52 protein-coding genes, 2 pseudogenes and 1 riboswitch (1 of these 55 only partly in view) are annotated in these 56,679 nt (G+C 71.7%); of the genes and pseudogenes, 33 read left to right on the forward strand and 21 right to left on the reverse strand.

Going from position 1 to position 56,679, the window contains the following annotated elements:
* The coding region (locus AB0L59_RS33540) for an Ig domain-containing protein (RefSeq protein ID WP_365590425.1) at positions 1–260 on the reverse strand (260 nt) is incomplete at its 3' end.
* Between AB0L59_RS33540 and AB0L59_RS33545 the strand changes: the two genes are divergently transcribed.
* Entirely contained in the window at positions 147–497 is a 351-nt protein-coding gene (locus AB0L59_RS33545) for a cysteine hydrolase (protein WP_365590426.1), read from the forward strand. The genes AB0L59_RS33540 and AB0L59_RS33545 overlap by 114 nt on opposite strands.
* Positions 498–903: 406 nt before the next feature.
* Here AB0L59_RS33545 and AB0L59_RS33550 read toward each other — a convergent pair whose 3' ends face one another.
* The 3 genes from AB0L59_RS33550 to AB0L59_RS33560 are packed head-to-tail and all read right to left on the reverse strand — an operon-like array spanning position 904 to position 2,662.
* Entirely contained in the window at positions 904–1,359 is a 456-nt protein-coding gene (locus AB0L59_RS33550) for a hypothetical protein (protein WP_365590427.1), read from the reverse strand.
* Positions 1,356–2,357, reverse strand: coding sequence for a metallophosphoesterase (locus AB0L59_RS33555; RefSeq protein WP_365590428.1), 1,002 nt, complete (start codon positions 2,355–2,357; stop codon positions 1,356–1,358). The genes AB0L59_RS33550 and AB0L59_RS33555 overlap by 4 nt, the downstream gene beginning before the upstream one ends.
* Positions 2,357–2,662 carry a plastocyanin/azurin family copper-binding protein gene (locus AB0L59_RS33560; protein WP_365590429.1) on the reverse strand — a complete coding sequence of 102 codons (306 nt, stop codon included), beginning with the start codon at positions 2,660–2,662 and terminating at the stop codon, positions 2,357–2,359. The genes AB0L59_RS33555 and AB0L59_RS33560 overlap by 1 nt, the downstream gene beginning before the upstream one ends.
* Before the next feature lie 1,029 nt (positions 2,663–3,691).
* On the opposite strand from AB0L59_RS33560, the gene AB0L59_RS33565 reads away from it, so the two are divergent.
* From AB0L59_RS33565 to AB0L59_RS33585, 5 genes are all read left to right on the forward strand, one after another.
* Positions 3,692–4,261, forward strand: coding sequence for a sigma-70 family RNA polymerase sigma factor (locus AB0L59_RS33565; RefSeq protein WP_365590550.1), 570 nt, complete (start codon positions 3,692–3,694; stop codon positions 4,259–4,261).
* A 25-nt stretch (positions 4,262–4,286) separates the two neighbouring features.
* Positions 4,287–5,075 carry a zf-HC2 domain-containing protein gene (locus tag AB0L59_RS33570; RefSeq protein ID WP_365590430.1) on the forward strand — a complete coding sequence of 263 codons (789 nt, stop codon included), beginning with the start codon at positions 4,287–4,289 and terminating at the stop codon, positions 5,073–5,075.
* A 1,371-nt stretch (positions 5,076–6,446) separates the two neighbouring features.
* Entirely contained in the window at positions 6,447–6,869 is a 423-nt protein-coding gene (locus AB0L59_RS33575; protein ID WP_365590431.1) for an ATP-binding protein, read from the forward strand.
* A gap of 286 nt (positions 6,870–7,155) precedes the next feature.
* Positions 7,156–7,533 carry a hypothetical protein gene (locus tag AB0L59_RS33580; RefSeq protein ID WP_365590432.1) on the forward strand — a complete coding sequence of 126 codons (378 nt, stop codon included), beginning with the start codon at positions 7,156–7,158 and terminating at the stop codon, positions 7,531–7,533.
* Positions 7,534–7,579: 46 nt separating this feature from the next.
* Positions 7,580–8,857: a vanadium-dependent haloperoxidase gene (locus AB0L59_RS33585; RefSeq protein WP_365590433.1), complete on the forward strand. Its 1,278-nt coding sequence runs from the start codon at positions 7,580–7,582 to the stop codon at positions 8,855–8,857.
* A gap of 340 nt (positions 8,858–9,197) precedes the next feature.
* On the opposite strand, the gene AB0L59_RS33590 is transcribed toward AB0L59_RS33585, so the two are convergent.
* Together AB0L59_RS33590 and AB0L59_RS33595 are read right to left on the reverse strand one after the other, a co-directional pair.
* Positions 9,198–10,739 carry an alpha/beta hydrolase gene (locus AB0L59_RS33590; protein WP_365590434.1) on the reverse strand — a complete coding sequence of 514 codons (1,542 nt, stop codon included), beginning with the start codon at positions 10,737–10,739 and terminating at the stop codon, positions 9,198–9,200.
* A 240-nt stretch (positions 10,740–10,979) separates the two neighbouring features.
* Positions 10,980–11,120: pseudogene (locus tag AB0L59_RS33595) on the reverse strand (IS5/IS1182 family transposase); the annotation flags it as partial.
* 872 nt (positions 11,121–11,992) lie between these two features.
* Here AB0L59_RS33595 and AB0L59_RS33600 point away from each other — a divergent pair.
* Positions 11,993–12,718 (forward strand): lysophospholipid acyltransferase family protein, encoded by a 726-nt coding sequence (locus AB0L59_RS33600; protein ID WP_365590435.1) that lies wholly within the window; start codon positions 11,993–11,995, stop codon positions 12,716–12,718.
* 61 nt (positions 12,719–12,779) lie between these two features.
* Complete coding sequence (locus AB0L59_RS33605) at positions 12,780–13,802, forward strand: NAD-dependent epimerase/dehydratase family protein (RefSeq protein WP_365590436.1); 1,023 nt, start codon at positions 12,780–12,782, stop codon at positions 13,800–13,802.
* A 51-nt stretch (positions 13,803–13,853) separates the two neighbouring features.
* Here AB0L59_RS33605 and AB0L59_RS33610 read toward each other — a convergent pair whose 3' ends face one another.
* The 8 genes from AB0L59_RS33610 to AB0L59_RS33645 form a co-directional block, all read right to left on the reverse strand.
* Positions 13,854–15,452, reverse strand: a complete 1,599-nt coding sequence (locus AB0L59_RS33610) for an alpha/beta hydrolase (protein ID WP_365590437.1) — start codon at positions 15,450–15,452, stop codon at positions 13,854–13,856.
* Between the two features lie 145 nt (positions 15,453–15,597).
* Positions 15,598–16,368 carry an urease accessory protein UreD gene (locus AB0L59_RS33615; RefSeq protein WP_365590438.1) on the reverse strand — a complete coding sequence of 257 codons (771 nt, stop codon included), beginning with the start codon at positions 16,366–16,368 and terminating at the stop codon, positions 15,598–15,600.
* On the reverse strand, positions 16,356–17,033 hold the full coding sequence (ureG, locus tag AB0L59_RS33620; protein ID WP_365590439.1) for an urease accessory protein UreG: 678 nt from the start codon (positions 17,031–17,033) through the stop codon (positions 16,356–16,358). Before ureG ends, AB0L59_RS33615 begins: the two co-directional genes overlap by 13 nt.
* 186 nt (positions 17,034–17,219) lie before the next feature.
* Positions 17,220–17,894 (reverse strand): urease accessory UreF family protein, encoded by a 675-nt coding sequence (locus AB0L59_RS33625; RefSeq protein WP_365590440.1) that lies wholly within the window; start codon positions 17,892–17,894, stop codon positions 17,220–17,222.
* Positions 17,894–19,615 (reverse strand): urease subunit alpha, encoded by a 1,722-nt coding sequence (locus tag AB0L59_RS33630; protein ID WP_365590441.1) that lies wholly within the window; start codon positions 19,613–19,615, stop codon positions 17,894–17,896. The genes AB0L59_RS33625 and AB0L59_RS33630 overlap by 1 nt, the downstream gene beginning before the upstream one ends.
* Entirely contained in the window at positions 19,608–19,919 is a 312-nt protein-coding gene (locus AB0L59_RS33635) for an urease subunit beta (RefSeq protein ID WP_365590442.1), read from the reverse strand. Before AB0L59_RS33635 ends, AB0L59_RS33630 begins: the two co-directional genes overlap by 8 nt.
* A 10-nt stretch (positions 19,920–19,929) precedes the next feature.
* The gene (locus tag AB0L59_RS33640) at positions 19,930–20,232 is read right to left on the reverse strand and encodes an urease subunit gamma (protein ID WP_365590443.1); all 303 of its coding nucleotides are present in this window, start codon (positions 20,230–20,232) and stop codon (positions 19,930–19,932) included.
* Between the two features lie 227 nt (positions 20,233–20,459).
* On the reverse strand, positions 20,460–20,738 hold the full coding sequence (locus AB0L59_RS33645; protein WP_365590444.1) for a type II toxin-antitoxin system Phd/YefM family antitoxin: 279 nt from the start codon (positions 20,736–20,738) through the stop codon (positions 20,460–20,462).
* A gap of 88 nt (positions 20,739–20,826) precedes the next feature.
* On the opposite strand from AB0L59_RS33645, the gene AB0L59_RS33650 reads away from it, so the two are divergent.
* From AB0L59_RS33650 to AB0L59_RS33660, 3 genes are all read left to right on the forward strand, one after another.
* Complete coding sequence (locus AB0L59_RS33650) at positions 20,827–21,462, forward strand: ATP-dependent Clp protease proteolytic subunit (protein ID WP_365590445.1); 636 nt, start codon at positions 20,827–20,829, stop codon at positions 21,460–21,462.
* A 7-nt stretch (positions 21,463–21,469) separates the two neighbouring features.
* On the forward strand, positions 21,470–21,775 hold the full coding sequence (locus AB0L59_RS33655) for a hypothetical protein (protein WP_365590446.1): 306 nt from the start codon (positions 21,470–21,472) through the stop codon (positions 21,773–21,775).
* Positions 21,776–22,209: 434 nt separating this feature from the next.
* A riboswitch (cyclic di-AMP (ydaO/yuaA leader) is annotated at positions 22,210–22,349 on the forward strand.
* Positions 22,350–22,351: 2 nt separating this feature from the next.
* Positions 22,352–22,825: a C40 family peptidase gene (locus AB0L59_RS33660; protein ID WP_365590447.1), complete on the forward strand. Its 474-nt coding sequence runs from the start codon at positions 22,352–22,354 to the stop codon at positions 22,823–22,825.
* Positions 22,826–23,357: 532 nt separating this feature from the next.
* Here the strand turns inward: AB0L59_RS33660 and AB0L59_RS33665 are convergent.
* Complete coding sequence (locus AB0L59_RS33665) at positions 23,358–23,918, reverse strand: ATP-binding protein (protein ID WP_365590448.1); 561 nt, start codon at positions 23,916–23,918, stop codon at positions 23,358–23,360.
* Between the two features lie 213 nt (positions 23,919–24,131).
* Here AB0L59_RS33665 and AB0L59_RS33670 point away from each other — a divergent pair, with 213 nt between their 5' ends.
* Positions 24,132–24,992, forward strand: coding sequence for a helix-turn-helix transcriptional regulator (locus AB0L59_RS33670; protein WP_365590449.1), 861 nt, complete (start codon positions 24,132–24,134; stop codon positions 24,990–24,992).
* A gap of 9 nt (positions 24,993–25,001) precedes the next feature.
* A complete protein-coding gene (locus AB0L59_RS33675) occupies positions 25,002–25,223 on the forward strand; it encodes a DUF397 domain-containing protein (RefSeq protein WP_365590450.1) in 222 nt (73 codons plus the stop codon).
* A 76-nt stretch (positions 25,224–25,299) separates the two neighbouring features.
* Here the strand turns inward: AB0L59_RS33675 and AB0L59_RS33680 are convergent, their stop codons facing one another.
* A complete protein-coding gene (locus tag AB0L59_RS33680) occupies positions 25,300–26,427 on the reverse strand; it encodes an 8-amino-7-oxononanoate synthase (protein ID WP_365590451.1) in 1,128 nt (375 codons plus the stop codon).
* 147 nt (positions 26,428–26,574) lie between these two features.
* On the opposite strand from AB0L59_RS33680, the gene bioB reads away from it, so the two are divergent.
* From bioB to AB0L59_RS33700, 4 genes are all read left to right on the forward strand, one after another.
* Positions 26,575–27,759: a biotin synthase BioB gene (bioB, locus tag AB0L59_RS33685; protein ID WP_365590452.1), complete on the forward strand. Its 1,185-nt coding sequence runs from the start codon at positions 26,575–26,577 to the stop codon at positions 27,757–27,759.
* On the forward strand, positions 27,752–29,041 hold the full coding sequence (locus AB0L59_RS33690; protein ID WP_365590453.1) for an adenosylmethionine--8-amino-7-oxononanoate transaminase: 1,290 nt from the start codon (positions 27,752–27,754) through the stop codon (positions 29,039–29,041). The genes bioB and AB0L59_RS33690 overlap by 8 nt, the downstream gene beginning before the upstream one ends.
* 1 nt (position 29,042) lies before the next feature.
* The gene (bioD, locus tag AB0L59_RS33695) at positions 29,043–29,759 is read left to right on the forward strand and encodes a dethiobiotin synthase (RefSeq protein ID WP_365590454.1); all 717 of its coding nucleotides are present in this window, start codon (positions 29,043–29,045) and stop codon (positions 29,757–29,759) included.
* 986 nt (positions 29,760–30,745) lie between these two features.
* Positions 30,746–31,438, forward strand: a complete 693-nt coding sequence (locus AB0L59_RS33700) for a class I SAM-dependent methyltransferase (RefSeq protein ID WP_365590455.1) — start codon at positions 30,746–30,748, stop codon at positions 31,436–31,438.
* Here the strand turns inward: AB0L59_RS33700 and AB0L59_RS33705 are convergent, their stop codons facing one another.
* A complete protein-coding gene (locus tag AB0L59_RS33705; RefSeq protein ID WP_365590456.1) occupies positions 31,439–31,813 on the reverse strand; it encodes a fic family toxin-antitoxin system, toxin component in 375 nt (124 codons plus the stop codon).
* A 4-nt stretch (positions 31,814–31,817) separates the two neighbouring features.
* Positions 31,818–32,057, reverse strand: coding sequence for a toxin-antitoxin system HicB family antitoxin (locus AB0L59_RS33710; protein WP_365590457.1), 240 nt, complete (start codon positions 32,055–32,057; stop codon positions 31,818–31,820).
* A gap of 117 nt (positions 32,058–32,174) precedes the next feature.
* On the opposite strand from AB0L59_RS33710, the gene AB0L59_RS33715 reads away from it, so the two are divergent.
* The 9 genes from AB0L59_RS33715 (at position 32,175) to mug (ending at position 43,320) form a co-directional block, all read left to right on the forward strand.
* Positions 32,175–32,981 (forward strand): ABC transporter ATP-binding protein, encoded by an 807-nt coding sequence (locus AB0L59_RS33715; RefSeq protein WP_365590458.1) that lies wholly within the window; start codon positions 32,175–32,177, stop codon positions 32,979–32,981.
* 4 nt (positions 32,982–32,985) lie between these two features.
* Complete coding sequence (locus AB0L59_RS33720) at positions 32,986–35,556, forward strand: ABC transporter permease (protein ID WP_365590459.1); 2,571 nt, start codon at positions 32,986–32,988, stop codon at positions 35,554–35,556.
* Positions 35,557–35,621: 65 nt separating this feature from the next.
* Complete coding sequence (locus tag AB0L59_RS33725; RefSeq protein WP_365590460.1) at positions 35,622–36,506, forward strand: LLM class F420-dependent oxidoreductase; 885 nt, start codon at positions 35,622–35,624, stop codon at positions 36,504–36,506.
* A 45-nt stretch (positions 36,507–36,551) separates the two neighbouring features.
* On the forward strand, positions 36,552–36,980 hold the full coding sequence (locus AB0L59_RS33730; protein WP_365590461.1) for a GNAT family N-acetyltransferase: 429 nt from the start codon (positions 36,552–36,554) through the stop codon (positions 36,978–36,980).
* A gap of 153 nt (positions 36,981–37,133) precedes the next feature.
* Positions 37,134–38,477: a hemolysin family protein gene (locus tag AB0L59_RS33735; RefSeq protein ID WP_365590462.1), complete on the forward strand. Its 1,344-nt coding sequence runs from the start codon at positions 37,134–37,136 to the stop codon at positions 38,475–38,477.
* Positions 38,474–39,493, forward strand: a complete 1,020-nt coding sequence (locus AB0L59_RS33740; protein WP_365590463.1) for a hemolysin family protein — start codon at positions 38,474–38,476, stop codon at positions 39,491–39,493. Before AB0L59_RS33735 ends, AB0L59_RS33740 begins: the two co-directional genes overlap by 4 nt.
* A 96-nt stretch (positions 39,494–39,589) precedes the next feature.
* Positions 39,590–40,372, forward strand: coding sequence for an SGNH/GDSL hydrolase family protein (locus AB0L59_RS33745; protein WP_365590464.1), 783 nt, complete (start codon positions 39,590–39,592; stop codon positions 40,370–40,372).
* A 945-nt stretch (positions 40,373–41,317) separates the two neighbouring features.
* Entirely contained in the window at positions 41,318–42,760 is a 1,443-nt protein-coding gene (gene purB / locus AB0L59_RS33750) for an adenylosuccinate lyase (protein WP_365590465.1), read from the forward strand.
* Between the two features lie 38 nt (positions 42,761–42,798).
* On the forward strand, positions 42,799–43,320 hold the full coding sequence (mug, locus tag AB0L59_RS33755; protein ID WP_365590551.1) for a G/U mismatch-specific DNA glycosylase: 522 nt from the start codon (positions 42,799–42,801) through the stop codon (positions 43,318–43,320).
* A 4-nt stretch (positions 43,321–43,324) separates the two neighbouring features.
* On the opposite strand, the gene AB0L59_RS33760 is transcribed toward mug, so the two are convergent.
* On the reverse strand, positions 43,325–43,765 hold the full coding sequence (locus AB0L59_RS33760) for a hypothetical protein (RefSeq protein ID WP_365590466.1): 441 nt from the start codon (positions 43,763–43,765) through the stop codon (positions 43,325–43,327).
* A gap of 268 nt (positions 43,766–44,033) precedes the next feature.
* On the opposite strand from AB0L59_RS33760, the gene AB0L59_RS33765 reads away from it, so the two are divergent.
* The 4 genes and pseudogenes from AB0L59_RS33765 (at position 44,034) to AB0L59_RS33780 (ending at position 50,948) form a co-directional block, all read left to right on the forward strand.
* On the forward strand, positions 44,034–44,369 hold the full coding sequence (locus AB0L59_RS33765) for a hypothetical protein (RefSeq protein ID WP_365590467.1): 336 nt from the start codon (positions 44,034–44,036) through the stop codon (positions 44,367–44,369).
* 4 nt (positions 44,370–44,373) lie between these two features.
* Positions 44,374–49,182 carry a caspase family protein gene (locus tag AB0L59_RS33770; RefSeq protein WP_365590468.1) on the forward strand — a complete coding sequence of 1,603 codons (4,809 nt, stop codon included), beginning with the start codon at positions 44,374–44,376 and terminating at the stop codon, positions 49,180–49,182.
* A 93-nt stretch (positions 49,183–49,275) separates the two neighbouring features.
* Positions 49,276–49,701 (forward strand): annotated as a pseudogene (locus tag AB0L59_RS33775) (response regulator transcription factor); the annotation flags it as partial.
* A 92-nt stretch (positions 49,702–49,793) separates the two neighbouring features.
* The gene (locus AB0L59_RS33780) at positions 49,794–50,948 is read left to right on the forward strand and encodes an ROK family transcriptional regulator (protein WP_365590469.1); all 1,155 of its coding nucleotides are present in this window, start codon (positions 49,794–49,796) and stop codon (positions 50,946–50,948) included.
* Between the two features lie 400 nt (positions 50,949–51,348).
* Here AB0L59_RS33780 and AB0L59_RS33785 read toward each other — a convergent pair whose 3' ends face one another.
* Together AB0L59_RS33785 and AB0L59_RS33790 are read right to left on the reverse strand one after the other, a co-directional pair.
* Positions 51,349–52,110, reverse strand: a complete 762-nt coding sequence (locus AB0L59_RS33785) for a GntR family transcriptional regulator (RefSeq protein ID WP_365590470.1) — start codon at positions 52,108–52,110, stop codon at positions 51,349–51,351.
* A 240-nt stretch (positions 52,111–52,350) separates the two neighbouring features.
* Positions 52,351–53,235, reverse strand: coding sequence for an RNA polymerase sigma-70 factor (locus AB0L59_RS33790; protein ID WP_365590471.1), 885 nt, complete (start codon positions 53,233–53,235; stop codon positions 52,351–52,353).
* 122 nt (positions 53,236–53,357) lie between these two features.
* Here AB0L59_RS33790 and AB0L59_RS33795 point away from each other — a divergent pair, with 122 nt between their 5' ends.
* From AB0L59_RS33795 to AB0L59_RS33805, 3 genes are all read left to right on the forward strand, one after another.
* Complete coding sequence (locus AB0L59_RS33795; protein WP_365590472.1) at positions 53,358–54,011, forward strand: NAD(P)-binding domain-containing protein; 654 nt, start codon at positions 53,358–53,360, stop codon at positions 54,009–54,011.
* A 107-nt stretch (positions 54,012–54,118) separates the two neighbouring features.
* Positions 54,119–54,949 (forward strand): alpha/beta hydrolase, encoded by an 831-nt coding sequence (locus AB0L59_RS33800; protein ID WP_365590473.1) that lies wholly within the window; start codon positions 54,119–54,121, stop codon positions 54,947–54,949.
* Positions 54,950–55,551: 602 nt separating this feature from the next.
* Positions 55,552–56,679, forward strand: partial view of an alkaline phosphatase D family protein gene (locus AB0L59_RS33805; protein ID WP_365590474.1) — the 5' portion only. Its footprint extends 456 nt past the window's final position; the window shows 1,128 of its 1,584 coding nt (coding positions 1–1,128); its start codon is at positions 55,552–55,554; its stop codon lies beyond the right edge, outside the window.

The following is a 56,679-nucleotide window of genomic DNA, read 5'->3' on the forward strand; positions in this document are numbered from 1 at the left end:
GCGCCGGTGGAGTCGGTCGCAGTGACCGTCACCTGGTAGGTGCCGGCGGTGGACGCCGTACCGGAGATCAGGCCGCTGGAGCTGTTGATGGACAGCCCGGTCGGCAGGCGACCAACAAGGCCTTCACCGCCGTAGCCGCGGCGAAGATGCTGCACCACGAGGACCCCGCCACCGGGATCGACGCACGGATCGCGCCGGAGGACGGCGACCTCGTCGTGCGCAAGGTCCGCTTCGGCTCGGGCTCCACCACCGATCTCCACCAGAAGCTCAGCGACCGCGGCATCGACACCCTGGTGCTCGCCGGGATCAGCACCAGCGGCGTCGTGCTGTCCACGCTCATCGACGCCGCCGACCGCGACTACCGCGTCTTCGTGCTGACCGACGGTGTCGCCGACCCCGATCCGGAGACTCACCGGGTGCTGCTCGACAAGGTGTTCCCCTCCCGGGCCCACCTCCTCGACACCAACGGGCTGCGCCAGCTTCTGCGATCCGCCTGACGCCGGGCTCCCCAGCGGTCCCGGCCGCCGGGGGACCGCCACACGGTTCCCCTGCCGCCGCGCGAAGCCCCCTCACCGCGCCGACCGGGTGAAGACCGATCGGAGTGTGCGAACTCTCCGGGAGGGGGTGATGTCGCTGAAGTGCCGCACCATCAGCAGCCGTATCCGCTACGGCAAGTACTTCGCAACATCCCCCGAGATGAGGGCCTTGCCCCGGCTGCTGAGCAGTTGCCGCGAGCAGCCGGTTGACCTGGGCCGGATCGGGAACGTATGCCGGATCCACCTCCTTGACGCGGCCCTCTTGCGCCGTGCCGTCCTGGCCGCACCTCTTGCCCTCCAGCTTGCGACATGGTGCGTACAGGGCCCCTCGCAGCACAGGCATCCCGGGCGGCTTCGTGGTGGTCGTTCAGTTGGGTGGTGTACGGGTGATGGCCCGGTTCCAGACGGGTGTACTGACGGGCGGTCGGACAGCGCGGCGTTGTCTGGCCGCACTCACCTGCCAGATGGCGAGGAGCAGCAGCGTGCCGGTTTCGGCGAGCAGGCTGAGGACGGCTTGTGGTGCTGGCTGCAGACCGCGCTCGGTGAATCCGAACACGCCTACGGTGCGCGAAGCGGTGAAGCCGCCGAGGGCACCGAGCGCGACGCCTGCCTCGGAGATCCTCAGCAGCAGGGGCGGAGTCCCGATCAGCAGCAGGGCAGCGAGGGCGAAAGAGGCGCTGGCCTGGAGCAGGAACAGGGGGCCGATGATGTGGATGAAGCGGTACCCGTCGGTGTAGAGCTGGGCGTGGATGTATCCGCCCGCGGCGAGGGTTGCGGCGGTCGCCGCCCGCAGGGTGGGGACGAGGAATCTTTGTGTACTCATGCCAGCCTCTGGTCCTTGATGGCCAGTTCGCGGTCGCCTTGGCGGTAGTCGACGCTGCGGATGCCTAGTGCGTCTCTGAGCTGCCGGGCAGGGACGACCTGGGGCGTGGGGGCGGGGGCGCGGCCCGGTTTGGGCAGGGGGTAGGCGGTGGTGGTGGCCGAGTGGAAGGTGATGTTGCCCTCTGTCTTGGTGAACAGTTGGTGGACGTGCCCGTTGAGACAGGTGACGGAGGAGAAGCGGCGCAGCAGGGCGATGACCTTGAGAGCGTCGTCGGTGCTCCAGCCCCACTTCGGGTACATGGCGAACAGCGGGATGTGGCTGAAGACCACGACGGGGGTGTCCGATGGCAGTCCCGCCAGGTCCTTGCGTACGAAGTCGATCTGCGCGTCGCCGAGGTGCCCGAGTTTCTCCAGGCTCAGGGTGTTGACCAGGGCGATGAAGTGCACGCCGTGGGTGTCGAAGCTGTACCAGCCATCGCCGAGCGTGCCCATGCCGAAGGTCCGCCGGTAGGCGCGGCCTGCATCACCGATGGAGTCGTGCTCGCCCGGCACGGTGAAGACACGGTCTGTCTTCATTCCAGCCATCATCTGCTTGACCTGGTCGAACTGCCCGGCCGTGGACAGATGGGTCAGGTCGCCGCTGTGCATGACGAAGTCCGGTCTGAATCCGAGTGAGTTGACCTGGTTGATCGCTTTGGTGAATGAGCCGGCCACGTCCATGTTCGCCGGACCCTGGAACCCGATATGGCTGTCGGAGACCTGCACGAACCGCAGCGCGCTGCTTCCCGCCGCGACGGCCCCGGCGGCGGCCCCGGCGTTGGTGTCGCGGGAGTCCGCGATGTGGCTGATCACCTCTCCGCTGGCCACGGTCAGCACCACCGCGCCGCCGAACCACCCTGCGTGCCGGATGAGTTGACGCCGGGTCATACCGTGTTCGGTTTGAGGCTGACCGGCGTCGTCGGCCGTTGCTCCGTCGTGACCGTCGTAGTAGCCGGTCATCAGGTCACCTCCACGGTGGCGGTCATGAACGGATGGATGGTGCAGAGGTAGGCGTAGGTGCCTGGCTTGGCGAACGTGTGGCTGTAGGTGGCATGGGTGGCCAGGGCGGCCGAATGCAAGGGGCCGCCCGATCCGGCGCTGGTGACGGTGTGGGCGTCGGTGTCCTGATTCGTCCACGTCACCGTCGTGCCCGCTCTGACCTTCAGCGTGGCCGGGGAGAATGCGAAGTTCTTGATCGCCACGGCATTCCCGGTCACCGGCGCGGCCGCCGCGCCCGTACGCGAGGGACTCATGGGCATGCTCATGCCGGGCATCGGGGAGGCGCCGGGAGTGGAGCCCACCGTTTTCCCCGACCCCGTGGCACCGGGCATTCCAGCCGTCTGATGCTGACCCGGCCCGGGTGTGATGGCGCCGGCCCCGATGGACGGGGAATGCGACGACTGGCCGCATGAGCTGAGGAGCCCCAGCGCACCGGCAGTGGCAATGGTGGCGACGGCGAGCCCGGCCGCAGCACGTGATCGCCGACCTGGTGGGCGAAGGTTCAAGTACATGGTGTCCGTTCCTCACTGATCAGGCGGAGACAGAAACTGCGCCGGCTCGGGCGCACGCAACCGCAGGGATGTGTGTGGTGGATGCCGTGTTGATGGGCACGCGTGCCTCCCGGACCCAGCGAGCGAGTCCGGATGCTGCCCCGCCGCGGCTGCCCGCCTCTACGTGCCCCGCGCTGCGCATCCGCCCTGCCACCCCACGAACATGCAGTCGGCAGCTCCCCCGAGCAGGCAGCCGCGAGTGACTCGGGGCAGGTCGGAGTCGCCCATACGGGTGATGCGCACACTGGCCTGGATGGAGCTCCGCCCCGGTGGTCGCGCGGCCCCCGATCACTGTGCGTGGGACCATCGCCGTGGTGTGTGCGGGCACAGGCCGGGGCTGCACGGTGGCAGCGGCTTCGATGCACGGGAACGGGGTGAGCGCGGCCGGTGGCGAGAGCGCGTGCGTCGCGTGGTGCATTTCGGTCACCTCTGTTCCGTCGTCTGCCGCATGGGGAAGCGATGAGGAGTTGCGCGTAAGTCGGTTCTTGTTCGTCTCCACGGACGGTGAGGGTCCTGCGGTTCGGTGGATACGCACCTTTTGTGAGATCTCTTGGGATCGCCGCAGATCAGCCGACCTCGGGCGCCATCCATGCCTGATCCTGGTGAGGCCGTAACGCCGCAAGGACGTGCCACCCGCGGCACTCACAGTGTGTGACCGACTCCGAACTGTCCATGCAGGACAAAGCAGGGCATATGCATGATGATCGTCGTATGCCCTGGAGTTCCCGAAAGCGTGGTCCAAGGATCGATCCGGATCGCTCCGCGCACCGTGTCTCTGTTAGAGGGACCCTTTCGGCCGTAGACGAGGAACTGCTGCGCACTCTGTACGCGGAGCACGCAGGAGCCCTCTTCCACTACGTGCTGCGACTGACCTCAGGAGACTGGCAATGGGCAGAGGACGTGGTGCAGGAGACACTGCTGCGAGCGTGGCAGCATCCCGCCGCGTTCGACCCCGCACGCGGCCCGGCCCGGGCATGGCTGTGTACGGTCGCCCGGCGCCTGGTCATCGACGCCCACCGGGCCCGGCAGTCCAGGCCGGCCGAGATCGGCGGCGATGTGCTGGAGCGAGCCGCCGAGCAGGAACCGGGGAAGGACGAGATCGAGCAGGCACTGCAGAGCTGGGCGGTCGCCGACGCCATCCGGTCACTGTCCCCGGACCACCGGGTCGTCCTGCTGGAGACCTACTACCGGGGCCGGACCATGGTGGAGGCCGCACAGGTGCTGGGCATCCCGCTGGGCACCGTGAAGTCGCGTACGTACTACGCCCTGCACGCCCTGCGGCTGGCGCTGCAAGAGCGAGGGCTCGAGCCATGACCGTGGCGGGCAGGAGGCGGTGACCATGAGTGCGGAGCACAACGCCCTCCGGCTGACGCTGGGAGGATACATCCTGGGCACGCTGCCCTCGGCGGAGATGGAACAGGTGCGCGTCCACCTCGCGGCATGCGCCGAATGCCGGGCCGAACACGTCCAGCTGGCGGGATTGCCCGCGCTGCTGGCGACGGTGACCGAAGCCGAAGCCGCGGGCCAGACGGTGCCGGCAGTCGACAGGGACCTGGCCGACCGGCTGGTGACACGGGCAGCCGAAAGCGCGCAGGGCTCCCTGCCCGAACGGCCCGCCGCGCCCGCGGTGTCGCAGACGCCGGAGGAGGGTGTGCTGGAGAGGCTGCTTCAGCAGGCCGCGACCAGGCGCCGCAAGTCCTGGCGTCTGCAACTGGCCGGCGTTGCAGCCTCGCTGACGCTCATCGCGGCGGCGGCCGGCGGCACATGGCTGGCGACCATCGGATCCGTGGGCAGCCAGGCGAGGCCGCCTGGGCCGACCGCGCCGACTGCCTGGCGCACTTTCTCCGGAAGCGACGCCACCACCGGCGTCTCCGCCTCGGTGAAGGTCTGGCCCTCTGCCTGGGGCAGTGTCCTGCAGGTCTCCGCCGGGGGAGCACCCGCCGGAATCACCTGCCGGCTGCAGGCGGTCGGGCCCGGCGGGGCCAGGTCGGACGGCGCCACCTGGCGAGCAGGCCAGTACCCTCCCGGCACCACGATCCCAGGGGCGGTTGCCATGTCCCCGGGAGCCATCGAGCACTTCGAGATCGTCGCAGGCAACGGCCAGAAACTGGTCACCATGCGGGCGTGAGCCCAGGCCATGGCCGTCGTGCCACGGGACGGCCCGGCCGCCCATTGACATGACTACGGCAGCCGGGCGTGAGCACAGGAGGCCAAGAAGACATCGCCTTCGAAAGGCCGACCTCTCGGCGGAGAGGGGCCCCGGGCAGTCGACAACAACCGGGCCGCCTCAAGACCGGCGGACCGGGCTGGAGGAGCGCGCACAGGATGTCCAGCCGATGGCCGTCGAAGAGGTTTCTGTTCGTGACATCGGCTGGACAGGCACGCTCCTGATCAACGTCGTCCGCCGATGTCGCCACACCGCACAGCTCCGGGATCGGCGAGACCGTCCGGCAAGAGCCCCCGGCCGATGAGCGCGGCGGCCTCGGAGGCCGACACCGGCACCTCCATGGCCGAGGGGCTGATCGGCACCAAGCGCGCGGAGGCGGCTCGTGGTCGAAGCGGCGGCCACCGGCCGGGAAAGGTCACCCCCGCGGCCAGGCTGATCAAGGTGAGGGCCATCCGGGTGCGCGACCAGCGGGTCGAGGGGCGGGTTCGAGCAGCCATCCGATCGATCCGGCCGCTGGGGTGCCACACATCGCGGGGCCGGTCAGCTGCTGCGGCTGCTTCGCCTGCACGACCTGTCATCGGGGGACTGCGCCGGTATCGGGACAGTTCTGCAGCTCGGTCGTGGGGCTCTGGCCCGCCGCTTCCGTCACGCGACCTTCGCAGTGGCAAGCTGGCCACCCGCGCCGGGCCCCTCGAGTGCCGGGCCCCGTACACGGGCGGGCACGGCTGTGCGGGGGCCAGCGGCACACATCTCAACTTCCGCCGGAGGAGGTGAAAGCCGGCGCCCTGGTCCTTCCCGCGACGCGCCGACGGTTTCCGGGCCCTGGTCACTCTCGCCCCGATCCGGCGAACCCGCCCCGTCCGCAGCGGATTTCATGCATGAGTGGGCCGACGGGGCGTGCACAACTCTTCTTTTTCCCCGAAGTCCGTACAGCCCGGAGAAGAGGATCCAGCACGTCTGCACGCCGAGGACTGCGACCCAGCCGAGATGCGGGCAAGGATGTCGGTCCCGCTCTACGGTGCGACGTTCCCGCAGGGTCGTCCTGGAGACCACGGGCGAGGGGACCGAGCTGTCGGTGCCCGGTCCGGCCGTGCGGCAGCGAGCTCCGGGCGGAGGCGGCTGAGCCCGGACAGGCGCCGACATCGACATGACTCGCCAGAATCCGAACAAAAGACATGAATAGCTCGAACCGTCCGGCATGCGTCGTCCGTGGAACTGAATGAGCGCGCCCATGCAGGATCAGGATCCGGCCTACCGACCGCCCCCGAAATTGTTCGCGGTCGCCCCGTCCCGGTCTCCGCACCTCCACAGAAGAGTCAGAAGACCATGTTTGTGACCAATTCCCCCAGCCCGACTTCACCGCTCGGCCGGCCCTGCCGCCGCCAGGCACTGCTCACCCTGCCGGCGCAACAGGCGCACGTCTCCGCCGCTCGTCACTTCGCTGCCGATCTGCTGGAGACCTGGAGCGTACCCGCGAGCGAGCGGGACTCCGCCGTTCTCATCGTCGACGAACTTGCCGCCAACGCTGCCCAGTACGGCCATGAGCGCATGGCCCTGCTGCTCGCCCTCGACCACGAAACTCTGCACATTGTGGTCACTGACTCCGGCGCGGCCGTCGAACGCCATCGCCCCGACATCGCCCCGGACGAACACGGCCGTGGCACCGGCATCGTCCAGTACCTCGCCCAGTCGACCGAGATCCGCCAGACACGCAGTGGCCGTGAAGTCCGCGCCTGCCTGAGGTGCTCGCCATGACCGGGCCGGACGCTCCGCACGAGCTGCGACCCCCTGCCGGGGCCGGCACCGCAGCACAGCGACAGGCCACCGGGTGCGGCCGCGGCGCCGGGTCACCCGACGCCCCCGCCGAGTGGTCCTTCGCGACCCACAAGCCGTGTCCCATCAAAGGCTGCCCGGGCCCGGCCCACATGCCCATGCGGTCCACGGCACACCCATCGGCCCTCGATCACGGCGGCCCCCACCACGACACGGTGCTGTGTCAACGCTGCGGAGCCGGCACCCGCGGACCGGCGGAGGTGTGAGCGTGGACGTCACCCCGAACAGCGGCAAGGGCATCGATGCCCCGCCTCCGCACGAGGCATATACGAATGCGCCAGATCTGCGCCGCGAGATGCGCCAAATGCTCGCCCTCGGAGCCGAACGCGACGGCCGTCAGGCCCGGCCCCTCACACGGCCCCCGATCGATGCGACGGCCGCCGAACGCGCCTGGCTGCTGCGCCGGACCGCCCTCACGGACCGGATGGGCCTGGACGGCCCCGGCCCCGGCCCGGTCGCAGCTGCCGCAGAAACCGCCGAACAACTCGTCCTCCACGACTGCCGCCATCCCGACCTGGCGGCCGGCCCGCCCTCCCCCCGACACAATCACGCTCGCGTGGCCGGCCCAGATGAGCCACGCGCTTGACCGCCAGTTGCCACAGCCCGCCACCAGAAACAAGGAGCCACAGAACATGGGTGGAAAGCAGAAGACACTCGCCATACTTGCCGGAGCCGCGCTGGCCGCCGGACTCACCAGCCCGGCCTTCGGGTCCACCGCCGCTCACTCGCTGCCCCTGCGCACCGCCGCGACGGGGTCGGGGGCGTCGGTCGTGGAGTGGAACCGCGAGCTCATCACCATCCTCAGCAATCCGAAGGCGCAGCAGGCCACCGTCCAGCCCACGCGCAGCTTCGCGCTTCTCCAGGCCGCCGAGTACGACGCCGTAGTGTCGATCACCCGGGCCGGCCCCGCCTACCTGTTCTCCGTGTCGGCGCCAGGAGGCGCTCGAGCGGACGCCGCAGCGGACCAGGCAGCCCACGATGTGCTGGTCGCCCTGTACCCGGCCAAGCGCGCGGGCGTGGACCAGCGGCTGAGCACCCAGCTGGCCGCGATTCCGGGCGGCCCGGGCAAGCAGGCGGGCATTGGTGTGGGAGCCGAGGTCGCCCGCCGACTGATCAGCCTGCGGTCCGACGACGGGTCCTCAGCCAAGCCGCCGCGGTTCGACCCCGGCGACAAGGCCGGTGACTACCGGTCCACCCCTCCCGCCTTCCCGGCACCGGTGTTCACCAACTGGGGCTCGGTCAAGCCGTTCGTGCTGACCGACGGACGCCAGTTCCGCCCGCCGGCGCCGCCGGCCGTGAGCACCGCCGAGTACGCCACCGCCTTGAACGAGGTCAAGAGCCTGGGGAGCAAGACCAGTACCACCCGCACCCCCGATCAGACCGCGGCCGCGAAGTTCTGGGCGGCGGCACCCGTCTGGAACGTCTGGAACCAGGTCGCCCAGGGCCTTGTCACCTCCCAGAACGCGAGCCTGCAGAAGGCGGTGAAGGTCTTCGCCCGGCTGGACCTGTCCCTCGCCGACACCGCGATCGCGATGTACGACGCCAAGTACGCCTACCACGTATGGCGGCCCGTGACCGCCATCCGGCTCGGCGGTACGCACTACAACCCGGGCATCGTCGGGGATCCCCACTGGACCCCCCTGCTGCCGACCGCACCGGATCCGTCCTATCCCGGCGCTCACGGCGCTCTCAGCCAGGCTGCGGCAACGACGCTCGCCGGATTCTACGGTGCCCGGCATCATCTCGCGGTGACATCGAAGGGCGTCACCCGAACCTTCGCCGGCTTCCAGGACGCCGCCACCCAAGCGTGGCTCAGCCGGATCTGGTCCGGCCAGCACACCTCCCTCGACAACCGCGCCGGCCGGCAACTCGGCACCCAGGTGGCCGATTTCGTGGCGCGTCACCTCTGACCGCCCCCACAGCGCGACAGCCATGCGCAGCATGGCAGTGGCCGGAAGCCAGTGGTCCCGGCGCATCGGGTACCACTGGCTCGGACCACGCTCAGAGAGCGGCCATCCTCCGCGCCGAGGGCCCGCAGCTGCTGGACGGCAGGCCGGACGTCCGCCCGCAAGAAGTCCTCGCTTCCCACCTGGTGCTACTTCCTCTGGAACCTCATGTCCCAGTCTCCAGGTGTCCTCGATCAAGGGGAAGCTTCACGGGGGTGCGATTGCCCGGGCTATCCGCCCCTCCCGCCCATGGCCCCGAACGGCTTCGCCATTTGCGACCTTGAGGTTACGGGAGCGCGTTGCCTCACCTGATGCCGTGGATGACTTGGGGGTCTGCGACCGGGAGGACAGGTTCGGCTTTCATAGCGGCGGGAGGCGGCGTCACGTAGACCGGGGCGGGGTCGGGTTCAGGCGCGCAGGTCTTGGCGATGACGCCTTTGCCGGTGGGGAGGCGGCCGTCTCGCAGGTAGTCGGCGAAGGTGTCGTCCAGGCAGGCGTTGCCGTGGAAGAGGATCTCGTGGAAGCTGCCGCCGTTCTGGACGACGAGTTTCGATCCGCGTAGTGCCTTGTGCATGGCGAGGGCACCCGGGTAGGGAGTGGCGGCGTCCTCGGTGGCCTGGAAGAGCAGGACGGGTGGCAGGCCCTTGCCGGTGATCTTCAGTCGGCCGTCCGGGTTGCCCTGGTAGGGCCAGAACATGCAGGCGGCGTTGTACCACATGTTGTTGTAGGTGTAGAAGGGCGCAACGGCGTTGACCTTGGCCTGGTCCCTCTTCCAGAACTCCCAGTCGCGCGGCCAGTCGTTCTCGGTGCACTGGACCGCGTTGTACGCCGGGAACGTGCCGTCGTCGGCACCCGGGGCCGCATAGCGGTTGTATGCGGATTGCAGCGGGCGGGTGTCGTTCTTGGTGAGGTAGGCCGACAGCGCGGTTGCCATCTGCGGCCAGCGCAGGAAGTTGTAGCCGCCACCGTAGAAGGTGTCCTCGAACTCCGCGGGTCCGATCTTGCCGGGGGCCGGGGCGGCAGCCACCGGGCTGGTCCTCAACGCGGCTTCGACCTGGTAGTACTTCTGCTCCACGGTGGCAGCGTCAGTGCCCAGGTGGTAGACCGAATCGGCCTTGGCGGTCCATGCCGCGAAGGCGTCGAATCGGCGCTGGTGCTCCTTGTCCTGCAGGATGTTGTGGTCGTACCAGCTGATGGTGGGGCCGACGATGCTGTCGAGCACCATCCGGCGCACGTGCGAGGGGAAGAGCTGGCCGTACGTCGAGCCCAGCGAGGTGCCCCACGAGCCACCGTAGAAGTTGATCTTCTGGACGCCGAGCGCCCGCCGGATGCTGTCCATGTCGCGCGCGTTGTCGACGGTGGTCACGTGGGGCAGGAACCAGCTCCAGTTGGCGGCGCAGTCGGCGGCGTAGGTGGCCGACTTCTCCAGCCATGCCTGCGAAGTGCCCTGGCTGACCTGGTAGTCCGGCCGCTCGGCGTCGAAGAAGTGCGCGTCGCAGGTGACGTGGGGTTCGCTGGCGTTGGTGCCGCGCGGGTCGAAACCGATCCAGTCGTAGGTCGAGGCGACGTCCTGGGGAATCTTTCCGGAGACGTAGGCGGGCATCCACAGGCCGGAGTCGCCGGGACCACCGGGATTCAGCAGGATGGGACCCTGCCGTCTGCTCCTGGGCGCCGTGGCCGGGAGCCGGTTCACCTTGATCTTGATCTTGGTGCCGTTCGGATGCGTGTAGTCCAGCGGCACTTCGAGCATGGCGCACTGCAGCGCGGGAGTGGTCGCGTCGTGGCAGGAGCTCCAGGTGAGCTTCCCCTGGCCTGTGTCCCCTGCCGCGGTCGGGGCAGCGGACACAGGCGTGATACCCGCACAGACTCCGCCGAGGGCGGCGACGACCGATAACAGGACTCGTGCTTTTGTCATGGAGGCATCATGTGGCATGTGCAATATCACATACCACCTCCGCGACGCGCTTTGCCCAACTGTGACTCACCGGGTGCACCTTGCAGACCATCCCCGGGTGGCCTCGACCGGTCCTTCGACCCCTCTCGCGCCGTCCGGGCCGTGACAGCTCCGTTCGACGAGCAGGGCATGCGACTTCACCGAGTCGTAGCCGGCGTCGAGGCGCACGGTGACCTCGCCAGGCGGCGCAAGGCCGTTCGGCGGACCCAGGGCTGGAGCCAGGAGTAGCGAGTCGTGGCGTTTGGCGCCGGCCAGGACGCGGCCGAGCGGGATGCGATGCTCGCCGACGGCGGCGAGACAACCGCTGATCCGGCACTGCTTCGCAACCGCCCCTTCCCACTGGGAGCCCTGACAACGAATCAGCCTCCAGGTGGGACCGGTGCACCAAGGTTCTGTGACAATCAGCCGGTCACCAGGACAACGCAGTTGCGGTACGTTCACATTCGGATGCATGGGCCCATGTGGATTTCCGTCGGTCGTTCCGGATTCCCCGAGGTGGCCGGCAGCTGCACAGAAGCCCCCGGCCACCTCGGGGAATCCAGAGGCAGGCTTGTGATCCAAGCTGGGTCAGCTTCCGACGGAGTCATTGACGTGGCCGACGTTCCCCGACCGGCGAGAGCAGGCGATGAGTCCGCCTGCGCCGCCGCTGACGAAGAGTCCGGAACCGCCGCGTATCCACGGCAGTTGCGTCGACTTCGGCGTGGCCAGGGAATCGGCGGAAGCCTTCGGTGTTTCTGCATCGGCTCCGTCGGCTCGCGGGGCGGGTGAGAAGCCGGCACCCGGCGTCGCTGAATCCGACAAGATGGTTTTCGGTCCGCCGAGGTGTCGTCGTTGAGCTTGTCAGAGGGCATGCACGGAGTGCCGGCGGGCTCGTCCGCCGGCCGCTTGGTCGGACTGCGGTTCTGCGAGGTGGAGGTCTCGGAGTCTGACGGTCACGGTGACCGGAGTGCTGACCCTGCCCGCGTCGACCTCGGGAGCAACCGCTCTACCTGATGGCTCATCAGAAAACTCGGTGAAGGGTCAGCATGAGACCGGCCGAACATGGCTACAGATGACGACAGGCGCACATCAGCCTACCCATTGACCATGAGCTGGCCTGGGGAAACGCCGGTTCCAAGGGGAGCCGGCCACGTGAGGAGCGAGCCGTGTTCTACTACCTGCTCAAGTACGTCCTGCTGGGCCCCCTGCTCAGACTGGTCTTCCGGCCCCGCATCGAGGGACTGGAGAACGTGCCGGCCGACGGCCCCGCGATCGTCGCCGGCAACCATCTGTCCTTCTCCGACCACTTCCTGATGCCGGCGATGCTGCGGCGCCGGATCACGTTCCTCGCCAAGGCGGAGTACTTCACCGGCCCGGGGCTCAGGGGCCGGCTCACCGCGTTCTTCTTCCGCAGCGCCGGGCAGATCCCGGTGGACCGCTCGGGCAAGGAGGCAGGACAGGCGGCGATCCGCGAGGGCCTGAGGGTGCTGGGCCGGGGCGAGCTGCTCGGGATCTACCCGGAGGGCACCCGTTCGCACGACGGCCGGCTCTACAAGGGCAAGGTCGGCGTCGCCGTGATGGCGCTGAAGGCCGGGGTGCCGGTGGTGCCGTGCGCGATGATCGGCACGTTCGAGGCCCAGCCGCCGGGGAAGGTCATCCCGAACGTCCACCCCGTGACCATCCGCTTCGGCAAGCCCCTCGACTTCTCCCGCTATGCCGGCATGGAGCAGGAGAAGGCGATTCTGCGGGCCGTCACCGACGAGATCATGTACGCGATCCTGGTCCTGTCCGAGCAGGAGTACGTCGACGAGTACGCCGCCGTCGTCAAGGAGCGGCAGGCCGCCCAGAAGGGTGCCAAGGAGCGCAGGTTCCCCCGGGCGCCGCTCAGTTGACGGCCTCTGCCGTCGGCAGAAGGGCGGGGACCGGACCGGCCGGCGTGCCTAGGCTCGTCGTATGAAGAGGGCTGTGGTGATCGGGGCGAGCGGGCAGATCGGGCGTCCGACGGTGGACGCGCTGGTGCGGGACGGCTGGGAGGTGACGGCCGCCTCTCGGGGCGGCGGCCGGGACGCGGCATGGGACGAGGGTGTGCGGACGGTCCGGCTGGACCGCTCCGACGACGCGGCCCTGGCCGCGGTGGTCGGCGACGGCTGCGATCTGGTGGTCGACATGGTCGCCTACGACGCCGCGCACGCCCGCCAGGTGACCTCCCTCGCGGACCGGATCGGCTCGGCGGTCGTGATCTCCAGCGGGGCGGTGTACGACGACGGCAAGGGCCGCAACTTCGACACGCAGGACGAGCCGGACGGCTTTCCCGTGTACCCGGTGCCGATCCCCGAGACGCAGCCGACGGTGGCCGCGGGCGAGGCGTCGTACGGCACTCGCAAGGTGGCGCTGGAGCATGAACTGCTCGCGGCGGCCGGCGAGTTGCCGGTCACCGTGCTCCGGCCCGGTGCGGTGCACGGGCCGTACAGCCCGCTCCCCCGCGAACTGTACTTCGTGAAGCGGAATCTGGACGGCCGGCGCCGGCGGGTGCTCGCCTTCCGGGGTGAGAGCCGGTTCCATCCGTCGAGCGCCCGGAACATCGCCGAGCTGGTGCGGCTGGCGGCGGCCCGGCCGGGTGCCCGGGTGATCAACGCCTGTGACGGCGAGACACCGTCGGTCGCCGAGATCGGCGCGGCGGTCGACGCGGTGATGGGCGTGGAGACCGAGACGACGTTCCTGGACGGTCCTCCCGACGGCTCCGTGGGGAGGACGCCGTGGTCGATCCCGCTTCCGGTGGTCTTCGACATGTCGGCCGCCGAGCGGGAGTTGGGCTACCGGCCGGTGGTGTCCTACGCCGGGAACCTGCCGGAGACGGTCGAGTGGCTCACCGGTGTGCTCGCCGCACGTGACTGGCGGGAGTGCTTCCCGCTCCTCGCCCGGGGGTACCCGGACCTGTTCGACTACGCGGCCGAGGACGCCCGGTTCACGGCATGAGCGAGGGGCGGCCGGGAAGTCCGGCCGCCCCTCGTCACCGCACGAGCCCGGTTACGGCTTGGGCGTGGCGTGCGGACCGCAGGTCACGTCCGCGCCGTCCAGCTTGCCGTCGATCAGGTAGGCGTCGACGCGCTGGTTGATGCAGGGGTTGACCAGGCCGGTCACACCGTGGGAGCCCGCGTCCTTCTCCGTGATCAGACGGGAGCCCCGGAACCTCTTGTGCAGTTCGACGGCGCCTTCGTACGGGGTGGCGGCGTCCCGGGTGGACTGCACGATCAGCACCTGCGGCAGGCCCTTGCCGGTCCGCACGTCGACCGGGTTCTGCTGCTTGACCGGCCAGGTGGCGCAGGGCAGGTTCATCCAGGCGTTGGCCCAGGTCATGAACGGGTAGGCCTTGTTGAGCCGGGTGTTGTCCCGGTCCCACTTCTGCCAGCTGGTGGGCCACTTGGCGTCGGTGCACTCGACCGCCGTGTAGACGGCGTTGCCGTTCTCCGCCGTGATGTTGCCGGCCGTGTCCGACAGGTCGGGGGCAGCCGCGTCGACCAGCGCCTTGGTGTCACCGGCGACGTACTTGCTGAACACCGTGGCGACCGGCACCCACGAGGAGTCGTAGTACGGCGCGCTCTGGAAGAAGGAGATCAGCTCGGCCGGGCCGACGACCCCGCCGATCGGGTTCTTCTTGGCGGTGGCGCGCAGCTGGAGCCACTTGGCCTGGACGGCGTCGCGGGTGGCGCCGAGGTGGAACGTGGCGTCGTTGGCGGCGACCCAGTCCTCCCAGTCCTTCCAGCGGCCCTCGAAGGCGATGTCCTGGTTCAGGTTGGCCTGGTACCAGATGTTCTCGCGGGCGGGGTTGACCACGCTGTCCACGATCATGCGGCGCAGATGGCCCGGGAAGAGGGTGCCGTAGACGGCGCCGAGGTAGGTGCCGTAGGAGACGCCGAGGTAGTTGAGCTTCTTCTCGCCCAGAGCGGCGCGGATGACGTCCAGGTCGCGGGCGGTGTTCGGCGTGGTCATCTGCTGGAGCATGGCGCGGCCGGTGCGGTCCAGGCAGCCGTCGGCGTACTCGCGGGCCAGCTTGCGCTGGGCGGTCTTGTCGGCGACGGTGTCCGGCACCGGGTCCATCTTCGGCGCCTTGACGAACTCCTGCGGGTCCTCGCAGGAGATCGGCGCGGAGTGGCCGACGCCGCGCGGGTCGAAGCCGACGAAGTCGTAGGCCTTGGCCACGTTCGCCCAGACGGGGTTCTTGTTGGTGACCCGGGTCGGGAAACGCAGCCCGGAACCGCCCGGTCCGCCCGGGTTGTAGACGAGCGAGCCCTGACGCTCCTGCTTGGTGCCGGTGTTGCCGATACGGTCGACGGCGAGCTTGATCTGCTTGCCGTACGGGTGGGCGTAGTCGACGGGCACACTCACCCAGCCGCACTGGATGGGCTTCGCCAGCCCCCAGTCGGCCGGGCAGTCCTGCCAGTCGATGCCGGCCTTGGCGGCGCGGGCGGCGGCCGTCTCGGCGCCCTTGGCCTCCCGGTCCTGGCCGGGCCGGCCGGCGGCGCTGGCCGCGGGCGCGGACACGGCACCGGCGATCAGGGTGGCGGTGACGAGTGCTCCGGCCGAACCGAGCGCCAGCAGGCGGCTCTTCGGTCTGTTCTCCCTCAAGTGGGCCCCTCCCCCTACATCAGGATCACTGCGAGTGGTCAGCTCGGGGATCCTCTCGGCTGTGAGCCGCCTGAGAACAGGGGTCGCCACTCATCTTTACCAATCCGATAACCGGATGATCATGTCCCGTTGAACGGAACACCTCTCACGCGGCAAGCAGACTCCGCGCCTCGTCCAGGAGCCGTCGCAGCCGGAGCGCGTCCGGAGCCACGGCACTGACCAGGACCGCCGGGCCGGCCAGGGGCGCCAGAGCGGCCCACTCCCCCAGAACCCGCGGTTCGGGCGGGCTCTCGGCGAACTCGGGCCGCACGACGACGAGTTGACCCACGGCCCGGTGTCCGGCCAGGACGGCGGGCCCGTCCCAGCCGCCGGGGGCGCCGGGCCCGCAGGACAGCTGCTGGTCGAGCACCGCGCGGCCAGCGACCCGTACGGTCAGCCGGCTGGTGAGTCGGCCGGGTTCCTCCGCCGCCCGTCCGAGCACCTGCTCCTCGCGCAGCACGAGCCGGGCGCCGGTGGAGAGTTCGGCCCTGGTGGAGACGTACAGGTCACTGCCCCGGGCGGAGATCAACTGCTCGGGCAGCCAGTGCAGTTCGGCGCCGTCTGCCACGTCGAGCCGTACGTCGTAGCGGGCCTCGCCCTTGGCCTGGCCGGGCAGGGCGAGGGTCGCGGCGGCCGAGCCGACGTGCAGCCGGGCGCCCTCCGCCACACTCGCGGTGAGCGAGAAGCGGTCGCCGCCGAGCGGGCCGCTCATCGCGCCGACCACCATGACCCTCGCCTCGGCGCCGGCGGCCCTGGTGCGGCGCAGGGCCAGCGGCCCGTCGCCGTCCAGCACGGGCAGCGCGGTGCCGCCCCGGCCGTCGGAGCGGGCGACGATCCGCGCGTCCGCCCGGACCCCGGCGGTGGTCACGCCGTCCACGCGGCGAGCCTCTCGCGCACCCAGCCGGCCACGTCGGCGACGCCGGTCCCTCCGCGCAACGACTGGAAGACCACGGGAAGTTCGGCCCGCTGGGCCTTGGCGTCGGCGGCCATCCGGGTGAGGTCGGAGCCGACGTACGGGGCGAGGTCGGTCTTGTTGACGACGAGCAGGTCGGCGGTGGTGACGCCGGGCCCTCCCTTGCGCGGGATGTCGTCGCCGCCGGCCACATCGATGACGAAGATCTGCGCGTCCACGAGCCCCTTGGAGAAGGTCGCGGTGAGATTGTCGCCGCCGGACTCGACGAGGATCAGATCCAGTGGCCCGACCGCGTCCTCCAGGTCCTCGACGGCTTCGAGGTTGGCGGAGATGTCGTCGCGGATCGCGGTGTGCGGGCAGGCGCCCGTCTCCACGGCCGTGATCCGCTCGGGCGGCAGCACGGCCTCGCGGAGCAGGAACTCGGCGTCCTCGCGGGTGTAGATGTCGTTGGTGACGACGGCGAGCGACAATTCCTGCCGCAGGGCCCGGCAGAGCGCGGCGACGGTGGCCGTCTTGCCGGAGCCGACCGGGCCGCCGAGCCCGATCCGCAGGGCGCGGCGGGTTCCGTCGGGCCGGCGCGCGTCCGCGCTGACGGCGGCGGGGCCGGGGTGGTCGTGGTCGAGGTGCATGTACGGCTCCTAGGTGCTGGCCTCGGTCTCTCAGCCCGTCCGGGGCCCCCTCCGGGGGAGCTTGAGGACGAGGCCGTTCAGGCCGGTCGGGGGTCCAGGGGGCCACGCTCCCTGGCGGGGGGTCGAAGGGTCGGGGCCCCTGAGGGGGGATCGGTAGGGGCGGCGGGGACGATGGGGGCGCTTTCCTCAGGAGGCGAACAGGCGTACCGGCCAGGCCGCATGCCACTCCGCGGCGACCTCCAGCAAGGGCCCGGACGCCGCCGGCAGTGCGTCGGCACCCTCGTCGGGCACTCGCCGCGCCGCCTCCACCGCCGCGTCCGCGACGCGATCCAGCTCCGGTGCCAGCCGGGCCAGCACACCGGTCGCGTCGAACGGGTCCAGGCTCAGCAACCGCACGGTCGCCGTCGCCGGCCCGCTCACGCTCTCGTACGCCGCGCAGTACGCCACGTCGTCCGGGCCCAGCCCGGCCGCCCGGGCGGCGAGTCCGAGGACCACCGGCTGGTGTGCTCCCTTGGGGAACCGCCGTGCCAGCGCATCGAGTTCGGCTGACGGCCAGCTCGCCCGCGCCGCCCGCAGCAACTGCCGGCCGAGGCGCCGCGCAGCGGCGCGCAGGGCGGGAGACGGCGTACGGGCGTCCGCCGCCGCATCCAGCTCCCCCGGATCCACGCCGAGTACGGCGGCGGCCGCCAACGCCCCCGCGACCAGTCCCACGGTGTGCAGCCGACCCCGGCAGAAGTCCTCCAGGCTCGCGGCGGAGGTGATCCGGCCCGCCTTGACGGCAGCCTCGGCCCCGCCGGAGTGCGCGTGCCCTCCGGCGGGGAAGCGGCCGTCGGCCAGGACGAGAAGTGCTGCCCGGCTCATCAGAAGAGGAAGTAGCGCTGGGCCATGGGCAGCTCGGCGGCGGGTGCCGCCTCCACCAGCTCGCCGTCGATGTGCACGGCGAAGCTGTCGGGGTCGATCCGGACGTCCGGCCGGGCGTCGTTCTCACGCATGTCGGCCTTGGTCACCGCTCGTGTGGACGCGATCGCCACGAACCGCTTGCCGAGCCCCAGCCGCTCCGGCAGGCCGTCCGAGATCGCCGGCGGGGCCACGAAGTTCACGGAGTTGGCGGCCGGGGCCCGGCCGATCGCGCCGTACATCGGGCGGGGCAGGATCGGCTGCGGGGTGGGGATGGAGGCGTTGGCGTCGCCCATCTGCGCGTAGGCGATCTGGCCGCCCTTGAGCACGAGCAGCGGCTTGACCCCGAAGAACGCCGGCTCCCACAGCACGAGGTCGGCGAGCTTGCCGGTCTCGACCGAGCCGATCTCGGCGGCGAGGCCCTGGGCGAGCGCCGGGTTGATCGTGTACTTGGCGACATAGCGCCGAACCCGGTGGTTGTCCGCGCGGCCGTCGCCCGGCAGCGCGCCCCGGCGCCGCTTCATGACATGGGCCGTCTGCCAGGTGCGCAGGATCACCTCGCCGACACGGCCCATGGCCTGGGAGTCGGAGGAGATGATCGAGATCGCGCCGAGGTCGTGGAGGATGTCCTCCGCGCCGATCGTGGACGGCCGGATCCGGGACTCGGCGAACGCCAGGTCCTCGGGGACCGCCGGGTTGAGGTGGTGACAGACCATCAGCATGTCGAGGTGTTCCTCGGCGGTGTTGACGGTGAACGGCCGGGTCGGGTTGGTGGAGCTGGGCAGCACGTTGGGCTGCGAGACCACGGTCATGATGTCGGGCGCGTGCCCACCGCCGGCACCCTCGGTGTGGTACGAGTGGATGCCCCGGCCCGCGATGGCGGCGAGGGTGTCGCCGACGAAGCCGGCCTCGTTCAACGTGTCCGTGTGGATGGCGACCTGAATGCCCGTCCGGTCCGCCACGGTGAGCGCGGCGTCGATGACGGCCGGGGTAGAGCCCCAGTCCTCGTGCAGCTTCAGGCCGGCCGCGCCGCCGCGGACCTGGGAGAGCATCGCCTCGTGGGAGACGGTGTTGCCCTTGCCGAGGAAGCCGACGTTGACCGGGTAGGCCTCCATCGCCTCGAACATCCGGGCGAGGTGCCAGGGGCCCGGCGTGACGGTGGTCGCCTTGGAGCCCTCGGCGGGGCCGGTGCCGCCGCCGACCAGTGTGGTGATGCCGGAGGCCAGCGCCTCGTCGGCGACCTGCGGGCAGATGAAGTGGACGTGGGCGTCGATGGCGCCGGCGGTGAGGATCCGCCCGTTGCCGGCGATGATCTCGGTCTCGGGGCCGATGACCAGGTCGGGGTGGACGCCGTCCATGGTGTCGGGGTTGCCGGCCTTGCCGAGGGCGGTGATCCGGCCGTCGCGGATGCCGACGTCGGCCTTGACGACGCCCCAGTGGTCGACGACGACGGCGCCGGTGATCACGGTGTCGGGGGTGCCGTCGGCGCGGGTGGCGCGGGACTGGCCCATGGACTCGCGGATGACCTTGCCGCCGCCGAAGACCGCCTCGTCGCCCGAGGTGCCGGGGCCGCCGGAGCGGTCCTCCTCGATCTCGATCAGCAGATCGGTGTCGGCGAGCCGGATGCGGTCACCGGTGGTCGGCCCGAACAGGTCGGCGTAGACGCCGCGGGAGATCTCAGGCATCGAGGGCACCTCCGGTCTCCCCGCGCAGCCCCGGCACGATCCGGGCGCCGGCGAGGGGGACGAGTTCGACGGCGACGGGAATGCCGGGCTCGAAGCGCACGGCGGTGCCGGCGGCGACGTTCAGGCGCTTGCCGCGGGCCGCGGCACGGTCGAACTCCAGGCCGGGGTTGGCCTCGGCGAAGTGGTAGTGGGAGCCGACCTGGACGGGGCGGTCGGCGGCGTTGAGGACGGTCAGACGAGTGACCTCGCGACCGGCGTTGAAGTTGACGGGGTCGTCCGCGAACAGGATCTCTCCGGGAATCATCGCGGCCCCCTCAGATGATCGGCTCGTGGACGGTGACGAGCTTGGTGCCGTCCGGGAAGGTGGCCTCCACCTGCACGTCGTGGATCATCTCCGGGACCCCGTCCATGACGTCGGCCCGGGCGAGGAGCTTGCGGCCGGAGGACATCAGCTCGGCGACCGTACGACCGTCCCGCGCTCCCTCGAGGATGTGCGAGGTGATGAGGGCGACCGCCTCCGGATGGTTGAGCTTGAGCCCGCGGGCCCGGCGCTTCTCGGCCACGTCGGCCGCCACATGGATCAGCAGCCTCTCTTGCTCGTGCGGGGTCAGTTGCACGTCCCACCTCACAGTCCTTGCTCCGGACCGTGCGGGGCCCGGCTGCCGCAGCCATCGCGACGGGGATAGATGTAACACGCAGACAAAATCCCCGGATCATCCTCGATCCGGACAGGAAAACCCCTGATGGCGTGGATGGGCAGGCTAGTTCGCCGGAGTTTCGACGACGTTAACCAGACCTTGATCCACCGATGACCGCGCGATGGGATCCCCGATACCCGCCCAGGTCAGGAGACGCCGGGTCCGCGATGCTCGGCGGCGATCCCGAACCGCTGCTGTTCGCGCGCGGCGGAACCCACTTCACGGACCCCCGAGACCGAGCTGACGACCTGCTCCTCCGCCGGCTCGTCGAGCGCGTCCAGCCGCTCCAGGTCGGCAGCCGAGACCAGCGCGACCAGCGGCTTTCCATGGCGTGTCACGACGACGCGCTCACCGCCGTACACCACCCGGTTGATCAGGTCGGCGAGCTCAGCCCTGGCTTGCGTCACCGGAATCTCGTAGGCCATACACCCATCATAACGTCACGTACGTCCTGTACATTTTTTACAGATGCCGAGCCCACCGGAGGCCGGTGCGATGAGGAGGGGTATGTCCATGTCCCGAGCGTCCGCCCGTCATGTCCTGCCAGAGTTCACCGAGCGCACCAGCAGCGGCGCGCGCACGCTCGACCCCTACGGCAAGCTCTTCGAGGACCGGATCGTCTTCCTCGGCACCCCGCTGGACGACGCGGCCGCGAACGACGTGATGGCACAGTTCATGTACCTCGAGCACACCGCCCCGGAGCGGGACATCACGCTGTACGTCAACTCCCCCGGGGGTTCCTTCAGCGCGCTGACGGCCGTGTACGACACGATGCGCTACGTCACGTGCGACGTGGCCACCTACTGCCTGGGCCGGGCCGCGTCCCAGGCCGCGCTGCTGATCGCGGCCGGCACGCCGGGCAAGCGGTTCGCCCTCCCCGGTGCGCGCATGGTGATCGCGCAGCCGAAGCTCCCCGAACCCGTGCGGGGACAGCCCAGCGACCTGGTCATCCAGGCCGAGGAGTTGACCCGGGTCCGCGCGGCGACGGAGAAGATGCTCGTCCGCCACACCGGGCGTACGTCCGAGCAGGTCCACCGTGACCTGGAACGGGACTTGACGCTGGACGCCCCCGCGGCGGTGGCCTACGGCCTGGTGGACGGCATCGTGCCGAGCCGGCGGAGCATGCCCGGCGCACGGGGCGCGGAGTGAGCCGCCGATGCTGCCGGAACTGCCGCCGCTGCCCGCACTGACGCGTGCCGAGGGCGAACTGATCGACCGTTACCTGGAGGCGGTCGACCTGCTGGGGCGCGTCAATCCCGCACACGACGGGGACACCTACCGCGGACTGCGCGCGGCGCAGGCCCTGGTACGCAAGGCCGCAGAGCTGCGTGACGCCCTCGCGTCGATGCACCGGCGAGGCGAGACGGAGCTGCACGGGGACACACTGGCACGGGCCTTGCGGGTGCTGGACGGTGAGCGTCGGGCCGCGCGCGTCGCGCTCCCGCCGGACGGCGTCGGCTGATCCGGACGCCGGACCAGCCGGGCGGGCCCGAATGTCGACGGGCGCCGTTCGGATCGGACTTGAAACGGCCCGAACGACGTACCGCCGACCGGTGTATATCCAGGACGTTTTCCGGGCCTCCCGACTTGCGCGCCGCGTCGGTTCGCGAGCCGCGAGAAGACGCTCCGCCCCAGGTCCGCGGCTACGAGCGGAAACTGACGCCGCCTCGAACACAGCACTGTCCACCCGAACGGGCGAGTGGTGAGTAACGCCACAAATCCCCGGTTCCATTGGGATTTTCTGACAGTCGTGAGTGAAGATCCCTGTCTGACGACAAGCCCCCGCCACCGCGGCGGGGCGGTTCGGGCGGACGCCGAGTCCTGCCGCCGCCCGGACGACCGGTCGACAGGAGTGGATCGGCAGGAGTGGAGGACCCGAGCAAGGCGGGTCGCCGGAGCGGCCGTTCGTCTGTACGTCACAGGCGGCCGGAGGTTCCGAGCAGCCCTTGGGGTGAAGCCGCGGCAAACGCGGCCGGGCAACTTCGCCAGCCCGAATCCGACAGGTCATCCTTCACAGGCGGCTGACGAAGGGTTGCGCATGACTGCGCTCAATCGTGTCCCGTCGCTCATGGCCCGGGCCGGTACGGCCTCGGCCCTCACCCTTGCCGCCGTCGGCGGCTCGATCGCGGTTCCCGGTCTCGCCACCGAGGCCTCGGCCGCCGGCATCGCGGCCAAAGCACTGGAGGTCGCGGCCTCCAAGAGGGGCGCCCCGTACCAGTACGGGGCCACGGGCCCGCGCAGGTTCGACTGCTCGGGACTGACGCTCTACTCGTTCAAGAAGGCGGGCAAGACCCTGCCGCGTACCGCCGCCGCGCAGTACAACAGGACGCACCACATCTCCGCCAGCCGCCGCAAGGCCGGTGACCTGGTCTTCTTCCACTCGGGTTCGTACGTCTACCACGTCGGCATCTACGCCGGGCACGGGAAGATCTGGCACGCGCCGAGGACCGGAGACGTGGTGAGGCTCCAGAAGATCTGGACCAAGAGCGTCTGGTACGGCCGGGTCAGCTGACCGGCCGTCAGGTCAGGGCCGGGAGCGGCTCCAGCAACAGGGCCGCTCCCGGCACCGTCAGCGCCCCGGTGCCCGCCTGGAGCCCACGGGCGGCCCGGGGTCGGCGCAGTCATGCCGCCGCCCGGTCCACCAGCAACGCCGCCGCCCGGAACCACGCCGGTGCCGGTGCGGACACGATCGGCGCGGGCAGGAGCGTCCGGGGCAGCCTCCGCCGCCGTCGTCGGTGCGTCTGTAGCCGGTCCTGGTGGAGGAACTGGTTCTGGTGACCGCGCCGGGACACGCGCTGATCAGCACGGCGCCGCTGGTGCCGAAGCCCGGGTACGGCGTGGTGTGCGCACTGGTCAACGCCGGGCCGGGCGTGGCCGTCGCACCGGAGACGGTGGCCCGCACTGCGGTCACACCGGTCGGCGTTCGCCGCCCGGAGGCGGGCCGGCCGAGCCGGACGATCTCGCTGACCCACCCCCCTGAGGAGACGACACACGCCGCGGACGTTCCGTGCCCTGCTGCGCGCAGCCTTCGGCGGAGCCGGGCGCTAGGCCCTGTCCGGGGTGCCCTCGTGGCCGGTCACGGCCCCGCTCTCGACCTCGGTCGGTGCGGGGGCTCCCCACTGCGGTGCGACCGCGTTCGGACACAGGCCCATCCCCCTGTGGGGCACCGCCGGCACCGGCTCCGCCGGGAGCGCCCAGGGAAGTTCGATGGAGACCGTCTTGCCGCCCTCACGGGTGGGGCGGACGCGGAGTCTGCCGCCGCACTCCGCGGTGAGCCAGCGGATGATGACCAGGCCGCGGCCGTTGTCCTGCTGGACGGCGGCGGGCAGTCTCTTCGGAAAGCGCGGATGACTGTCCGTGACGCCGATGCGCAGATGTTCGTCACGGTCCAGCGCGATGTCGACCGTGAAGGTGGGTGACTGACCGAAGGTGTGCTGTACGGCGTTCGTGGCGAGTTCGGAGACGATGAGCCGCACCGTGTCGGCTGTCTCGGTGTCCGACGGCAGGCCCCACTCCGCGAGCGTGCCCACGACATAGGTGCGGGCGGCGGAGACCGAGGCGGGATCGCTCGGCAGAGTGACGGATGCTTCCAGATGGTCTGCCATGGCGACGTCGTCCCTTTCCCACGGGATCGCAGTCCGACACGGAGCGGATGGTTCGAGTACGGTCCCGGACTGGTGCTTGCGCGTCAGACTGCCATCACCGGGTCGGTCACGGGGCGCGATCCACCAAGATATGCATATATCTGTCGCCCGATGCGGTGAACTCTGCGACGCGAAACCGTATTCGGGCGGCTCGGAAGGAGTAAGGAGGAGCCCATGCAGAACGGGCCGGCAGTGCGCCGCCGCAAACTGGGCGCCGAACTGCGCATGCTGCGTACCGGTGCTGGGCTCACCAGCGGTGAGGCGGCTCGGCTGGTCGGCTGGCACCAGTCGAAGGTGAGCCGTATCGAGACCGGTGCCAGCGGCGTGAAACCAGCCGATGTGCGGTTACTGCTCGACGCCTACGGGGTGCGGGACGGGCAGCTGTGCGAGCTGCTGCTGATGCTGGCGAGCTCCGAGGACGCGGGCGACCGGCACCGCTGGTGGCACGCCTACCGAGGGGTACTGCCGCCGGCGTACCGGGACTTCATCAGCCTGGAGTCGCAGGCGAGCGCGATGCGCACGCTGGAGACCACGGTAGTGCCCGGACTGCTGCAGACCCGCGAGTACGCCCGCGCGGTGACCCGGGCGGCCGTGAAGGACCTGGACGACGAGAGCCTGGACGCGCTGGTGGAGGTGCGGCTGGCGCGGCAGGACGTGCTCCGCGCCGCACGGCCGCTGGAGCTGAGCGCGGTGCTGGACGAGGCGGTGCTGCGGCGCGAGGTCGGCGGCCCCGGGGTGATGGCCCGGCAGCTGGAGCGGCTGACGGAGGCTGCGCGGCTGCCCCAAGTGCGGCTGCAGGTACTGCCGTTCGGCGCCGGGGCGCATATCGGTCTCACCGGGCCTTTCGTTATCTTCTCATTTCCGAGCACTTCTGATCTGGACGTGGTTGTTCTCGACCAGTTGACGAGTAGCCTCTACCTGGAACGGAAAGAAGACCTCATGGCCTACAGCGAGGCCTTCGACACCCTTCGGTTTCACGCCCTTTCCCCCGAGGACTCGTTGGACTACATCGCCGGGATAGGTGACGGCGCGTAAGGAGGCACCATGACCGCACTGCCTCGGAACGTCCCTGCCAGTACCGACCTGCACGACGTGCGCTGGCTGCGCAGCAGCTACAGCACGGGAGCCAACAACTGCGTGGAGACGGCCCGGCCGCGCTCCGGCCCGGGGGCCGGACTGCTCGCCGTGCGCGACTCGAAGAACCCGGCCGGCCCCGCCCTGGTCTTCTCGGCCGAGAGCTGGGCCGGTTTCCTGACCGCCATCTGATCAGAACCAATCACACGCAATCATTCGGGATCACCCGGGATCGTTCCGGCGCACAGCACGGCCGTGTCACGCCGACTCATGGTCGCGTTTCGCCGATCACACGTACAGCACGTTCGATCTCGGCCCCGGACAGGTCCGCTCGGGCGGTCAGCCGCAGCCGTGAGATGCCGTCGGGCACGGAAGGAGGACGGAAACAGCCCACGGCCAGCCCCGCGGTACGGCAGTCGGCCGCCCAGCGCACCGCCTGATCGGGGGACGGAGCCCGCACGGAGACCACCGCGGCGTCCGGACGCACCGCTTCCAGACCCGCGGCGGTCAGCCGTGCGTGCAGCTGCGCGGCCACCTCCCGGGCGCGCGCCGCACGCTCGGGCTCCCGCACGAGCAGCCGCAGCGCCGCCAGGGCCCCACCGGCCGCCGCCGGGGCGAGGCCCGTGTCGAAGATGAAGGTCCGGGCCGCGTTGACCAGATGGTCGATGACCCGCGCCGGGGCGAGCACCACCCCGCCCTGACTGCCCAGCGACTTGGAAAGCGTGGCCGTGACCACCACGTCCGCGGCCCCGGCCAGCCCGGCCGCGTAGGGCGCGCCCCGGCCGCCGTCGCCCAGGACGCCGAGCCCGTGGGCGTCGTCCACGACCAGGCCCGCGCCGCGCTCCCGGCACGCCTCGGCCAGCTCGGCCAGCGGTGCCCGGTCGCCGTCGACCGAGAACACGGTGTCGGAGACGACGATGGCCGCTCCCTGATGGGTGGCCAGGGCCTTGCGCACCGCCTCCGGGTCGGCGTGCCCGACGACCTGCTTGTCGCCCCGGGCGAGCCGGCAGCCGTCGATGAGGGAGGCGTGGTTGCCCGCGTCGGACACGATCAGCGAGCCGTGCGGGCCGAGCGCGGTGACCGCGGCCAGGTTGGCGGCGTATCCGGAGGAGAAGACCAGCGCCGCCTCGAAGCCGCAGAACGCGGCCAGCTCGCGCTCCAGCTCGGTGTGCAGCTCGGTGGTGCCGGTGACCAGCCGGGAGCCGGTGGCCCCGCCGCCCCAGGTCCGGGCGGCCCGGGCGGCCCCCTCGGTGACCTCGGGGTGGTGGGCGAGGCCCAGGTAGTCGTTGCTCGCCAGATCCAGCAGCGGCGAGTCGGCCGGGCGCGGGCGCAGGGTGCGTACGAGTCCGGCGCGGCGGCGCGCCTCGGCCTGGTCGTCGATCCAGCCGAACGCCATGGGTCCTCCGGGGCTTTTGTAGGTAGCGGACAGACCCTAGCGGTACGACCAGCCGCCCAGGGTGTGGCAATACCCACACGGTGAACCGTCTCCGTTGTGCAAACTCTCCTTGGCCCGGGGCGGTTCCGTAGGACAGGATCAGGGCTCATGGACCTGCTGAACACGCTGGTGGACAAGGGGCTTCGGCGCGAGCTGCCGACCCGCGAGGAAGCGCTCGCCGTTCTGGCCACCTCCGACGACGACCTGCTCGATGTGGTGGCCGCGGCCGGGAAGGTGCGCCGGCACTGGTTCGGGCGACGCGTGAAACTCAACTATCTGGTGAACCTCAAGTCGGGCCTGTGCCCGGAGGACTGCTCCTACTGTTCCCAGCGGCTCGGCTCGAAGGCCGACATCCTGAAGTACACCTGGCTCAAGCCCGACGAGGCCTCCGAGGCGGCCGCCGCCGGTCTCGCGGGCGGCGCCAAGCGCGTCTGCCTGGTGGCCAGCGGGCGCGGCCCGACGGACCGGGACGTGGACCGGGTCTCGGAGACCATCAGGACGATCAAGGAGCAGAACGAACAGGTCGAGGTGTGCGCCTGCCTCGGTCTGCTCTCCGACGGCCAGGCGGAACGGCTGCGCGAGGCCGGCGCGGACGCCTACAACCACAACCTCAACACGTCCGAGGGGACGTACGCGGACATCACGACCACGCACACGTACGCCGACCGGGTGGACACGGTGCAGAAGGCGCACGCGGCCGGACTGTCCGCCTGCTCCGGCCTGATCGCGGGCATGGGCGAGAGCGACGAGGACCTGGTCGACGTGGTCTTCTCGCTGCGGGACCTGGACCCGGACTCGGTGCCGGTGAACTTCCTCATCCCGTTCGAGGGCACGCCGCTGGCCAAGGAGTGGAACCTGACCCCGCAGCGCTGCCTGCGGATCCTCGCGATGGTCCGGTTCGTCTGCCCGGACGTGGAGGTGCGTATCGCCGGCGGCCGCGAGGTCCACCTCCGTACGATGCAGCCGCTCGCCCTGCACCTCGCCAACTCCATCTTCCTCGGCGACTACCTGACCAGCGAGGGCCAGGCCGGCAAGGCCGACCTGGAGATGATCGCGGACGCCGGATTCGAGGTGGAGGGCGCCGGCGAGGTGACGCTGCCGGAGCACCGGGTCGAGGCCGCGGGCGGCTGCGGCTCGCACGAGGGCTGCGGCTCGCACGAGGGCGCGGACGCGTGCGGTACGGCGGCCGGTGCGTGCGGCACGGCGGCGGAGCCGGCCGCGCAGGAGCCGCGCACCGACCTGGTCGCCGTGCGCCGCCGGGGCGCCGGAACGGACCTCGCGCCCAATGCCTGATCTGCCCGGCCTGAGCGTGCCCGAGCTGCTGGAGCTGGATCGCCGGCATGTGTGGCATCCCTACGGCCCGATGCCCGGACGCGTCGAACCGCTCGTCGTGGAGTCGGCGAGCGGGGTCCGGCTGCGGCTCGCGGACGGCTCGGGCGAACTGGTGGACGGCATGTCCTCATGGTGGTCGGCCATCCACGGCTACAACCACCCGGTCCTGAACGAGGCGGCGCACGGGCAGCTCGGGCGGATGAGCCATGTGATGTTCGGCGGGCTCACACACGAACCCGCCGTACGGGTCGCGAAGCGCCTTGTCGACATGTCTCCGGCCGGACTCGAGCATGTGTTCCTCGCCGACTCCGGTTCGGTGTCGGTCGAGGTGGCGGTGAAGATGTGCCTGCAGTACTGGCGTTCGCTGGGCCGGTCCGGCAAGCAGCGGCTGCTGACCTGGCGGGGCGGCTACCACGGCGACACCTGGAACCCGATGTCGGTGTGCGACCCCGAGGGCGGGATGCACGGGCTGTGGTCCGGCGTGCTGCCGCGCCAGGTGTTCGCCGACGCACCGCCGACGGCGTACGAGGAACCGTACGCGGACCATCTGCGCGAGCTGATCGCACGCCACGCGCACGAGCTGGCCGCGGTGATCGTGGAGCCGGTCGTGCAGGGTGCGGGCGGGATGCGCTTCCACTCCCCCGCGTATCTCCGGGTGCTGCGGGAGGCGTGCGACGCGCACGACGTGCTGCTGGTGTTCGACGAGATCGCCACCGGTTTCGGCCGCACGGGCGCGCTGTTCGCGGCGGAGCACGCGGGTGTCACCCCGGATGTGATGTGTGTGGGCAAGGCGCTGACCGGCGGCTATCTGACTCTGGCGGCCACGCTGTGCACCGCGCGGGTCGCCGACGGCATCTCGCGGGGCGAGGTGCCGGTGCTCGCGCACGGGCCGACGTTCATGGGCAACCCGTTGGCGGCGGCCGTGGCCTGCGCCTCGATCGAACTGCTCTTGGGCCAGGACTGGCGGGCGGAGGTCAAGCGGATCGAGGCGGGCCTGTGGGAAGGCCTCGCGCCGGCCCGTGAGCTCCCCCGCGTGCGGGACGTCCGCGTGCTCGGGGCGATCGGCGTCGTCCAGCTCGACCACGAGGTGGACATGGCCGCGGCCACCGGGGCCGCCGTGCGGGAGGGCGTCTGGCTGCGCCCGTTCCGCGACCTGATCTACACGATGCCGCCGTACATCACCTCGGATGAGGACGTGGCACGGATCGCGCGCGCGGTGTGCGCCGCGGCGCGGGAGGGATGACATGCCGGTACTGGTGATCACAGGGACGGGCACGGAGGTCGGCAAGACCGTCACCACGGCCGCCGTCGCCGCCGCCGCGCTCGCCGCCGGGCGGTCGGTGGCCGTGCTGAAGGCCGCGCAGACGGGCGTGCGGCCGGACGAGCGCGGGGACGCCGACGAGGTCGCGCGGCTCGCGGGACCGGTCACGGCCACCGAACTGGCCCGCTATCCCGAGCCGTTGGCGCCCGGCACGGCGGCCCGCAGGGCCGGGATGGCACCCGTCCACCCACACGAGGTGGCCGAGCGGGCGGCGAAGCTGGCCGCCGAGCACGAGCTGGTGCTGGTCGAAGGGGCGGGCGGACTGCTCGTCCGGTTCGACGCGGCCGGCGGCACTCTGGCCGAAGCGGCGGGACTGCTGGGCGCGCCGGTGCTGGTCGTCGCCCAGGCCGGCCTGGGCACGCTCAACACCACCGAACTCACGGCACTCGAACTGCGGCGCCGGGACCTGGAGTTGGCCGGCGTGGTCATCGGCAGCTGGCCGGACTCCCCCGACCTGGCCACGCGCTGCAACGTGACCGACCTGCCGCAGGTCGCCGGAGCCCCGCTGCTCGGCGCGATCCCCTCCGGGGCGGGCACGCTGTCACCGGCCGACTTCCGTACGGCAGCGCCGACTTGGCTGGCCCCTCGCCTGGACGGCACCTGGGACGCGGAGGCGTTCCGGGTGCGACAGGCCCCCTAGCCGCCACGAGCGCCCCGGGCCCGGCAGGTGCCGTTGCCGCCGCAACGCGCCCCGGGCCCGCCGGCCGCCACAGCCGACACAACACGCCCTCGGCCCCAGCAAGTGCCGTTGGCGACACAAGGCGACTGCGGCCCACAGGCCTCCGTGGCCGAGGCAACGAGGCCCCGCAGCCGGCACAGCCACCACACCACACCCCCGGCCCCAGCAAGTCCCGTTGGCGGCACAACACGCCCGGGGCCCAGCAAGGGCCGTTGCCGACGGTGCGGCCCACCGGCCGCCACAGCCGACACAACACGCCCTCGGCCCCAGCAAGTGCCGTTGGCGACACAAGGCGACTGCGGCCCACAGGCCTCCGTGGCCGAGGCAACGAGGCCCGCCGCCAGCCCCAGCAGCAGCCGCAACACGCCCCGGACCCGCCGGCCGCCGTAACCCGGACGGCCTCCGGACCCGCACGGCACGCGGCCCGAGTCCCCGTCTCCAGCCGAGAGAACCGATCGGCGGGGCCGCCCTGCAGCCGACCGAGCCGAGGGGTCTGCCCTGCTGCCGGGCGAACCGAGTGATGGGTCTGAGGTACCGCCCGCGCGAACCGAGCCCCGCGAACCCGTCCTCCAGCCGACCGAGCCGAGGGGTCTGCCCTGCTGCCGGGCGAACCGAGTGATGGGTCTGAGGTACCGCCGCGCGAACCGGCTGCCGGCCCCCTCCGGGCAATCGGACCAAACCCGCGAACCCGTCCTCCAGCCGACCGAACCGAGCCGCCGGGCCCACCCTCCAGCCGAACCGAACCAAGTGGCCGGCCGGCCCCAGCGGGTCGGACGGGCCAAGCCGGCGCGCCCGCTTTCCAGCCGACCGAAGCGAATCCGCGGCCCCGCCCTGCAGCCGAACGAGGACGGGGCCCGGGCGGAGCCCCTGGCGGGGGCTGGGGGCGAGGGTGCAAGAGCCGTCGTGCGGGGGAAACTCTTCCTAGGCCGTCCCCCGGGAGGTTCACCATGCGGCTGCTCTCCACCGGCTCCGACCGGGTGGCGCGGGACCCCGTGCACCACCCCCTGTTCGCCCGCTACTACGCCCGCTTCAGCGTGAGCGCCGAGACCCGGCTGGGCATGGCCGGAGTGCGTGAGCGGCTGCTCGCCGGGCTGTCCGGCCGGGTGATCGAGATCGGCGCGGGCAACGGGCTGAACTTCTCGCACTATCCGGGCACCGTCGCCGAGGTCGTCGCGATCGAACCGGAGCCGCTGCTCAGGCAGTTGGCGCTGGAGTCGGCGCTGCGTGCCCAGGTGCCGGTCGACGTGGTGCCGGGCGCGGCCGAGGCACTGCCGGTCAAGAGCGAGGCCTTCGACGCGGCCGTCCTGTCCCTGGTGTTGTGCAGCGTGCGGGACGTGCCCCGGGCACTGAGCGAGGTACGGCGCGTACTCAGGCCGGGCGGCCAGGTGCGGTTCTTCGAGCACGGCCTGGGCGGCGGCCGCCTGATGACACTGACCCAGCGCACCCTGGACCGGACGGTGTGGCCGACGCTGGCCGGCGGCTGCCATCTGGCCCGGCAGCCGGTGACCGCGCTGCGCGCGGCCGGGTTCACCCTCGGCCCTCAGCGGCAGATGCTGATGCCGGACAAGGGCCCGGCACTGCCGTCCTCGTACTGCGCGCTCGGCGTCGCCTGGCGGCCGGACGAGCCGAACGCGCGCTGATCACACGCCCCAGCCGCGCAGTTCGCGCGCGATGTCGTCCACCCCGGCCGCGCCCTCCTTCACCAGCCGGGCGAGGTCCCGCACCTGCTCGGGTGTGGTGACCACCTTCACACCGCTGGCGACCAGGAACGCGTAGGCGACCGCGGAGGCGAACAGCGCGTTGGACCGCTCCAGCGCCGGCAGGTGGATCAGCAGCTGGAGCAGGGAGGCGGCGCGGGTGTGCGGGTCGTCGTACACGGGCACGCCGAATATGTCGGCGCGGTGCCGTGCGACGGCGGCGACCAGCGCGCCCCAGTCGGTGACCTGTGGGTCCCCGGGCGTCTTCTGTTCGGCGAGCATGAGGAGCCAGGCGAGGTCGATGCTGAGCTCGTTCAAGGGATCAGCGGCCGTCCCCGGTACCAGGGCCGCGGGTCTCGCCGAACTCCTCGGCGAACACGGACTCGTACTGCTTCATGAAGTCGGCGGCGGCCTCGACGAACGTACGGCCGGCCTCCCCCGTGTCCTGTCTGACCAGCTCTTCTATATAGCGGTTGACGCTGATGCCGCGGGCCAGGGCGCGTTCGCGGGCCGCGCGGGCGGTGCCCTCGTCCACGCGCACGTTCAGCTGGGTCTTCGCCATGCCTCGACGCTAGCGCCGGGGCGCTAGCAAGGCAAGGGCGCACGGAACCGGTGCGCCGGGCCGGCTTGTCCCCTACGCTCGCCCGGGACGGGCGGTTCAGGCGACCGGGAGGCGGTCTTGTCCACAGCTGCTGCGCAGTACGCACCGGACGGCGCCGTCGCGGCCCGCGCCCGCGGCCTGACCAAGGCCTACGGCTCCGGCGAGACGGCCGTCATCGCGCTGGACTCGGTGGACGTGGACATCACGCGCGGCCGCTTCACCGCCGTGATGGGGCCTTCGGGCTCCGGGAAGTCCACGCTGATGCACTGTCTGGCGGGGCTCGACACGGTGTCGGCCGGTCAGGTGTGGCTGGGCGGCACCGAGATCACGGGGCTGCGGGACCGGGAGCTGACCCGGCTACGGCGGGACCGCGTCGGGTTCATGTTCCAGTCGTTCAACCTCATCCCGACGCTCACGGCCGCCGAGAACATCACCCTGCCGATGGACATCGCGGGCCGCAGGCCCGACCCGCGGTGGCTGGACCAGGTCATCGACACCCTCGGCCTGCGCGACCGCCTCACGCACCGGCCCGCCCAGCTCTCCGGAGGTCAGCAGCAGCGGGTCGCGTGTGCGAGGGCGCTGGCCTCCCGTCCGGAGCTGATCTTCGCGGACGAGCCGACCGGCAACCTCGACTCGCGGGCCGGGCTGGAGGTGCTGGGCTTTCTGCGCGAGGCGGTGGACGATCTCGGGCAGACGGTCGTCATGGTGACCCACGATCCCGGCGCCGCCGCCCATTCCGACCTGGTTCTGTTCCTGGCCGATGGGCGGATCGTGGACGAGATGGAACGCCCGACGGCGGAGGCCGTACTGGAACGCATGAAGCGGTTCGACGTCGTCCGTGGCCGGCTCGGCGTCGGGGACGACGGCACCGCCCGAGAGGACTGACCGGGTGCTGAAGGCGACCCTGAGGAGTTTCCTCGCCCACAAGGGGCGGCTCGCGCTGTCCGCGCTGGCCGTCGTCCTGTCCGTGGCGTTCGTCGCGGGCAGCCTGATCTTCTCCGACACCGTGACGCGTACGTTCGACCGGTTGTTCGCCTCCACCGCCGCCGACGTGACGGTCCAGCCGAAGCAGCAGGACCTGAGGTCGGCGCGGGTGAGCGGTTCGGTGCAGACCGTGCCCGCCGCGCTGAGGAACCGCGTGGCGAAGGTCGACGGGGTCGCGGCGGCCCGCGCCGAGGTGTCGGTGCAGAACGCCGTCGTGATCGACGGCCACGACCGGTCCGTCGGCCCGACCACCGGTGCCCCGACCATCGCGACGGCCTGGTACGTCACTCGTCGCAGCCCGGTGAAGCTCACCTCCGGCCATGCGCCGCACGGTGCGGGTGAGGCGCTGCTGGACGCCGACACGGCCGACAGGAAGGACGTACGGATCGGCGACACGCTGACCGTGCAGGCACAGCCGGGCACGTTCCGGGTGCGGGTCGTCGGCATCGCCACGTTCACCACCACCAACCCCGGCGCGGCCCTGGTCTTCCTGGACCCGGCGGTGGCGGGCCGCCAACTGCTCGGTTCCGCCGCGAAGGCGACCAGCATCGCGGTGGACGCGGCCAAGGGCGTGTCCGACGTCGAGCTGAAGCGGCGTGTCGGCCTGGCGGTCGGCACCGGGGGCTACGACCTGAAGACCGCGAACGAGCAGGCCAAGTCGGCCGCGGCCAGCCTCGGCACGTTCCTGGACGTGATCAAGTACGTGATGCTGGGCTTCGCCGGTGTCGCTCTCCTCGTCGGCGTGTTCCTCATCGTCAACACCTTCTCCATGCTGATCGCGCAGCGCACCCGGGAACTGGGCCTGCTGCGTGCCCTCGGCGCGGACCGGCGGCAGGTGCGGCGCTCGGTGCTCACGGAGGCGCTGCTGCTCGGGCTGGTCGGCTCGACGCTCGGTCTCGCGGCCGGAATCGGGCTGGCGCTGGGCCTGATCCGGCTGATGGGCGCGTTCGGGATGAACCTGAAGGCCACGGAGATGGTGATCGGCTGGGGCACGCCCGTCGCCGCGTACGTCGTCGGTGTCGGCGTCACCTTCGTGGCCGCCTATCTGCCCGCGCGGCGCGCCGCGGCCGTCTCACCGATGGCGGCGCTCGCCGATGCCGAAGTCGCGGGCGTGGGCAAGCCGTTGAAGGCACGGGCCGTCGTCGGTGCGGTGATCGGGGCGGTCGGCGCCGCGGCGCTGGCCGGATGCGCGGCGGCCACGCGGACCGCGCAGGCGGCCTCGCTGCTCGGGCTCGGCGTGGCCCTGACGCTGATCGGGACCGTCGTCGCCGGTCCGCTGCTGGTGCGGCCGGTGATCCGGGTGCTGGGCGCGGCGTTCCCCGCGCTGTTCGGCCCGGTCGGCCGGATGAGCCAGCGCAACGCCCTGCGCAACCCGCGTCGTACGGGCGCCACGGCCGCCGCGCTCATGGTGGGTCTGGCCCTGGTCGGCGGGATGTCGGTGGCGAGCAGTTCGATGTCCGCGTCGTTCGACCGGCAGATCGACAAGAACCTCGGCGCCGACTTCATCATCCAGAACACGAACTTCACCCCGTTCACCCAGGAGGTGCGCACCACCGTGTCCCGCACGCGCGGCGTGGGGCTCGTGGTGGCGCAGCGGCTCACCCAGGTCGCCGTACGGCTGCCGAACGGGCAGCGGGTCCAGACGTCCGCCGTCGGGTACGGCCCAGGGCTCGACGACGTCGTGCACATCACGTACGCGCAGGGCGGTTCGGCGGCCGCGCTTGCGGAGGGTCACCTCGCCATGGACGCCGACTTCGCCCGGGACCACGGGGTGCGCCTCGGCGGCGTCGTCCCGGTCGAGTTCCCGGGCGGGCGGCGCACGGAGCTGACCGTCGGAGCGCTCACCGACCAGGACACGGCCGAAGGGTTCGGCGCCCAGGGCGGCCTCTATTTCGGCCTCGCCACCCTCCAGAGGTACGTGCCGGGCGCGCAGGACTCCGTGCTCTACGTCAACGCGGCGAGCGGCACGAAACCGCAGGACCTGCGCCCCCTCCTGGAACGGGCGCTGAAGCCGTTCCCACAGGTCCAGGTGCGCAACCAGACCGACTACAAGACGCTCGTCCACGACCAGATCGCCGTCCTGCTCTATCTGGTGTACGCGCTGCTCGGACTGGCGATCGTCATCGCGGTGCTCGGCGTGGTCAACACCCTCGCCCTGTCGGTGGTGGAGCGCACCCGCGAGATCGGGCTGCTGCGGGCGATCGGGTTGGGCCGGCGGCAGTTGCGCCGGATGATCCGGCTGGAGTCCGTGGTGATCGCGGTGTTCGGCGCGGTGCTCGGGCTGGCGCTGGGGCTCGTCTGGGGCGTGTGCATGCAGCAGGTGCTGGCCCTGCGCGGGCTGACGGCGCTGGCGATCCCCTGGACCACGATCGTCGCCGTCGTACTCGGCTCGGCGGTGGTGGGTGTGGTGGCGGCCCTTTTGCCGGCGCTGCGGGCGTCGCGGATGAACGTGCTGGCGGCGATCGCCCACGAGTGACCGTGCGCGGTCGCCCCGACGGGGTCACGATGGAGCGTCACATCAGGTCGTGCCGGGGAGAGTTCATGCCGCGTCCGTTCCGCTTCGGGGTCAATCTGCTCACGCCCGCGGCCGCGGCCGAGTGGCGCGCGAAGTGCCGGCGCGCCGAGGAACTGGGGTACGACGTGATCCTCGTCCCGGACCACCTGGGCATGGTCGCGCCGTTCCCGGCGCTGGTCGCGGCGGCCGAGGCCACCGAGCGGCCCCGGCTCGGCACCTTTGTGCTCAACGCGGGCTTCTGGAATCCGACGCTGCTGGCCCGCGAGGTCGCGACCACGGACGCGCTCACCGGCGGGCGCCTCGAACTCGGGCTGGGCACCGGCTATGTGCGGGCCGAGCACGAGACGGCCGGGCTGCCGTACGGCTCGCCGCGCGAGCGGGTGGACCACCTCCGGCGCACGGTGGCGGAACTGGACCGGCTGCTCGGCTCCGGCCACCAGCCCCGTCCCGCCACGCCCCGGGTGCCGCTGCTGATCGGCGCCAACGGCGACCGGATGCTGCGGCTGACCGCCGAGCACGCGGACATCGCCGCCTTCACCGGGGCCCGTGCGGGGTCCGCTCCGGGAACGCTGGAGCCGCTCACCGCCGAGGAGCTCGACGAGCGGGTCGCGCGCCACCGGGAGCTGTCGGCGGACCGGGCGGAACCGGCGGAGCTGAACCTGCTGATCCAGCTGGTGGCCGTCACGGACGACCCGGAGCCGGTGCTGAAACCGCTGCTGGAACGGCAGGCGCAGCTGACCCTGGACGACGCGCTGGCCCTCCCGGTCGTGCTGGCCGGCCCGCTGGAGGACGTCGTCGCGCGGGTGCGGGCGCTGCGCGAGCGGTTCGGGTTCTCGTATCTGACCGTACTGGAGCCGTGCATGGAGACCTTCGCGCCGGTGCTGGAGCGGCTGCGCGCGGAGTCCACATGATGGAAATCCACGCCCGGGAAGGCCACCCCGTGCTCCGATGATCACATGACTGATCTGCGCCTGCGCCCCGCGGCCCACGCCGACCTCGACGCCGTGCTCGCCTTCTGGAAGACGGCCGCCGAGGGCACCAGCATCAGCGACGACCGGGACGGGGTGGAGCGGCTGGTCGCCCGCGACCCCGAGGCCCTGATCCTCGCCACGGGGGAGGACGGCGAGCTGGTGGGCACGGTGATCGCGGGGTTCGACGGCTGGCGCTGCCATCTGTACCGGCTCGCGGTTCATCCGCGGCGCCGCCGGCAGGGCATCGCCTCGGCGCTGCTGGCCGCCGCCGAGGAACGGTTCGTACGGCTCGGCGGGCGACGGGCGGACGCGATGGTGCTGGTCCGCAACGAGACCGCGCACCACGCCTGGAGCGCCGCGGGTTACGGCCCGCAGGAGGACTGGCGGCGCTGGGTGAAGCTGCTCACGGACTGAGCCTATCCTGACTCCTTTGCACATCCTTTACCATTGAGGGAGCACTCGACCCTCTATGAAAGGTTGTGAGCGTCCGCCCATGGGCGAGCCTCCCGGTAGGCGTCACCGCGCGTCCCGTCCTGCGCTGTCCGATCATGGGACGGGGGTGACCCGATGACCGAAGTGCTCCTGCTTCTGGTGGCGATCCTGCTGTCGCTGGCCTGTGGTGCCTTCGTGGCGGCGGAGTTCTCGCTGACCACGGTGGAGCGCGGCGAGCTGGAGCGGGCCGCCGAGCGCGGCGAACGCGGCGCTCCGGGCGCCCTGAAGGCCGTACGGAACCTGACCTTCCAGCTCTCCGGCGCCCAGCTGGGCATCACCGTGACCAACCTGGTGGTCGGCATGCTGGCCGAGCCGTCGATCGCCAAGCTGCTGGCCGGCCCGTTCCGGGCGATGGGCCTGTCGGGCACCACGGCGAGCTCGGTCGCCCTGGTGCTCGGTACGGCCCTGTCCACGGTCTTCCTGATGGTCGTCGGCGAGCTGGTGCCCAAGAACTGGGCGATCTCCGCGCCGCTGGCCATGGCGAAGCGGGTCGGCACCCCGCAGAGCTGGTTCAGCGCGGCCTTCCGGCCCTTCATCACGCACCTGAACAACACGGCGAACCGCGTCGTGCGCCGGTTCGGGATCGAGCCCGCCGAGGAGCTGGCCTCCGCGCGCGGTCCGCAGGAGCTGGCGGCGCTCGCCCGGCACTCCGCCAGGGAGGGCGCGCTGGAGCCGGACACCGCCGAGCTGTTCGTCCGGACACTGAACCTGGCCGATCTGACGGCGGAGAACGTGATGACACCGCGCGTCCAGGTCATCGCCCTCGACATCCAGGCCACCTGCGAGGACGTGGCGAACGCGACCCGGGCCACCGGTCTGTCCCGGTTCCCGGTCTACCAGGGCAGCCTGGACTCGGTCGTCGGTGTCGCCCACATCAAGGACGTCCTCGCCGTGCCGGTCGAGCAGCGCCGCCACCGCCGCGTCCACCAGATGATGCGCGAGCCGCTGCTGGTGCCCGAGTCCCTGACCGTGGACCGGCTGCTGGACCGGCTGGGCGGCAGGCGCACGATGGCCGTCGTCATCGACGAGTACGGCGGCACCGCGGGCGTCGCGACCCTGGAGGACATCGTCGAGGAGGTCGTCGGCGAGGTACGCGACGAGCACGACCCGCACGAGACGCCCGACCTCGCCCCCGCCGGGGCGGACGAGCAAGGCCGGGCCCTGTACTCCGCCGACGGCGCCGCCCGCACCGACCAGCTCGCACGCGTGGGACTGCGGGTGCCCGAGGGGCCCTACGAGACCCTGGCCGGGCTGGTCGCGACCCTGCTGGGCCGGATACCGGTGACCGGTGACCGGGTCGAGGTCGCCGGGTGGCGGCTGGACGTGGTGGACGCCACGGGCCGGCGGGCGGCGCGGGTACTGCTGCACGCGCCGCTGGACGACGAGCAGGCACACGATCGGGCGGAGGGGGCACGATGACCGCCGTGCAGCTGCTGATCGGTCTGACGACCCTGGTCGTCAACGCCTTCTTCGTCGGCGCCGAGTTCGCGCTGATCTCGGTACGCCGGTCGCAGGTCGAGCCACTCGCGCAGGAGGGCGACCGGCGCGCGAGGAGCGTGCTGTGGGGCCTGGAGCACGTCTCCGCGCTGCTGGCCGCCGCCCAGCTGGGCATCACGCTGTGCACGCTCGTCCTGGGCGTGGTCGCCGAGCCGGCGATCGCGCATCTGCTGGAACCGGTGTTCCACGCGGTCGGCGTGCCCAAGAGCGCGGGCCACGTCGTGTCCTTCGTGATCGCGCTGACCCTCGCGACGTACCTGCACATGCTGCTGGGCGAGATGGTCCCGAAGAACATCGCGCTCGCCGAGCCCGTGCGCAGCGCGCTGCTGCTCGGCCCACCGCTGGTCGCGCTGTCCCGGGCGCTGCGCCCGGTGATCTTCACGGTCAACGCCTTCGCGAACGGTCTGCTGAAGCTGCTCCGGGTGGAGGCCAAGGACGAGGTCGCGGCGACCTTCACGGACGCCGAGCTCGCCGAGATCGTCAAGGACGCCAGCGAGGCCGGCCTGATCGACGGCCGGGCGCAGGAGCGCCTGCACGACGCCCTGGAGCTGGGCAGCCGGCCGGTGCGCGATGTCGTGGTGCCGCTGGAGCGGGTGGTGTACGCACATGTGGGCGTCACCCCCGAACAGCTGGAGGGGCTGTCGGCCGCCTCGGGCTTCTCCCGGTTCCCGGTGGTCGACGTGGGCCGTCGGATCGTGGGCTACCTGCATGTCAAGGACGCGCTGGACGCCTCGCCGCGGGATGTGCCGTTCCGGCTGCGGGACATGCGGCCCATCGCGCGGGTACGGGAGCGCACCCCGCTGGACGACGTGCTGACCGCGATGCGCGGCAGCCGCACGCACCTCGCGGCAGTCCTCGGCGACGACGGACGGCTGGCCGGCCTGGTGACCATGGAGGACGTGCTGCGGCAGCTGTTCGGCCAGCCTGCGCCGGGATGACTCCGGGGTGGCCGGCGGGGGCCGGTTGCCGGTTCCGGGGGTGATTCCGGGGCGACCGACCGGCGGGTATGGAGCCGGGATACCATCACTCACGCCATGCAGACGAATCCCACACCTCTCCCGTACAGCAGCCTGGTCGCCGTCGGCGACTCCTTCACCGAGGGCATGTCGGACCTGCTGCCCGACGGCTCCTACCGGGGCTGGGCCGACCTGCTCGCCACGCGGATGGCCGCCCGTACACCGGGCTTCCGGTACGCCAATCTGGCGGTGCGCGGGAAGCTGATCGGGCAGATCGTCGACGAGCAGGTGGACGTGGCGGCGGCCATGAACGCCGATGTGATCACGCTGGTCGGCGGCCTCAACGACACCTTGCGCCCCAAGTGCGACATGGGTCGGGTGAAGGGCCTGCTGACCGAGGCCGTGGAGCGGCTGGCGCCGTCCTGCAAGCAACTGGTGCTGATGCGCAGCCCCGGCCGTCAGGGCCCGGTGCTGGAGCGGTTCCGGCCGCGCATGGAGGAGCTGTTCGCCTGCGTGGAGGAGCTGGCCGGCCGGCACGGCGCGCTCGTCGTCGACCTGTACGGGGCACCCGCGCTGGGCGACCCCCGGCTGTGGGACGTGGACCGGCTGCACCTGACGGCGGAAGGGCACCGCCGCGTCGCCGAGGCCGTGTGGCAGACCCTCGGGTACGAGGCGGAGGACACCGAGTGGCACGTGCCCATGGCGGCCTCGGCGCCCCCGGGCTGGGTGACACGCCGGGTCGCGGACGCGCGGTTCGCCCGACAGCACCTGCTGCCGTGGATAGGCCGGCGCCTGACCGGCCGCTCCTCCGGGGACGGCCGTCCGCCGAAGCGACCCGAGCTGCTGCCGTACGAGGCATAGCGCCGGGGTCGTGACCGGGCGGTGATCAACATCCGGGGCAGGATCCACGAGCTCGGCCCCGGCTTGAACACGCGCCCGCCGACGTGGTGCACGTCGGCCGTCGCTGGACGACGGGGGCGCGCCACTCCGGCCAAGCGCTTGAAGCAGGCACAGATCGCGGTCGGCCCCCTGTTGAGCCGAACACGTCTCGCACCGGTCCGCGGTGTTCTGGGCCGGGCCGATGGTGGGCCTGGTCACCCGGGCTGTCGTGTCGCTCGCGATGCCGAATCCGGTGAGGGCGGCCACGGCCCCGGCGGCAGCGATGACGCGGCGAACACGCATGGGCTGCCCCCGTCGCGTGTCCTCCGTTCGGCGCGTTCAGCATGGTCGGACGGGGTGCGGTACGTCGCGAGCCGCCACTGCGAATGGGCGACGGTTCATCGCCGGCTTCGCCCCGACCGGGTCCGGGCAAGCCGGGCGTACCGTGTGCCCCGTCCCGGCGTTCGGGGTGCACGTGACCTGCCGGGGCCTCCGACGGGCCCCGGCGCCTGCCTCACGGTCGTGTTCGGCGCTCGGACGGCCTGGTCGGTGCCGGCGCACCGGCGGGGGCCGTCCCGTTTCCGGGCGAGGCCTGACCGCGTATGTACGGGACAGGGAGTGCGACGGCAGAGCAGACGAGCGAGACGCCCAAGCGGCACGCGGGCGAGCGGCTGGGCGCCGACGGGAGGAACGATGTCCTCGACCACATGACGGCGCGCGTTCCCGATCAAGGCACCGTTGAAGACCGAGCCGGCCTTGAGCGGTCCGAGCGCGAGGTCGCCGAACGACGCTCGCGCGGGGCCGCCGTCTCGCACTCGTCTCACGAACGGGCGCGCGCAGACCCGCGCGGAAGCCTGTTGACCTGTGGATTCCTCCAGCCCATGGACGGGACGGACCCTGTATGGACGGACGGTAAACTCTGGTCACGTGACTTCTGCGCCCGCCAAGCCCCGCATCCCGAACGTCCTCGCCGGACGCTACGCCTCCGCCGAGCTCGCCACGCTCTGGTCCCCCGAGCAGAAGGTGAAGCTGGAGCGGCAGCTCTGGCTCGCCGTGCTGCGCGCCCAGAAGGACCTCGGCATCGAGGTGCCGGACGAGGCGATCGCCGACTACGAGCGGGTCCTCGACACGGTCGACCTGGCCTCGATCGCCGAGCGCGAGAAGGTCACCCGGCACGATGTGAAGGCGCGGATCGAGGAGTTCAACGACCTCGCCGGGCACGAGCACGTGCACAAGGGCATGACCTCCCGCGACCTGACGGAGAACGTCGAGCAGCTGCAGATCCGGCTCTCGCTGGAGCTGGTGCGCGACCGTACGGTGGCCGTCCTGGCGCGTCTCGGCAAGCTGGCCGGCGAGTACGCCGAGCTGGTCATGGCCGGCCGCTCGCACAACGTGGCCGCGCAGGCCACGACCCTGGGCAAGCGTTTCGCGACGGCCGCCGACGAGCTGCTCGCGGCGTACGGCAGGGTCGAGGAACTCCTCGTCCGGTACCCGCTGCGCGGCATCAAGGGCCCGGTCGGCACGGCGCAGGACATGCTGGACCTGCTCGGCGGCGACGCGGCGAAGCTCGCCGAGCTGGAGAACCGGATCGCGCGGCACCTGGGCTTCTCGCAGGCCTTCACCTCGGTCGGCCAGGTCTACCCGCGCTCCCTGGACTACGAGGTCGTCACCGCGCTGGTGCAGCTGGCGGCGGCTCCGTCCTCGCTGGCCAAGACGATCCGGCTGATGGCGGGGCACGAACTGGTCACAGAAGGCTTCAAGCCGGGCCAGGTCGGTTCCTCCGCGATGCCGCACAAGATGAACACCCGCTCCTGCGAGCGCGTCAACGGCCTCATGGTCATCCTGCGCGGCTACGCCTCGATGACCGGCGAGCTGGCGGGCGACCAGTGGAACGAGGGCGACGTGTCCTGCTCGGTGGTGCGCCGGGTCGCGCTGCCGGACGCGTTCTTCGCGCTGGACGGCCTGCTGGAGACCTTCCTGACGGTTCTCGACGAGTTCGGGGCCTTCCCGGCCGTCATCGCCCGCGAGCTGGACCGCTACCTTCCGTTCCTCGCCACCACCAAGGTGCTCATGGGCGCCGTCCGGGCCGGTGTGGGCCGTGAGGTCGCGCACGAGGCGATCAAGGAGAACGCCGTGGCCACCGCGCTCGCCATGCGCGAGCAGGGGGCCGAGCGCAACGACCTGCTGGACAAGCTCGCCGCCGACGAGCGGCTGCCGCTCGACCGCGAGCGGCTGGCCGCACTGATGGCCGACAAGCTGTCCTTCACCGGTGCCGCCGCCGACCAGGTCGGTGCCGTCGTCGGCCGGATCGAGGAGATCGTCAAGCGGCACCCGGAGGCCGCCGGTTACACCCCCGGAGCGATCCTCTGACCCGCGCTCCCCGCTCACCGCGCTTCACCAGGGCGGAGCTGGAGGCCGCTCGCGACCGTCTCGTACCGGACGTCGTCGCGGACGGCCTCCAGGTGCTGTTCTGCGGTATCAATCCGGGGCTGATGACGGCAGCGACCGGCCACCACTTCGCCCGTCCCGGCAACCGCTTCTGGCCGGTGCTCCACCTGTCCGGCTTCACCCCGAGGCTGCTGAAGCCGGCCGAGCAGCAGGAACTGCCGGCGTACGGACTGGGCATCACGAACGTCGTGGCACGGGCGACCGCGCGGGCCGACGAGCTGACCGCCGAGGAGTACGTCGCGGGCGGCCGGCTGCTGGCCGAGAAGGTGACACGGCTGCGGCCGAAGTGGCTGGCCGTGGTCGGGGTGACCGCGTACCGGGCGGCCTTCGGCGACCGCAGCGCGCAGGTGGGGCCGCAGGAGCGGATCGTCGGGGACAGCCGGGTGTGGGTGCTGCCCAACCCCAGCGGGCTGAACGCGCACTGGACCGCGGCGACCATGGCGGAGGAGTTCGCCCGGCTGCGGGAGGCCGCGCAGACGTAGCGGGTCACGGCGGGTCCGTCTCGGTGGCGGTGAGCAGGAGCTGGATCTCGTCCGTGGGATCGCGGTCGGCGACTCCCAGGACGATCCAGCGGCCGCACTGTCGTGCCTCCCAGACGTACACGTCTCCCATGAGGTGACTGAGGCGGGCCCAGGGCTCGGGTATCTCCTCCGTCGCGGTGCGCAGCCGTATCGTCTGGAGCCCCATGTGCGACGGCTCGCCCCACCACTCCGTGAGGGTGCCGGCGAGTGCCTCCCGCTCCTCGTGGAAGCGCTCCATCACCTCCTCGCGCATCGAGGCGTCGGCGACTCGCGTGCCACGGCTGGTCGCCAACTCGGCCGTGTGGTAGCCCGGTCCGGCGATGCCGAGGTCCGACCTCCCGTCCTCGGCGGGGAACTCCCGCGAGCACAGCAGATCGGTGACGACGAGGTACGTCTCGATGCCCATGTGATCCAGTAAACCGGCCCCCACTGACAATTGGCGGGGCGTCAAAGTCCGCAGGGTTCCCAGCGGGTTCAGGCGAACCCGGCGCCGTACGCTCCGCGCTCCCGCCGCCGGACATGTCCCCGACGACGAAGAACCCGCTGAGCACGGCGAGGACGTCCCCCACCGGAGCAAGTCCCCGCGACGACACCGCAACTACCTGTCCGTTCACCGCAGTTGTCCTACCATGGCGGTGATTGCCAGCAGGCCGGAGAGCAGGAGCCGCACCCGCATGTCCATCGATCCGCCGGAGTCACCTGAAGCCGCCCTCCCCGTGTGGGTGTCCGCCGACGAGGTCGAGGACCTCCTCGACGAGTCGAAGGGGTTGCTGCGGCGCAACGGTGATGCCGTGCTGCAGCAGGTTCCGCTGGGGCCGCTCCGCAAGAACCTCTCCGCGACCGTGGACGCCCTGCAACAGCTGTTCGCGGAGGTCTCCGCCCGAGGAGGGACCCTGCCCCTCAAGGAGGCCCAGCTGTCCTTCCAGATCACGGCCACCGGAGGGGTCCAGCTGATCGGCACCGGCCAGGTGCAGGGGACCCGCGCGATCACCCTCGTCTTCAGGCAGTAGCCGGATGGGCCGCCATCTGGCCGTGCTGGTGGGAGCGAGCGACTACCAGTCCTCCCAGGGAGAGTTCCCCTCGCTCGACTTCATCCCGGCCGAGCTGAACCGGTTGCGCACGGCCCTGCTGCGGCGCGGGTTCGACCGCGTCGATCTGGTCGCGCGCGGCTTCGTGACGGACCACGGCACCGGTATCAACGGCTCCCTGGTACGCGGCAGCGTCAACAAGGCACTGGCCGACGCCAGGATGGGCGACACCGTTCTGGTCGTGCTCAGCGGGCACGGGATCCAGCACGAGGGCCGCGACTACCTCGTACCCGAGGGCCTGCACCCGTACGACGACCACATCGAGGAGTCGGTGCCGGTCGACTGGGCGGCCCGTGCGGTCTCGAACAGCGAGGCGGACACCGTCGTCTTCCTCTTCGACACCTGCCGGGAGGGGGTACGGCAGGAGGCCAAGGGGTCCCCCCGGCTGGTGCCGCGCAGGAAGGATCTCGACTGGAGGCTGGAGCGGCGCCGCAAGGTCGCCCGGGTCTTCGCCTGCTCGCCGTTGGAGAAGGCCCTCTGGGCACGGGGCGAGGCGGCGGGCGACACCGCGGACGCCGGCGCGTTCAGTCTGTTCACCCGCGCGCTGACCGACCTGGTCGAGGCCGGCACGCCCGGGGTGACACTCCCCCAGCTGCTGGAGGCGCTCCAGACCCGCATCACGGAGTTGCACACGCTGTGCGGCAAGAGCGGCCCTCCCCAGCAGGTCGACCACCAGATCACCAGCGGGCCCGCGCAGGACGAGATCGTCGTCCTGCCCGCCGCTCCCGGCGCCGAGGACGCCTCCCCGCGCTCCTACGCTGACCACCAATGGGTCCGCATCGTCACGGAGCACAAGGTCTGGAGTCTGGTCCCGGACCCGCAGCCGGCGGTCGTGGAGGAACTGAAGCAGCGCTGCGCCGCGATCGCCGCGCGTCTCGCGGCGGCGAACGAGCGGGACGAACCGCTCCTGGCCGGCGACCCCTGGCACGATCCGCTGCACGCCAGGCGCACCAGCCAGCAGCTGGCCCAGCTCGTGACGGGCGCCCCCTCCGAGCGCCCCAGTGCCCTGACCGACCTCCAGCCCACCGAGGCCGCGCTCCTCGCCCTCGTCCCGTTTCTGGCGCACACCGTCGAGGTCGGTATCGCCGCGGCCGAGGTGTCGGCCGTCCACGAGGAACCGCCCCAGTTCACCACGTTCACCGACCGCTACCCGCGTGAGCGGCGGCGCATGGAACAGGCCCGCCGGGCCGGCAACACCACCGCCGTCCGGGACATCCGCTGGTGGCTGTTCCACCGGTGGCTGCTCCACCGGGGGGAGACGTACCACCCTTCCGTGGTCGCCGCCCTGCTCCCTCCCTCCGACGAGAGCCAGGACGGCTGGATCGACGAGGCGCTCGGCCGGAACCGACTGCAACGGCTGGTCAACGAACTGCGGTTGTCGCCCTTCTCACTGCCCGGCTCGGGTGTGTCACCGCAGGCGGACACCGGTGCCGGGGACATGGCACTGCAGGCCAAGGCCACGGTGGCGGGCGGCCACGACGACCAGCACTACGTGCGCGAGCGGCTGCTGGCCGTCCTCCTGAAGCTGGCCCGGGCGCGCGCGGTCACGCCGCTCGCCCTGCCACCGGTCGTCGTGCAGAACCTCGCGGTCCGCGACCAGATCGACCTGCTGGACCTGCGCACCTGCCTGCAGAACGCGTTCTGGGACCGCCAGGGCAAGAGCATCACGCTGCGGGCCGCTCCACGGCATCACGTGGGAGCGCTGGCCCTGGAGATGTACTGCGACCAGGTCGACGGGGTGCTCCGGGACGTCGGCGAGATCACCGACCTGCCCTGGGACCTGCGCCCGCTGGACGGCCTGCCGGCCCGGGCCGGCGCGGATCTCGACGCACCGGCCCACCTGCGCAAGGCGATCCGGTTCCGCGCCGACGAGGAACGCGTCCTCGACCTGCTCATGGGACGCAACCTCTACAAGGATCCCGCGCTGGCCGTCCGCGAGATGTACCAGAACGCCCTGGACGCATGCCGGCACCGGGACGTGCGCACGCGGTACCTGCGCCGCACGGGGGCGGACCCCGCGCCCTGGGAAGGCACCATCACCTTCACCCAGGGCGTCGACGACGAGGGACGCCGCTACCTGCGCTGCCAGGACAACGGCATCGGCATGGGGGAGACCGAGATCCGCAACGCCTTCGCCGAGGCGGGGGCGCGCTTCGTCCACCTCCCGGAGTACGTGCGGGAGATGGCCCTGTGGCAGCAGCACGCCGAGGACCTGAAACTGCACCCCAACAGCCGGTTCGGCATCGGGGTGCTCAGCTACTTCATGCTGGCCGACGAGATCAGCGTCGACACCTGCCGCTTCGGCATGGACGGACGTCCCGGCCGGGCGCTGCGGGTGTCCATCGCGGGCCCCGGGACCCTCTTCCGCATCGATCCGCTGCCGTACGACCCCCTGAGGGAGGCCGGAACCACCGTCACCCTCTACCTCAACCCGCCCGAGCACGCGGAGCCGCCGCTCTCCTGCCTGACCGTTCTCAACGAACACCTGTGGATCGCCCCGTACCGCACCGTCGTGTCGACGGGCGGGGCACCCGCCGTCTGGGAACCGTACGAGCTGCGTGTCGAGTCACTGCGGGAGCATCAGCAGGAACACCGGAGATCGGCCCGGCAACCCGGCCGGTCCGGGGCCGCCGTGGCCAAGGCCGCGGACAGCAGGCTGTACTGGGTGCCCGGGAGGGGAGTGTTCCTCGCGGACGGCATCAAGACCGACCGCAACGTCTTCGGCATGGTCGTCGACCTCCGTGACGAACTGCGGCCCGAACTCCTGTCCGTGGACCGGGTGGAGCTGCAGCGCTACGACGAGGAGGCGGTGGAGCGGCTCAAGGAATCCGGCCTGTCCGAGCTCATCACCAGTCCGGTGTTCACCTACGACTGGGTGGTGCAGGTCAGCGACTCCGACGAGAAGCTCGCCGCGGCGTGCGTGGAACGTGCCGCCGCGGCCGGGATCACCTGGGACTTCCTGGGACATCAGGTCCCGGTCGCGGCCAGCGGTGTGTTCCTGCCGGACGACCTGATCCTGTGCGCACTCACCGGCGAGCTTCCGCACTCCCCCGAGCCATGGCCGGAGGTCGAGCACGTGTTCCTCGCCTCCATGCCGGATTACATCGTCCGCTGGCGTCTGCTCGCCCTGCTGCGTGCGGGCGTCGGCGGACCCACGACAGACGTCGTCACCGCGTCCGCCCCCCTCACCGCGCGGCCCACGGATCTGAACCTCCTCATGCGCGACGGGTTCAACGCCTGGACGGAACGCCGCCAGGCCTGGCGGGCGCAGAACCCCTACAGCAAGCGCTTCGAGTCGTCCTACACGCTCGCCCGTGTCCTCGAGGACGCCGGGATAGCCCCCCTGGACACCCTCCCCAAGTGGACGGACCAGCAGGCGATCGCGGATCTCGACCGCATCCTCGACGGGGTGAAGCAAACGGGCGGCACCGCCGGGGAAGTGGCGCGGCAACTCACCGCGCTGGGCTTCCGGGTGCCCCGTTTGCCCGTCTCCCCCGACCTGGGACCCGCCGATCTGCCGTATCTGCGCACAGTCGCCGATTACTTCTCCTGGCTGTCCCCGGACAGCGTCGTCTCATGGCCTCAGCTGATCTCTTCGGCGGCACGCGCCCGCAGCACCGTCGCGGAGACGGCCAAGCGTCTGGAGCGGCTCGGATACACCGTCACGGCACCGCCGGAGGGCCACGCCGAACCCGGCGAGGTCGACGGGCGACTGGTGGACGCGGCCTACGGAGGACGAACCGCGGCATCGCTCGCCGACGGGCACGCAGCCTTGTCCGCCGCCCGGATCACCGTCGCCGCGGTCGCGCTGCACCTGTCGCCCGCGGCGGCGGCCGAGCGCCTCGCGGAACTGGGCATCCCAGTGCCCGAGCAACGACTCGGCACCACGCCTCTGGTGGACGACGACCGGGTCATCCTCAGCCGGGACCTGGACGGCCAAGGGCCCTGGCTGGATCCGGACGACACCGTTCTCCCGCCCCACGTGATAACGGCCTCGAACATCACCGGTCTGAGCATGGAGGACGTGTCCGAGCGCCTGCGTGCGCACGGGTTCACGCCGCCGGACATCGAGCCGCCGTGGACCGAACTCTCCGCCGAGGACCTGATGCTGCTCAGCCAGGGGTACCAGCGCGAGGGGCACTATCTGCGCCCCGATCAGCCGGTCACGCAGCGCCATCTGCTCGACGTGTCCGAGCAGATGGAGATACCCGTGTCCGCCGTCCGCAGGCGCCTCACGGAACTCGGCTACCGGGTTCCGGACGACGCCCCGCTGCTCGACCGCCTGGCTCCCGAGGACTACGACCTGATTGCCCCGTACTTGCCCGACGGGCTGATCGTCGGCGACCCCGGCGAGGTGATCCCGCCGGCGCACATCCGGGCCGCCGCGCATCGCCTCGGCAAGCCAGCTGCGGAGATCGCCGAGCGGCTCGCGGCACTGGGCTGCCGAATCGGGGCACCGGTCGAGTCCTTCCTGAGTCCTTCCCCGGGCGACCTCCTGGCACAGCTTCTCGCCTCACCCGAGGCGAAGCCTGCGGAACCACACCGGGACGGCGTCGAGGTGTCCCTCGCCGAGCTCGCCTCGCTGGCTGTCCGCCTCCGCCGGCCGTTCCGGGAGGTGGCGCTCGAGGCCTCTCGTCATGGCTTCCGCCATGCGGCGCGCGACTGGTTCCACGAGGCGACCCCAACGGTGGGGCCACCGCGCTCCGTCGCACGCCAAGAGGCCTCCCCGGCGTGATCCGCGCCGACCGGATGCCGGTCACGTCCTTCTCTTCGACGCCGAGCCCCGCGGCCCAGCGGTGATTCCGCTGGTGCGGCCGGCTGGGCCGCGGAGCCGCCGAAGGTCCTGGTGCGACGTCCCAGGAGAACGAGGAGTACGTGTACGAGGCACTGCACGCGGGCGCCTGCGGGTTCCTGCTCGAGCGGGGCCACGCGGCCGTGCAGGCGGGTGCGGCTGGTCGCGGAGGGCGAGTCCCTGCTCTTCCCGGCTTCCGTACGACGCCTCGCCCCCCGGTACGGCGACGGCGACCGCCCGGCACCTACCGCGCCGGAGCGGGCCCGGCCGACGGAGCGGGAGGCGCAGGTGCCGCGGCTCATGGCCCGAGGGCTGCCGAACGCGGAGATCGCCGCTCGGCTGGTCGTGGCCGCTGGGACGGTCACGTCGCATGTGGACGCCGTGCTGGCCGAGCTCGGCGCGCGCGACCGCACCCAGGCGGTGATCGCGGCGTACGAGCCGGGGTTCGTCGAACCGGGGTGAGCCGGGCCGGACTTGCGGAACCCGGCACTCGCCGGGGGCGGCCGGGCCGAGTACGATCCGGCCAACACGCCCGCGAGCTGGAAGGACGGACGGTGGGGCAGCTGACCGGCGGCGATCCCTCGCTGCTGCGAAGGATCAATTCCGCGGTGGTGCTGCGCGCGCTGCGTACCGCGAACTGCGCGACGCTCACCGAGATCACCCGCGTCACCGGACTGTCCCGGCCGACCGTCGAGGGGGTCGTCGAAGGGCTCATCGAGGGCGGGCTCGTCGTGGAGACCGCGGCCGACGAGGGCACCGCGCGCCGGCAGGGGCGGCCCGCGCGCCGGTTCCGCTTCCGGGCTGAGGCGGGACACCTGCTGGGGCTGGAGATCGGGCCGCACCGGGTCGCGGCGCTGCTGTCCGACCTGGACGGGCGAGTGCTGGGCGCGCAGGCCAAGGAGGTCGACGAGACGGCCCCGGCGGACGAGCGGCTCGACCGGCTGCGCGGCGCGGTCGCCGAGTTGCTGCGGCGCGCCGGGGTCGCGCGCAGTTCGCTGCGGGCCGTGGGCGTGGGCACGCCGGGGATCGTGGAGGCGGACGGCACCGTACGGCTGAGCACGGCGCTGCCGCAATGGACGGGCCTGAAGCTGGGTGAGCGGCTCAGCCGTTCCTTCAAGTGCCCGGTGCTGGTGGAGAACGACGCCAACGCGGCGGCCGTGGCCGAGCACTGGAAGGGCGCGGCTGCCGAGACGGACGACGTCGTGTTCGTGCTGGCCGGTCTGAGCCCGGGCGCGGGTTCGCTGATCGGCGGACGGCTGCACCGCGGCTACGGCGGGGCGGCCGGGGAGATCGGCGCGCTGCACCTGCTGGGCCGGGAGGCGACTCCGGAGACGCTGCTGTCGACCACCGACGAACCGCTGCACCCGCTGGACGAGCAGGCGGTCGCCGAGGTGTTCGCGCTGGCCCGGGAGGGCGACCAGCGTGCGCGGGCGGCCGTCGAGCGGTTCATCCAGCGGCTCGTGCACGACGTGGCCGCGCTGGCGTTGGCGCTCGACCCCGAGCTGGTCGTGATCGGCGGATGGGCGGCCGGTCTGGACGGCGTCCTGGAACCACTGCGCCGCGAACTGGCCCGCTACTGCCTGCGGCCGCCCCGGGTGACGCTGTCCCTGCTGGGCGAGGCGGTCGTGGCCACGGGGGCGCTGCGCCTGGCCTTGGACCATGTCGAGGAGCAACTGTTCGCGGTGGACGGCACGGTGGCGCGGCGCTGAGCGTCGCGGGGTGGTGGCGCGGGAGTTCTGCCGCTTCGCCACCGTTGGCCGACGTGCCCCTTTGCGGAGCCTGGCCGGTGCCCGGCGTGGTGGGAAGAGCCGCGGAGGCGGGATCCGCGCATGTGGTGCCGGGCACGGCCGTGTCGCCGCAGCGGCACCCCGGTTCGCGCCCGCACCGCGGAACCGCATGACCGATGCGGCCCGCACGCTTGGCCGGCCGCACCGGCCCGGTGTTGCCCGGGTGCCGGCAGATACGGCATGCCCCACCCGCCGGACGCCCCGCGCCGGGCCGCCGCGGCACCCTGGCGACCGGTCGCGCCCGCGCGGCGGAACCGTATGACCGATGCGGCCCCCGCCCCTTGGTCGGCCGCCCGGCCGGTCTCGCGGAGTTACCCGGTGATCACGAGGCCCGGCGCTCCGGGTCGTGGTGTATCTCCACGTCCGGGGAGTCGCCGAAGGTCAGCCGGCAGGTGTCGGCGCGGTAGGTCGCGACGGACAGGGCGGCGGTGCGACCCCCGGCGAAGAAACGGGTGGTGACGACGAGGACGGGCGAACCGGGAAGCCGGTCGAGCTCCTTGGCGTCGTCCGCGCGGGCGGATCCCAGCTCGACGGCGCGGTCCTGGCCCTCGAGCGTCAGGTGCTGAATCTCGCGCAGCACCGCACGCGCGCGTGCCGGTCCGGACGGGGCGTCGATCGCGGTGAGGTCGGGCACCGAGGCCGCCGGGATGTAGAGCAGTTCGGTGGCGACCGGCTGGCCGTGGGACATCCGGGAACGGCGCACGGTGTGCACTGGCTCGTCCGCGCCGGTCTCCAGGGCCGTGGCGACGGAGGCGGGCGGCGCCGCCCGCTCGCTGTCGACGGGCTGCCAGGCGTCCGAGGCGGCGCCCGGCCAGGTGTGCTGCTCGGTGCCGACGGCCACGCCCATGCGCGGCGGGGCGACGGTCGTACCGACTCCCCGGCGGCGCTGCAGCCGGCCTTCCAGCTCCAGCTGTTCGAGGGCCTGGCGGAGCGTGGCGCGAGCCACGCCGAAGCGAGCGGCGAGGTCGCGCTCGTTGGGCAGGATCTCGCCGACCGAGAACTCGGAGTCCAGTGCCTCGCTGAGCACTGTCTTGAGATGCCAGTACTTCGGTTCCGGCACCGATTCCAGCTGCGTGGTCCCCACCCTGTCCTCCGCAAGAGCCGTGGTCCGGCGGTTTTTAGCGCCCTTGTTTATTAAAGGTTGTTGCACTTCTCTGCGACCATAGGGCGACCCGCACCCTTGGTCAAGACCAATCCTCGATCCCTTGGGCGACGCGGGGCTGACCTGCCGCGGAGCGTTCACGAGGCGTTCGTACACGGCGGTGTGTGTGACATCGCGGCAAAGCTCCCGTCGCAGAACGGGGGCGTGTGGGGCCTGTGTGGTTCAGCGGTCGACGAGGTGCCGCAGCTTGTCCGGATTGCGGACGACGTACACGGTCGTGACACGGCCGTCGACGACGTCCAGCTGCAACAGCGCGTCGGGCCTGCCCGCGGACAGCACCAGCACGGCCGGACCGCCGTTGGCCTCCAGAAGGCGGTACGCGGGATCCACCGGCGGCCGCTGCGCGACGGCGAGGAGGAAACGGCCGACCTTGTCGGCGGAGTGCATGATCCGCACCGGCGCCTTGGCCTTGCCCCCGCTGTCGCCGACCAGGCGGACGTCCGGGGCGAGCAGGGACATCAGCCCGGCCAGGTCGCCACCGCCCGCGGCGGCGAGGAACCGTTCGGTCAGCTCGCGTCGCCGCACGGGGTCGACCTCATAGCGCGGCCGGCGTTCGTCGACGTGCCGGCGTGCCCGCCCCGCGAGTTGCCGCACCGCCGCCTCGCCGCGGCCGAGCAGGGTGGCGATCTCGGCGTACGGATGGCCGAACGCCTCCCTGAGCACGAAGACGGCCCGCTCCAGCGGCGACAGTGACTCCAGCACGACCAGCACGGCGAGGGAGACGCTGTCGGCGAGCACGGCACGCTCCGCCGCGTCCGGGACGGCCTCGCCGGACCCGGTGAGGTACGGCTCCGGCAGCCAGGGACCGACGTACGCCTCGCCGCGCGCCTGGACCTGGCGCAGCCGGTCGACGGCCAGCCGGGTGGTGACGCGCACCAGGTAGGCCCGCGGGGCGCGGACCTCCGCGTGATCGGCGCGGGACCAGCGCAGCCAGGCGTCCTGGACCACGTCCTCGGCGTCGGCGACACGGCCCAGCATGCGGTAGGCGACCCCCGTGAGCAGGGGGCGGTGCTGTTCGAAGACGTCGGTGGCGGTCTCGCTCGTCACCGCTCCATCCCATCCGACACGCACCGCGGGTGTCCACCCGGAATCGGGTCGTCCCGCACGTGTCCGGATCACAATGACGGCGGACCGCCGGGGGTCGGCGGCCGGTGACCGGGAGGCGACCGATGCGGTGCGCGGTGCTGGGCACGGGCGAGGTGGGCCGCACACTGGGCGGCAGGCTGGTGGAGCTGGGGCACGAGGTGACCCTCGGGTCCCGTACCAAGGACAACCCGGTGGCGCTGGAATGGGCCACGGCCGCGGCCGCGCGGGCCCACGCGGGCACCTTCGCGGAGGCGGCCGCGACGGCGGAGATGGTCATCAACGCGGTGAGCGGCCGGGTGGCACTCGACGCCCTGCGGGCCGCCGGCGCGGAGCACCTGGACGGCAAGGTCCTGGTGGACGTCTCCAATCCGCTGGCGTTCGAGGACGGCCAGCCGCGGCTGGACCCGGTGGAGTCGGACAGCGTGGGCGAGCAGATCCAGCGGGCCTTCCCGCACGCGCGCGTGGTGAAGACGCTGAACACCGTCAACTGCCGGGTGATGGTGGAGCCGGGCCGGGTGCCGGGTGCGCACCACCTCTTCGTGTGCGGTGAGGACGCCGGGGCCAAGGAGCAGGTGAGGGCCTTGCTCGTCGGATTCGGCTGGCCCGCCGAACGGGTGCTGGACCTGGGCGGGATCGGAGCGGCGCGGGCGACGGAGATGTATCTGCCGTTGTGGCTCGCACTGATGCGGCAGTTCGGGACGGAGGACTTCAACATCGAGGTGCGTCGGGCGGATTGACGGCCGCGGACGTGCGCGGGATGTGCGCCCACCGGGGGCTACCGGCCGGTAGCAATTGCTGACAAGCTGTCTACGGCGTCCGTCAGCAGCCAGACGAGGAGCACCCCATGTCCGCCACCGTCGCCTTCAAGGTCCCCACTCCGCACGGCTCGAAGGACGTGACCGTGTCCTACGCGCGGGTCGGACGCGGCGAACCTCTGGTCCTCCTGCACGGCATCGGCCATCACCGGCAGGCCTGGGACCCGGTCGTGGACATCCTCGCCACCGAGCGCGACGTGATCGCGGTCGACCTGCCGGGCTTCGGCGCGTCCCCGAGCCTGCCGGCCGGCCTCGCCTACGACCTGCCCACCACCAACTCCGTGCTCGGCGCCCTGTTCCAGGCACTGGAGCTGGACCGCCCGCACATCGCGGGCAACTCGCTGGGCGGCCTGCTCGCCCTGGAACTGGGGCGGGAGAAGCTCGTACGGTCCGTCACGGCGCTCTCGCCCGCCGGATTCTGGACGGAGGCCGAGCGCCGGTACGCCTTCGCCGTGCTGCTCGCGATGCGGGGCATCGCCCAGCGGCTCCCGCTGCCGCTGGTGGAGCGGCTGTCGCGCACCGCGGCCGGCCGTACCGCGCTGACCAGCACCATCTACGCCCGCCCCGCGCGCCGTGCCCCGGCGGCCGTGGTCGCCGAGACGCTCGCGCTGGTGGGGGCCACCGGGTTCGACGCGACGCTGCGGGCGGGCGCGGCCGTCCGGTTCACCGACGACATGCCCGGTCTGCCGGTCACCGTGGCCTGGGGCACCCAGGACCGGCTGCTCGTGCGCCGTCAGGGCGTGCGTGCCAAGCAGCTCATCCCGCACGCCCGGCTGGTGCGGCTGCCCGGCTGCGGCCACTGCCCGATGAACGACGACCCGGCTCTCGTCGCGCGGGTCATCCTGGACGGCAGCCGCTGAACAGGCGGACGGCGGCCGCACCACCGCGCAGGGCGGCCGGGGCGGGTGACGCTCGCCGCGGGGCCGGGTCTGCCCACCGCGACGAGTTGCCGGGCGGGCAGGCCCGGTTGCCGGGTGTCCTCCTTCGCTCAAGGACAGGGACCGGCCTCCGTTTCGGCTCGCCGCAGGGGCGGTGGCCGGCCTGGGGTGCGGGCCGCGTCGAAGGGGCCGTGCCGGTTGCCGAGGCCCCACCGGAGGGTCGTGCCGAGCACCGGTGCCGGCCCCGCCCGAGGGGCTTGTCCCCGCCGTCGGTGTCACGCCGCACGCGTGCGTGCGCGGGCGACCTTCCACCGGCGCCTGCGGAGACGCCCCCCAACCGACGGCCGAATGCCCGGTCCGTCCCGCCCGGCTTCCGTACGCGCGCGTACCCGCGGCTTCGCGCGGTGGCGGGTGGCGCCGACTGCGGGCCGCACAGCCGACCGACCGCGCCCTCGAGGCCACGGCACCGCGCTGCGGGCGCAGCCCCAAGGCCCGTTGTTCACTTCGGGTTTGCGTGTGCGCCTCGGCGCCCCAGTAGGTGTGGCCCTGCCCGCTGGCCGGATCCCTTCCCTGGAGGCGCAGCCATGTCAGACCGTCCGTCCCCCGGCCGCCGCAGCGTTCTGCGCGGCTCCCTCGTCGCCTCGGCGGCCCTCACCCTGCCCGTCGGCCTCGGCGCGGCCCCGGCCTTCGCCCGCTCCGGGCGCCCCCAGGCGAGCTGGGGCGTGCAGACGGGTGACGTGACCACCGACTCCGGACTGGTGTGGGTGCGTGCGGACCGGGCGGCGCGGATGATCGTGGAGACCTCGGCCACCGAGTCGTTCCGCAACCCGCGCAGATGGCACGGTCCGCTGCTGGGCGCCGGCTCGGACTTCACCGGCACCACCCGGCTGCACGGCCTGCCGGCGGGCGAGCAGGTCCACTACCGCGTGCTGCTCGCCGACCCGGACGACCCGCGCCGCACGGGTGAGCCGGTGACCGGCACCTTCCGCACCGCGCCGGCCCGGCGGCGCCAGGGCGTGCGGTTCGTGTGGTCCGGCGACCTCGCCGGACAGGGCTGGGGCATCAACGAGTCCATCGGCGGCTACCGCATCTTCGACGCGATGGCGAAGGTCGACCCCGACTTCTTCCTGTGCAGCGGCGACAACATCTACGCCGACGGGCCGATCGCGGCGACCGCCGCCCTGCCCGACGGCGGCGTCTACCGCAGCGTCACCACCGAGGAGAAGTCGCACGTCGCGATCACCCTCGACGACTACCGGGGCAACTTCCGCTACAACCTGCTCGACTCGGCGCTGCGGCGGTTCAACGCCCAGGTGCCGAACATCATCCAGTGGGACGACCACGAGGTCCGCAACAACTGGTACCCGGGCGAGGTCATCGGCGCCGGCACCCCCTACCCGGCCGGGACGAGGCTCGACGAGCTGGCGCCGCGCTCCCGGCAGGCGTTCTCCGAGTACTTCCCGATCTCCACGATCAGCGGGCGCCCGGACGGCCGTATCTACCGGGTCGTCCACCACGGTCCGCTGCTCGACGTGTTCGTGCTCGACATGCGCACCTACCGCAACGCGAACTCCCCCGACGACCAGACCACGGACCCGGTGGGCATCCTCGGCCGCGAGCAGCTGGAGTGGCTCAAGCGGGAGCTCGCGAGGTCCCGCGCGGTGTGGAAGGTGATCGCCAACGACATGCCGCTCGGTCTGGTCGTGCCCGAC

Source organism: Streptomyces sp. NPDC052109, assembly GCF_040680195.1.
GTDB lineage: Bacteria > Actinomycetota > Actinomycetes > Streptomycetales > Streptomycetaceae > Streptomyces.

Bases quoted from the DNA above. Each gene is read 5' to 3' on its own strand.
- AB0L59_RS33545 (WP_365590426.1), top strand. From the start codon at position 147: ATGCTGCACCACGAGGACCCCGCCACCGGGATCGACGCACGGATCGCG.
- AB0L59_RS33550 (WP_365590427.1), bottom strand. From the start codon at position 1,359: ATGAGTACACAAAGATTCCTCGTCCCCACCCTGCGGGCGGCGACCGCC.
- AB0L59_RS33555 (WP_365590428.1), bottom strand. From the start codon at position 2,357: ATGACCGGCTACTACGACGGTCACGACGGAGCAACGGCCGACGACGCC.
- AB0L59_RS33560 (WP_365590429.1), bottom strand. From the start codon at position 2,662: ATGAGCATGCCCATGAGTCCCTCGCGTACGGGCGCGGCGGCCGCGCCG.
- AB0L59_RS33570 (WP_365590430.1), top strand. From the start codon at position 4,287: ATGAGTGCGGAGCACAACGCCCTCCGGCTGACGCTGGGAGGATACATC.
- AB0L59_RS33585 (WP_365590433.1), top strand. From the start codon at position 7,580: ATGGGTGGAAAGCAGAAGACACTCGCCATACTTGCCGGAGCCGCGCTG.
- AB0L59_RS33605 (WP_365590436.1), top strand. From the start codon at position 12,780: ATGAAGAGGGCTGTGGTGATCGGGGCGAGCGGGCAGATCGGGCGTCCG.
- ureG (WP_365590439.1), bottom strand. From the start codon at position 17,033: ATGCACCTCGACCACGACCACCCCGGCCCCGCCGCCGTCAGCGCGGAC.
- AB0L59_RS33625 (WP_365590440.1), bottom strand. From the start codon at position 17,894: ATGAGCCGGGCAGCACTTCTCGTCCTGGCCGACGGCCGCTTCCCCGCC.
- AB0L59_RS33630 (WP_365590441.1), bottom strand. From the start codon at position 19,615: ATGCCTGAGATCTCCCGCGGCGTCTACGCCGACCTGTTCGGGCCGACC.
- AB0L59_RS33635 (WP_365590442.1), bottom strand. From the start codon at position 19,919: ATGATTCCCGGAGAGATCCTGTTCGCGGACGACCCCGTCAACTTCAAC.
- AB0L59_RS33645 (WP_365590444.1), bottom strand. From the start codon at position 20,738: ATGGCCTACGAGATTCCGGTGACGCAAGCCAGGGCTGAGCTCGCCGAC.
- AB0L59_RS33650 (WP_365590445.1), top strand. From the start codon at position 20,827: ATGTCCCGAGCGTCCGCCCGTCATGTCCTGCCAGAGTTCACCGAGCGC.
- AB0L59_RS33655 (WP_365590446.1), top strand. From the start codon at position 21,470: ATGCTGCCGGAACTGCCGCCGCTGCCCGCACTGACGCGTGCCGAGGGC.
- AB0L59_RS33660 (WP_365590447.1), top strand. From the start codon at position 22,352: ATGACTGCGCTCAATCGTGTCCCGTCGCTCATGGCCCGGGCCGGTACG.
- AB0L59_RS33665 (WP_365590448.1), bottom strand. From the start codon at position 23,918: ATGGCAGACCATCTGGAAGCATCCGTCACTCTGCCGAGCGATCCCGCC.
- AB0L59_RS33670 (WP_365590449.1), top strand. From the start codon at position 24,132: ATGCAGAACGGGCCGGCAGTGCGCCGCCGCAAACTGGGCGCCGAACTG.
- AB0L59_RS33675 (WP_365590450.1), top strand. From the start codon at position 25,002: ATGACCGCACTGCCTCGGAACGTCCCTGCCAGTACCGACCTGCACGAC.
- AB0L59_RS33680 (WP_365590451.1), bottom strand. From the start codon at position 26,427: ATGGCGTTCGGCTGGATCGACGACCAGGCCGAGGCGCGCCGCCGCGCC.
- bioB (WP_365590452.1), top strand. From the start codon at position 26,575: ATGGACCTGCTGAACACGCTGGTGGACAAGGGGCTTCGGCGCGAGCTG.
- AB0L59_RS33690 (WP_365590453.1), top strand. From the start codon at position 27,752: ATGCCTGATCTGCCCGGCCTGAGCGTGCCCGAGCTGCTGGAGCTGGAT.
- bioD (WP_365590454.1), top strand. From the start codon at position 29,043: ATGCCGGTACTGGTGATCACAGGGACGGGCACGGAGGTCGGCAAGACC.
- AB0L59_RS33700 (WP_365590455.1), top strand. From the start codon at position 30,746: ATGCGGCTGCTCTCCACCGGCTCCGACCGGGTGGCGCGGGACCCCGTG.
- AB0L59_RS33710 (WP_365590457.1), bottom strand. From the start codon at position 32,057: ATGGCGAAGACCCAGCTGAACGTGCGCGTGGACGAGGGCACCGCCCGC.
- AB0L59_RS33725 (WP_365590460.1), top strand. From the start codon at position 35,622: ATGCCGCGTCCGTTCCGCTTCGGGGTCAATCTGCTCACGCCCGCGGCC.
- AB0L59_RS33730 (WP_365590461.1), top strand. From the start codon at position 36,552: ATGACTGATCTGCGCCTGCGCCCCGCGGCCCACGCCGACCTCGACGCC.
- AB0L59_RS33735 (WP_365590462.1), top strand. From the start codon at position 37,134: ATGACCGAAGTGCTCCTGCTTCTGGTGGCGATCCTGCTGTCGCTGGCC.
- AB0L59_RS33740 (WP_365590463.1), top strand. From the start codon at position 38,474: ATGACCGCCGTGCAGCTGCTGATCGGTCTGACGACCCTGGTCGTCAAC.
- AB0L59_RS33745 (WP_365590464.1), top strand. From the start codon at position 39,590: ATGCAGACGAATCCCACACCTCTCCCGTACAGCAGCCTGGTCGCCGTC.
- AB0L59_RS33760 (WP_365590466.1), bottom strand. From the start codon at position 43,765: ATGGGCATCGAGACGTACCTCGTCGTCACCGATCTGCTGTGCTCGCGG.
- AB0L59_RS33765 (WP_365590467.1), top strand. From the start codon at position 44,034: ATGTCCATCGATCCGCCGGAGTCACCTGAAGCCGCCCTCCCCGTGTGG.
- AB0L59_RS33770 (WP_365590468.1), top strand. From the start codon at position 44,374: ATGGGCCGCCATCTGGCCGTGCTGGTGGGAGCGAGCGACTACCAGTCC.
- AB0L59_RS33795 (WP_365590472.1), top strand. From the start codon at position 53,358: ATGCGGTGCGCGGTGCTGGGCACGGGCGAGGTGGGCCGCACACTGGGC.
- AB0L59_RS33800 (WP_365590473.1), top strand. From the start codon at position 54,119: ATGTCCGCCACCGTCGCCTTCAAGGTCCCCACTCCGCACGGCTCGAAG.